Origin of the sequence: Sulfitobacter sp. SH22, assembly GCF_965641905.1 — a bacterium.
Taxonomy (GTDB): Bacteria; Pseudomonadota; Alphaproteobacteria; order Rhodobacterales; family Rhodobacteraceae; genus Sulfitobacter.
The window spans coordinates 1,314,147-1,369,889 of the sequence record NZ_OZ282573.1; the positions used below are offsets into that span (position 1 = coordinate 1,314,147).

The following is a 55,743-nucleotide window of genomic DNA, read 5'->3' on the forward strand; positions in this document are numbered from 1 at the left end:
GTTGTCAGCGCCTTGCGGGATGTATCCCCTGCGGCTTCGGCGGTGCGGATCGCGACCATTTGCGCGGGAAAGTTCCATTCATACACGGCAGAGGACGCATCAAGCCCCTCGTAGCATTGCAGGCGGATCAGTTTGCGGTCCAACCCTGCGGCCAGTGCTTTGGCGATTTCGGTTTTACCGACCCCTGCCTCGCCCTCAAGAAACAGCGGGCGGCCGAGTTTCAGGCTGAGAAACACCACCGTCCCCAAGGCGCGGCCACAAATGTAGCCCTGGCTTTCGAGCATGGTCTGCACGGCGTCAATTGACGATATATCTGTCATGGTGTCCTCTCTTTTGATCACCCAAAGGTGCATCCTGTCGGCTTGCGGTCAAGGGCCAAGCCTGTTTTGGCGGCGCGCATGGCGGATATTGCCCCTACAAATGATGCGTCTTACGGAAAACTGCGCTGCCTTGGGCTTGAAATGCGCAATCATTCTCCGCAATTCTGCCGCATTGGAAGGCTAACTTTCCTTAACGGCGCCTGCGAAATGCGCGAAAAAACCACGATTGAGGACGCAACAATGATCGATGCACCATTCACGATCGAAACGTCGCTGGCCGACCTTCAAAAGGACGACTGGCTGCAAGCCGTGTCGGAAGTGGCTGAGGAAGAAGGGTTTTTTCAAAATCTGGGCGCGAAACATTACGCGATGTTTGTGGAGCGCAAGCCCACCTTGCTGGTCACATTCGAGACGATCAACGGCATGCGTGCCCTGTCGGCGCTCTCGCAACCTCTGGGCTGGGAGATGGTGCGCAACTATGACTGGTCGCATTTGTGCATCGCAAGCGAAGGCGATACCTGGTTTCGCGACCCCGCCGTCTATGCCTGTTTTGACCGCCTGATTGACGACGGGTTTTTTGATGAATTCGAGCGGGTTGTTTTTTACGGCGCAGGCCCGGGTGGCTATGCGGCGGCAGCCTATTCTGTGGCATCGCCCGGGGCGCAGGTGGTTTGCATCCAGCCCCAGGCAACGCTGGACCCGCGGGTCACCGAATGGGACGACCGCTTTACCGAGATGCGCCGCACCGATTTCACGTCACGCTTTGGCTATGCGCCCGATATGCTGGATGCCGCACATGAAGCCTTTATTCTATATGACCCCAAGGTTGTTCTGGACGCCATGCACGCCAGCCTGTTCACCCGTCCCAATGTCACCAAACTGCGCATGCGGCATATGGGGCTGGCCCTGCAAAGCGAACTGCTGCAAATCGACCAGCTGGAATCACTGCTGACCCTTGCCGCCGAAGAGAAACTGAACACCGTCAGTTTTGCGCGGCTTTATCGCGCGCGCCGCGATCACCGCAGCTATTTCAAATCCCTGCTGGTCACGCTGGAGGCGGACGACCGCAAAAAGCTGATTCTGCACCTGTGCCGCTATGTGAACGCGCGCATGCAGGCCCCCCGCTTTGCCCGCAAGCAAAAGCTGATCGAGGCAGAGCTGAGCCTGGTCGAAGGGATGAAAAAGCAAAAGGAACTGGAGGCCGAGACCGGAGAGATCAAACCGGTGGCGGACGTGACCGAACCACAAGCCGAGGTGCAAAACGCCCCGGAGGCACCCCAGACGCTCAACAGATCTTCCGAGGCCTCGTAATCGCCCGATCACGGCGGGGGAAATCGCCGCGCCCTCTGGTGCGGATCATGACCCTGTGCTAGCTGATCGGCCATGACACAAACACTGACGCTTCGACGCCCCGATGATTGGCACCTGCACCTGCGTGACGGCGATATGCTGCGCGCTGTGCTGCCCCATACCGCCGCCCATTTCGCCCGCGCGATCATCATGCCGAACCTTGTACCCCCTGTGGTGCGCGGTGCAGATGCCGCCGCCTATCGCGACCGGATATTGGCCGCCCTGCCCGAAGGCGCGGATTTCACGCCCCTGATGACGCTGTATCTGACCGAAGATACCGATCCGGATGATGTGGCCGCGGCCCATGCCAGCGGACTGGTCACTGCCGTAAAGCTCTACCCCGCCGGTGCGACGACCAATTCTGCCAGCGGTGTGTCGGATTTCGACAAGGTGGCCCCTGTGCTGGAACGCATGGCTGAAATCGGTCTGCCCTTGTGTACACATGGCGAAGTGACCGACCCTGCCGTTGATATCTTTGACCGCGAAGCCGTGTTCATCGAGCGCGTGATGGACCCGATCCGCAAACGCCATCAAGGGTTGAAGGTGGTGATGGAACATATCACCACAGCCGATGCCGCCGACTATGTCATGTCGGCTGATGAAAACCTTGGGGCGACGATCACCACCCATCACCTGGTGATCAACCGCAATCATATCCTCGCCGGGGGGATCAAGCCGCATTACTATTGCCTGCCTGTCGCCAAGCGCGAAACCCACCGGCTGGCGCTGCGCAAGGCCGCGACATCCGGCGATGCGCGGTTCTTTCTAGGGACAGATTCGGCCCCCCATACGGATGCCAACAAATTGCTGCCCTGCGGATGTGCGGGCTGTTTCACCGCGCCCAATACCATGTCGATCCTGGCCGAAGTGTTCGAACAGGACGGCGCGCTGGACCAGCTTGAGCGGTTCACATCGCTGAACGGCCCCGCGTTTTACGGGCTGGCTGCAAATACGCAGACCATGACCCTGACCCGTACGCCAGCCACCTATCCAGACCACATTGACACAGCCGAAGGGCCTGTGACCGTGTTTGACCCGATGATGCCGCTCAATTGGAGCGTCGCGCTAGATTGATCCGCCATTGGCATAGACTTTATGCCTTCGGCGAGGATATTTGAAAGCCAGAGAAGCCTTAGGCCACCCCAGAAGGAAGATACCCAGATGATCCCGACCAGCTTTCCCGATTCGACCGAAATGGCGCGTTTGACGGCGCGGATGCTGCTTGAGATCAAGGCGGTGCATTTCAACGCCGCCGAGCCGTTTACCCTGGCGTCGGGTCTGCCAAGCCCCACCTATATCGATTGTCGCAAGCTGATCAGCTATCCGCGCATTCGTGCCACCTTGATGGATTTTCTGACCGTCACCGTGATGCGCGAGGCGGGGTTCGAGGCGTTTGACAACATCGCGGGCGGTGAAACCGCAGGTATCCCTTTTGCCGCGATGGTCGCGGAACGTATGGCGCTGCCGATGACCTATGTGCGCAAGAAGCCCAAAGGCTACGGGCGCAACGCGCGGATCGAGGGCGAAATGACCGAAGGCCAGCGTGTGTTGCTGGTCGAGGATCTGACCACCGATGGCGGGTCCAAGATCAGCTTTGTCGACGCGATTCGCGAAACCGGGGCCACCTGTGCGCATACGGCAGTGATCTTTTACTACGGGATTTTCCCGCAGACCGAAAAGACCTTGGGTGACCATGGGGTTAGCTTGCACAGCCTGTGCACATGGTGGGATGTCCTGGCCGAAGCGAAAGCGCAAAACGCCTTTGACGCCGAGACCCTGAGCGAGGTTGAGGCGTTTTTGAACGCGCCGAAAGAATGGCAGGACGCGCGGAAAAAACTCTAAAACCACACCCCCTATCTGGTAGTTGGTCTATATTTTTCCACAAAATCCTGTAGTATCCACAAACAGCAGGGTTATCCACAAGTTATACAATTTGCAGGTGCCCCTCTGTCTCGGCTAAGTCCAAGACCGGGGCAGTTGCGCAGTAGGGGTACAAGGCAAATGAATGAGATTTCCAGCATCAACACCAACGATCTGACGGTTCAGGCACCCGAAACCATCCCCCATTCGATCGAGGCAGAACAGCAACTGCTGGGTGCGATCCTGACCAATAACGATATCTACGACCGTGTGGCGTCGATCATCGGCCCCAAGCATTTCTATGATCCCGTACACGCCCGTATCTTCGAAATCGCCAGCGCGCGGATCGCCAAGAACAACCTTGCGTCGCCGGTCACGCTTAAGGCATTTATGGAGGATGACGAAGGTCTGAAAGAATTGGGTGGCCCCGCCTATCTGGTACGCCTTGCCGGTGCCGCGATCAGCGCCTTTGCTGTGCGCGACTATGCGCAGATGATCTATGATCTGGCCGTGCGCCGCGATCTGATCCAGCTGGGGCGCGATATCTCCGCCAAGGCCGCGCAGGTTAACGTGATGTCGGAACCGCGCGAGCAGATCGTCGAAGCCGAACAGCAGCTTTACAAACTGGCAGAGCAAGGCCAGACCGAAAGCGGATTTCAAAGCTTTCTCAAGGCGGTAACGGATGCTGTTAACGTGGCCAACGCGGCCTACCAGCGTGACGGGGGCCTGTCGGGCGTCTCCACCGGTCTGATTGATATGGATAAAAAACTCGGCGGGCTGCACCCGTCAGACCTTTTGATCCTCGCGGGTCGTCCGTCAATGGGGAAAACCTCGCTTGCCACGAACATCGCGTTCAACGTCGCCAAAGCCTATCGTCGTGGCATATTGCATGATGGCACCGAAGGCGCGGTTGAAGGCGGCGTTGTGGGCTTTTACAGCCTCGAGATGAGCGCCGAACAGCTGGCCGCGCGGATCCTGTCGGAAGCGTCGGAAATCCCGTCGCAGCAGATCCGGTCGGGTGACATGACCGAGGCCGAATTCCGGCGTTTTGTGGATGCTGCAAAAGCGCTTGAAGCCTGCCCGCTTTATATCGACGACACGCCTGCCCTGCCGATCAGCCAGCTATCCGCGCGTGCGCGGCGTCTGAAGCGGACGCATGGGTTGGATGTGTTGATCATCGACTATCTCCAGCTGGTGCGCGGCACCGGCAAAAACGAAAACCGCGTGAACGAGATTTCAGAAATCACCATGGGTCTCAAGGCCATCGCCAAAGAGCTTCATATCCCGGTCATCGCCCTGTCGCAGCTGTCGCGTCAGGTGGAAAATCGCGAAGATAAACGCCCGCAGCTGTCGGATTTGCGTGAATCAGGGTCGATCGAACAGGATGCCGACGTGGTCATGTTCGTGTTCCGCGAGGAATATTACAAAGAGCGTGAAAAGCCCGGCGATCACGAGCTGGACAAGATGGCGATCTGGCAAGAAGAGATGGAGCGCCTGCATGGCCGCGCCGAAGTCGTGATCGGCAAGCAGCGGCACGGGCCGATCGGCACCGTGGACCTGAGCTTTGAGGGCAGATTTACCCGCTTTGGCAACCTTGTGAAGCCGTGGCAAAGCAATGATGACGGCGATCAGGAGTTCTGATCGCTACCCTCACCTCAAACGCTGGCAGCACGGGCGATTTCCGCCTCTGACAGATCGTATTTTCCGGCAAACCGGCCCCGCGCTGCCACAAGGCGCGGGTCATCGGGACGCATCCCCAAAGTCCGAATGAATTCAATCCGTTGCTGGTGTTTCAACGCCTCGCGGTCAATTGCCGTGCCCATCGCGCGGTCGATCACCGCGCCGCCGGGGCTGACGTGGAACCATTTGCTGAAATCGCGGAAATGGTGCTGGTTGTGCAGCGTGGTCACATAGCGTTCAACCCGCGTTTTGGGCAGGTTCAAATGCGCGGTCATGTGAAACCATTCATACACCAGAAAGGTCAGCACCCCGCCCACAGGCACTATGGCAATTGCAATCCAAAGGGCATTGGCGCTGCCAAACAGCGTCAGCACCGCCCATACCGCCAGACTGTTCACCAGCAAGATCGGCAAAGCGACCCAGATCGGGACGAAAAACAGCTTGGTATGGGTGGGGAAATCATGATGCCCGTAATGCGCCATATAAAGCAGATCAAACGCCCATTGCCGGCGCGGCGGCGGCAGGTGGAACACATAGCGGTGCAGGTTGTATTCATTCAACATCTGCGCGCCGATCCCCAAGGGGACCAGCGCCCAGATCCAGACCGGGGCAAACATCGCCAATGCGATCACCCCGGCACCGCAGGCCACCGCCATAACGGTCACGGCAGCGTGCGAGAACATGATGCGTAAACGCGTCATCACGGATCCTTTTGCTTTGACTTAATCAGGCGCTTTGACCTCATAGCGCAGTCCTTTGGCGGTGTCCTTGTCGAACCCTTTCCAATAGCTGTGATCGTCCTTGGGGGTACCGTCTTCGTTCATTGACCAGACACCGTCATTGGAATTCTCGAGCAGATCAAGGTAATCGCCGGCCGTCTCGTTCCCCTTGAGGTGCAGATCCATCCAGGCGCTGACGAAATGCTGCGCGATGTTGTTCATGCGCGCCTGATCCCAGACCGGATCAGTGTAATGCCCCGAGACGTTAAAGCCCAACCGTTCGTCATCGCGGTAGGATTCTGCCGGTGCAGGCATGGGGGCCGCCGCATTGTGACCCGCATTTTCAAAGGTCAAAAGACTGCGGTTCGTCGCGCTGGCGTTTTCCCAGATCGCACGCACCCCTTTTTCATAGAGCGATGTCATGTCTTGCGAACCGGCCATGAACAGCATCGGTATCTTGATGCCCTTCAACCCTTCGGCATCCCAAAAGCCGGTGTTCATGCCCCAGGGGCCGATGGCCACGGCGGTTTTGATACGCGGATCGGGCAGCGCGTTATGGGTATCTGACCCTGCCTGATGGATTGCCAGCGTGCCATGCGGCCCGCCCCAGCCATAGCCCACCGATGTTTCGGTCACGCCACCGCCTGCGGTGATCACCGCACCATAGCCGCCCATGGAATAGCCGACGATGCCCGCCGTATCGGCATTGACCAACCCGTTCAGAAACGAGTCCCCCTCGCCCGACAGTCGCGCCATTTCATCCAGCACAAACAGCTGATCCAAGGACCGGTTCACCAACGTCGACCCGAAAGCCGCCTGGGTGCGGTAGGTCGAATCCGTGTGATCGATGGAGGCAACGACATATCCCTTGGACGCGATGTTTTCCGCCAGATGCGACATCAGGAAACGGTTGCCCGGATAGCCATGCGATACGATGACCAGCGGATAGGCCGTGCCTGCCGCAGGCTCTGCATCGCGCATGGCCTGGCCGTTCAAGGTGACTTCGGTGGTCGCATCGCGCAGGAATGCCCTGAACGCGGTGTCACCCGTGGCCCCGTCGGCGGCAGGATACCAGACCTCGACGGTCAGGGGCCGGTCATAGGTCGGAAGGGTCTCGGGCTTGGCCGCTGCCGGATCGATGGACAAAATGTCGACCTGGCCCCCATGAACCAGCTCGATCTGGCGCACGCCAACCTTCATCTCCCCATAGGCCGCCAGCTCTGGCGCATTGGGCAGCTGCGTATCAATCCGGTTTTCCGCCAAGGCCATCGGTGCGGCAAACCCCGCCACCACAGCCAGCACCGGCGCGAATTTATATCTCTGGGTCGACATTGGGTTCTCCTCCCGCTTCTTGCCAGTACCTTGTGCAGCCTGACATTTGTTAGGCATAGGCTACCGAGTTCCGCCCACCTTGCAAGCAAAACGCGAAACTGCCGCAGCGGCACATCCCTTGGCGCAGCTTAACTTGCGCTTTGCCAAACCCCCTAAACCGGAAATTGCAACGCTTTATCCGGGTCACGCACGTTCAGACGCTTGACGCCGCCGCCCATCCGGTCAAAACAAAACCCATGACAACAGCCACACTTACCATCGACCTCACTGCACTGGCGGCCAATTGGCACGCGCTCAACCGCCTGTCCGAAAGCGAAACCGGCGCAGTGGTCAAGGCCAATGCCTACGGTCTGGGCATCGACCGCGTGGCCCCCGTGCTGGCGGCCGAAGGGGCGCGCGAATTCTTTGTCGCCGTCGCCGAGGAAGGCCTCGCCCTGCGCCGTGTGCTGGGCGACGGCCCCCGGATCAATGTGTTCGCAGGTCACATGCCCGGCGATGCAGATATGATCGGTCAGGCCAACCTGACCCCGATGATCAATTCCGTCGACCAGTTGATCGGCCATGTCGAAACCCTGCCCGGCCATCCCTTTGGCATCCAGCTGAACTCTGGCATGAACCGCTTGGGCATGGACCCCGCAGAATGGAGCGCCCTGCGCGACATCGCCCTGTCGCAAAACCCGACAATGATCATTTCGCATCTGGCCTGCGCCGATGAACCCGACCACCCGATGAACCCCGCCCAGCTCGAGGTCTTTCGCGAAATGACCGCCGGCGTCGATGTGCCTTTGTCGCTGGGGGCCACGGGTGGCATCCTGTTGGGCGATGACTACCACTTTGACCTGACGCGCCCGGGCATCGGCCTCTACGGCGGTTTGCCCTTTGTGGATGCGCGTCCCGTCGTGACACTCGACCTGCCGGTCGTCCAAACCCGCGACGTGATCCAAGGCGCATCTGTCGGTTACGCCTGCGGCTGGACAGCAGCGCGGGACTCCAAAATCGCAACCGTATCAGGCGGCTATGCCGACGGGCTGATCCGCGCCTTGGGCAACGGTGCCACACTCACCCACGAGGGGCGCAAGCTGCCGGTGGTCGGTCGCGTCTCAATGGATCTGATCACGGTCGATGTGACCGACCTGGCCGAAATCCCCGGACATCTGCAACTGATCGGACCGCATCAATCCGTTGATACAGTTGCAGGCTTTGCCGGCACGATCGGCTATGAGATCCTGACCTCGCTGGGCGCACGCTATGACCGGGTCTATCTAAAGTAACGTCCTCGCAGCATCGCTGCGCGCCACTCTGATCCGGATCGAAGCCCCCTGTGGGTCTGACTACCCTCTTCTCTGGCCTCATCTCTGGCCTCTTCTCTGGCTCTTAAATATCCTCGCCGAAGGCACCGATCTGCGCCCCGCAGATCGCAAAATCAAATGGCGCAGATGCGCCTCCTGTCTTGGAAACCCCATGCTGCGCGCCCTGAACCTGTCTTTGCTCCTCCTTTATCCCATCGCCTGGGCCGCACCGCTTTTGCGCGCAGGGCTGCTTCCGCTGTTCGGCCTGACCGAGATTTCAGTGCTCAGCGGGCTGCAAGCGCTCTGGGCCTCCGACATCTTCCTCGCGCTGGTCGTCACGGTGTTCGCGCTCTTTGCCCCCTATCTGAAAACCCTTGGTCTGGCGCTGGTGCAATTCGACCTGCTCAGCCCGCGCGCCCTGCCCGCGTTGAACTTCATCGGCAAACTCGCCATGGCCGATGTCTTTTTGATCGCGCTTTACATCACCCTCGCCAAAGGCGTGGGCATCGGCCGGATCGAGGTCGCATGGGGCCTGTATCTGTTCACGGCCTGCATTCTGATGTCCCTTTGGATCGGCTGGAAAACACAGGCATCCATGCGCAGATCAGGCTGATCTCCCCCCCCTGCGACCAAGCCACGCGATACCCCAAACAACGCGTTTTCGAATTGCCTGCGAAAGCCGCATGGTAATCCGTTCTTTTGCTTTGACCTCGCCTGCGCTCTCAGCCAAAAAGGCATATGGCAAAAACTCCCGTCACATTTTCATGCACGTCCTGCGGTGCCAGCTATAACAAGTGGTCCGGCCGCTGTGATGGCTGCGGCGAATGGAACACGATCCAGCAAGACAAAGGCATTTCCGCGGGGCCGCCCAGCAAATCGCTCGGGGCCAAGCGCGGGTCGGCCATGGTACTGACCGATCTGAGCACCAAGGAATCCCCCCCGCCGCGCAGCCAGTCCGGCATTGCCGAACTCGACCGCGTTCTGGGTGGTGGTCTGGTGGCGGCATCGGCCATTCTGGTGGGCGGTGATCCTGGCATCGGCAAATCCACGTTGCTGTTGCAAGCCGCCGCCCATTTTGCCCGCAGCGGGTTGAAAACCATCTATGTCAGCGGCGAAGAAGCCTCTGCACAGGTCCGGATGCGCGCGCAGCGCCTTGGGCTGGCCGATGCGCCGGTCAAACTGGCCGCCGAAACCAACCTGCGCGATATCCTGACCACCCTCGAGGCCGAACGCCCCGATCTGGCAATCATCGATTCGATCCAGACCATGTGGGCCGATAATGTCGAAAGCGCGCCGGGGTCGGTGTCCCAGGTCCGCGCCTCGGCCCATGAACTGACCAGTTTTGCCAAACGCACCGGCGTGTCGGTGATCCTTGTGGGCCATGTCACCAAAGACGGCCAGATCGCCGGCCCCCGTGTTGTCGAACATATGGTCGATACGGTGCTCTATTTCGAAGGTGAACGCGGCCACCAGTTCCGCATCCTGCGGGCTGTGAAAAACCGCTTTGGCCCCGCGGATGAGATCGGCGTCTTCGAGATGACCGGCCAGGGGCTGGCCGAAGTCACCAACCCGTCGGCGCATTTTCTGTCCGAACGTGGCGAACCGGCTGCCGGATCGGTGGTTTTCGCAGGCATCGAAGGCACGCGGCCTGTGTTGTGTGAATTGCAGGCGCTTGTTGCCCCGTCGCCGCATTCGCAGGCGCGGCGCACGGTTGTCGGCTGGGATGGCGGGCGTCTGGCGATGATTCTTGCGGTGCTCGAGGCGCGCTGCGGCATCCCCTTTGCCGGGCTTGATGTCTATCTGAACGTCGCAGGCGGCATGAAGATTTCCGAACCCGCCGCCGATCTGGCCGTGGCCGCCGCCCTGCTGAGCGCGCGCGAAGACGTGGCCCTGCCCGCAGAGACTGTTGTTTTCGGCGAAATAAGCCTGTCAGGTGCCCTCAGACCGGCAACGCAGACCGAAAATAGGTTGAAAGAAGCGCAAAAACTTGGTTTTACCAGCGCCATTGCGCCTGCCGGGGGAAAACCGGTGGGCAAAAACGGCATAACGCTTAATACCATGAGCGATCTAACCGGATTTGTAGGCGAAATTTTCGGGGCTGGCTGACAGCCCCCCCCAAGGAAGGCAAGACGATCATGGAAGGCTTTACCATCATTGACGGGGTTGTGGCGCTTGTCATCGTTCTATCTGCGCTTTTGGCATACGGGCGCGGGTTTGTACGCGAATTGATGGCCATCGTCGGCTGGATTGCCGCCGCTGTTCTGGCGTTTCTATTTGCCCCACAGGTTGAACCGCTTGTGACCGAACTGCCCGTTGTTGGCGAATTTCTGGCCGACAGCTGCGAATTGTCCATTATCGGTGCTTTCGCGATCGTCTTTGCCATCGCCTTGATCGTGGTGTCGCTGTTCACACCGCTGTTTTCATCGCTGGTGCAACGGTCTGTGCTGGGCGGTCTGGATCAGGGCCTCGGTTTCCTGTTCGGCGTGGCGCGCGGCATCTTGTTGGTGGCGATTGCGTTCTTTGTTTATGATACGGTGATCACCGGCCAGACCTTCACAATCGTCGACGAAAGCCGCTCTGCGCAGGTATTTGGGCGCTTTACCGGCCAGATCGAAGACCAGAACCCCGAAGAAGCCCTTGGCTGGATCACCTCGCGCTACGAGGCTCTTGTGGGTGCTTGCGGCGAATAACGCCTAAATAACAAATGATTTCAAAGGGCTGCCCCAACAACGGGCGGCCCTTTTGCCTTTCACGAGCCCTGTTGACGCATTAACCCTTTCTAAATGTGACAGCGGGGTGACAAGCCCCGCGCAACCGCCTACATAGTGCGTGTCTTCTTCCCCGGAATCGGAGCTCCCCGTTGTCCAAGATCATGCCCCCCGCACATCCTTTTGACACCTCGTACCTGCGAGACGCCGATGACGGCGATAAACTGAAAGAAGAATGCGGGGTATTCGGCGTTGTCGGTGTCGCCGACGCATCGAACTTTGTGGCCCTTGGCCTGCACGCGCTGCAACACCGCGGACAAGAAGCCGGCGGCATCGTCAGCTACGACCCCACAGACGGGTTCCAGTCGGCCCGCCGCTTTGGCTATGTGCGCGACAACTTCACCTCGCAAAAGGTCATGGAAACCCTGCCCGGCGAATTGGCCATCGGTCACGTGCGCTATTCCACCTCCGGCAACAAAGGCCAGACCGCGATCCGCGATGTGCAGCCGTTCTTTGGTGAATTCGCCATGGGCGGTGCGGCGATTGCCCATAACGGCAACATCACCAACGCCAATTCCCTGCGCCGCGAACTGATTGAACGCGGCTCGATTTTCCAGTCTTCCTCGGACAGTGAATGCATCATCCACCTGATGGCGCGGTCCTTGCAACGCACCATCCCCGAACGCATGGAAGACGCCCTGCGCCGGGTCGAGGGCGCGTTTTCCGTGGTCGCCATGACCCGCACCAAACTGATCGGCGTGCGCGATCCCTTGGGCGTGCGCCCCTTGGTTCTGGGCAAGGTCGGCGACGGCTGGGCGCTCAGCTCGGAAACCTGTGCGCTTGATATCATCGGTGCCGATTTCGTGCGCGAAATCGAGCCGGGCGAAATGGTCGTCATCACCGCCAAGGGCGTGGAAAGCCACTTCCCCTTCCGCCGCGTTGCATCGCGGTTCTGTATCTTTGAACATGTCTATTTCAGCCGCCCCGACAGCATTCTTGGCGGTCGCTCCGTCTATGAAACCCGCGAGGCGATCGGCCGCGAACTGGCCAAGGAAAGCCCCGTCGATGCCGATCTGGTCTGCCCCGTCCCTGACAGCGGTACCCCTGCGGCCATCGGGTTCAGCCTCCAATCGGGCATTCCCTATGCGATGGGAATCATCCGCAACCAATATATGGGCCGCACGTTCATCGAGCCGACGGAGCAGATCCGCAACATGGGCGTGCGTCTGAAACTCAACGTCAACCGCGCCCTGATCAAAGGCAAACGGGTGATCCTGGTGGACGATTCGGTGGTGCGCGGCACAACCAGCCGCAAGATCAAGGAAATGATCCTTGATGCCGGTGCCAAGGAAGTCCACTTCCGCATCGCGTCGCCCCCGACCGCGTGGCCGTGTTTTTACGGCGTCGACACACCGCAGCGTGAAAAGCTGTTGGCCGCGACCATGTCCGAAGAAGAAATGCGCGAGCACTTGCAGGTAGATAGCCTCAAGTTCATTTCGATTGATGGTCTGTACCGCGCCGTGGGCGAAGCCGAAGGCCGCAACGCCAAATGCCCGCAATATTGCGACGCCTGTTTTACCGGTGACTATCCCGTGAAACCGACAGATCAAATCACCGCAGGCTTCCAGATGAAATCTGCCGCTGAATAAGCGCACCCGAAACACCACTAGACAAATGCAGCGCAGAGGCACAACCCCCTGCGCTGCTTTGCATTTGGCCCCCGTGGCAAAGCTTTGCCGATGTCTCAGCCGGTCTTTGCTTGCCTGTTCCTGCGCATCTTTCGGCCGCGCAAAGCCTTTGTTAACTGACATGTCGTACCCCTCCCCTGACCCACAGGGACAAGAAAGGCTGACATGACCACCAACGAAAACGGCACCCCGACCCCTGCCAAAGTGATTGATCTTGCGACCGAGCAAGTCGCCCTGCCTGCTGTAACCTTGATTGGTATTTTTGGCAGTCTCGAAGATCCGGGTGCCTTGGTGCGCGACCGCAATGGCCGGATCAGACGGGTCAAGCTGGGCGATGCCATTGCAGGGGGCACAGTCGCTGCAATCAGTGACAATGCCATCGTCATCGGGATCGGTTCAAAGGCCAAGGTTTTGCAACTTCCCAAATCCTGATCACGCCACACCGGACAGCAACCGGACAACTGGCACGCCTTGCCCGCCCGCGCGGCCAAGCGCCCCCTTGACGCCGCGCATTCCCCCGCGCATATCCCTCCCATGACACAGAAAACTGCATTGATCATCGGCGCCTCGCGCGGCTTGGGCGCTGCCTTGGCCGAAGCGCTTTGCGACACCCATCACATCATCGCTGTGGCCAAGACCACGGGAGCGCTCGAGGAACTGGATGACCGCATCCAGGCCCGTGGCGGCAGTGCGACGCTGGCCCCGATGGACGTCACCAACGCCGATGCGATGGCGACCTTGTGCCGGGGCATCTATGACCGCTGGGGCAGCCTTGATCTGTGGCTCCACACCGCCATCCACGCGGCACCGCTGGCCCCCACCAATCACGTCGATACCAAAGACATGGCCAAATCGGTGGCCTGCAACATCACCGCGACCTCGACCCTGATCACCTATGTGTCGCCTTTGCTCGGCCACGCGGGCCAGGCAGTGTTTTTCGACGATCCGGTCGTGGGGTCCAAGTTTTACGGGGCCTATGGTGCCACCAAAGCCGCGCAAATCGCGCTGGCCAAGTCTTGGCAGGCCGAGGCCGCCAAAATCGGGCCAAAGGTGCATATCCTGACCCCCGCGCCGATGCCCACGGCGACCCGCGCACGGTTCCATCCCGGTGAATCCCGCGATGGTCTGGCCAGCCCCCAGTCTCAGGCCGCCGCGATCTTGACCGCCCTTGGGTCTTCTCTGGCTTAAAAATATCCTCGCCGAAGGCTCCTGCCTTGCCGCGCCCACGTCCCTCGCATATCAAGGCGCAAAGGGGATATTATGCGCATTCTGATTACCAACGATGACGGCATCCACGCACCGGGCCTCAAGACGCTTCACGCCATCGCAACCACCCTTGCGGGCCCCACGGGCGAGGTCTGGACCGTCGCCCCGGCCTATGAACAATCGGGCGTTGCCCATTGCATCAGCTATACCCGCCCGATGATGGTTGAACGGATCGGAAAACACGCATTTTCCGTCGAAGGCAGCCCCGCAGATTGCATTCTGGCCGCGCTGCACGATTCCATGAAGGACGCGCCCCCCGATCTGGTCCTGTCGGGCGTGAACCGGGGCAATAACGCGGCTGAAAACGCGATGTATTCCGGCACCATCGGCGGTGCGATGGAAGCCGCGCTTCAAGGCATTCCGGCGGTCGCCCTGTCGCAGTATTTCGGTCCCGCCAACCGCGTTCTGGACGATGCCTTCGAGGCCGCCGCCGAACATGGTGTCGACGTGATCCGCCGTATCCTTGGTGCGACGCCCGCGCATACGGATGGCTACCGTTTGTTTTATAACGTGAATTTTCCCCCGACAGCTGCCGCTGATGTGCAGGGAATCCGCCTTGCCCCCCAAGGCATCCGCAGCGATACCAGCTTTTCCACCACGCCCCATGTCTCGCCTGCGGGGCGGCGGTTCTTGTGGATTCAAGGGGCCGACCAGCAAATCCCCACCGCCGCCGACACCGATGCAGCGCTGAACCTGCAAGGCTATATTTCCGTAACGCCCATGCGCGCCGATTTCACCGCGCATGACAGTTTTGCGGCCCTCAAAGCGATCAATACATGACCGACGAGGAAGACATCTCGAGCGCGGAACGCAAGATGCAGTTTCTTTACGCCTTGCGTTCAAAGGGCGTCACCGAAACGCGCATCCTGAACGCGATGGAGCAGATCGACCGTGGCCCGTTCATTCGCGGCCTTTTCGCGTCCCGCGCCTACGAGGACATGCCCCTCCCGATTGCCTGCGGCCAGACCATCAGCCAGCCCTCTGTGGTGGCGCTGATGACCCAGGCGCTCGAGGTGACCCCCCGCGACAAGGTGCTCGAGGTGGGCACAGGATCGGGCTATCAGGCGGCGATCCTCAGCAAGCTGGCGCGGCGGGTCTATACCATCGACCGCCACCGCAGGTTGGTCCAAGAAGCGCGCGAAATCTTTGACGCGCTCGATCTGGCCAATATCACGGCGATCACAGGCGACGGCAGCTTTGGCTTGCCCGAACAGGCCCCGTTCGACCGCATCATTGTGACAGCCGCCGCCGAAGACCCCCCCGGCCCCTTGGTTGCCCAGCTCAAAGTAGGCGGGATCATGGTAGTGCCTGTGGGCCAGTCCGACGCGGTTCAGCACCTGATCCGGGTGCGCAAAACCGAAACCGGTCTTGAATATGACGAACTGCGCAAGGTCCGTTTTGTACCCTTGCTTGAAGGATTGGGCAAAGACAGCTAAATGCTGTATAGGCAAGGTAACTCCGGATCACATGGAGGCCGAGGACCGAATGCCGCGAAAGACATGAGGACAAGCAGATGATCTACCCGATGGCTATCCGACCCCTTAGGTTGGCGGTGTTGGCAGGCAGCAGCGCACTTTTGCTGGCTGCATGTGATCGCCCCCTTGATTTCGATATGCGCGGCGGCTTTGGCGATGGTTTCACCACAGCCGATGCAGCGACAGGCCCGCTGGCCCCCCGGCCCGCACCGGATAATCGGGGGGTTATTTCCTATCCGAATTATCAAGTGGTTGTCGCCCGCCGTGGCGATACATTGACGGATGTGGCCAACCGTATTGGTGCGGATGTTGGCAGCTTGTCACGCTACAACGGCATTGATCCCACTGCCCTTTTGCGCGAAGGCGAGATCATCGCCCTTCAGAACCGTGTCGCCGAACCATCGCCCGCGACAGGGGCCTCGGGCACCGGCCCGATCACCACGCAAGCCATTGATATTCAAACACTTGCGGATGGTGCCATCAACCGCGCGCCAGCGTCGCCCACGGTTCAGACCGCAGCCCTGCCCGCCACGCAGACCCGCGAAAACCCGAAGAAACAGACAGGCAGCGAACCCGTGCGTCACAAGGTCGAGCGGGGCGAAACCGCCTATACGATCGCGCGGCTTTACAGCGTACCCGTCGCCACCTTGGCGGAATGGAACGGCCTGGGGGCGGATTTCTCGATCCGCGAGGGTCAGTTCCTGTTGATTCCTGTTCCACAGCAAGCCGCACCCCAACGCAGTGCCGCGGTCCCTGCAACGGCCACAGCCGCCACGACAATGCCCGGTGTCGGATCTCCGACACCTACCCCGCCCAGTGCCGCCAAACCCCTGCCACCGGTAGAGCCCGCGGTGAAACCCGCCACAGTGGAACCGGCAGCGGCAAAACCTGTGGCAGATGTCGGCAGAACCACAAAACCCGTTTCGGCAGGTCGCATGACACCGCCCGTTCAGGGCAGCATTATCCGCGCATATTCCAAAGGCAAGAACGAGGGGATCAACATCCAAGCTACCCCCGGCGGCGCGGTCAAAGCGGCGGATAGCGGCACAGTCGCAGCCATCACAAAAAGCGCCGAAGGTGTGCCGATTGTCGTGATCCGTCACCCTGACAACCTGTTGACCGTCTATGCCAATGTCGCGAATGTCAGCGTGGCAAAAGGCGATAACGTGGCAAAAGGTGCCACCATCGCCAAGCTGCGCGGCGGCGACGATTCATTTGTGCATTTCGAAGTGCGCAACGGTTTTGACAGCGTCGACCCGACCCCCTACCTGAACTGATCCAGCTTTGAATAAGCGGTTTCGCAGGCGCGCCAATCTTGCGGCGCGCTTGCATAAATCACCTGTGAGTGATGTTTGGGCCCCGACGCAAGCCGCGCTTAAAGCGTAACGCCCCGACGGCCCGCCAGATCAACGAAATACTGCCACGCCACCCGGCCCGACCGTGATCCGCGCGTCGCCTGCCATTCAATCGCCTCGGCATGGAGCGTCGGCTGATCGATCTCGATCCCGTGCGCATCACAATAGCCACGGATCATCTCAAGAAACTGCTGCTGGTCACAGGCGTGAAAGCCAAGCCACAAACCGAAACGGTCCGACAGGGATACCTTTTCCTCGACGGCTTCGGCAGGGTTGATCGCCGATCCACGTTCGTTTTCGATCATGTCGCGCGGCATCAGGTGACGCCGGTTCGACGTTGCATATAAAACGACATTATCCGGCCGCCCTTCAATGCCGCCATCCAGCACAGCCTTTAACGACTTGTATTGCGCATCATCATTGCCAAAGCTCAGATCGTCGCAAAACAGGATAAACCGGTAAGGTGCATGGCGAAGATGGGCCAGCAAACGGCCGACCGACGGCAGGTCTTCGCGTTGCAATTCAACGATGCGCAAGGCGCTATGCGTTGCCTGAACATGGGCATGTACCGCTTTGACAAGGCTGGATTTTCCCATCCCCCGCGCGCCCCAAAGCAGGGCGTTGTTGGCAGGCAGGCCTGCGGCAAACTGGGTGGTGTTCGCCAGCAACGTATCACGCGCCCGGTCAACGCCCACCAGCAACCCCAGATCAATTTTGCTGACCTTGGGCACGGGCACCAGCTGGTCCGGCCCCGTGTGCCAGACAAAGGCCCCGGCAGCGTCGAAATCAGGAGCTTTCAGCGGCGCCGGAGATATCCTCTCGAGCGCCGCCGCGATGCGGTCTAAGGGATCGTCGATCACTTGCCGTCATCCTCGTCGAATTCCGCCATCAGGGGGTCTTCGTCTTCGTCGTCGTAATACCCTTCGGCGCGCAATTTCTCTTCGCGCTGGCGTTCAACACGGCGCACCAGCATGATCGAAATCTCGTAAAGGCCATAGACCACCACGAACAGAATGATTTGCGTAATCACATCCGGTGGCGTCACCAAAGCGGCCAGAACCAGAATGCCGACAACCGCGTATTTGCGCACGTTGCCAAGCCCCTCGGCACTGACCAACCCGGCCTTGCCCATCAAGGTCAACAACACAGGAAGCTGGAAACACAGACCGAACGCCACGATGAATTTGATCGTCAGGCTCAGGTATTCCTGTGCAGACCCCTGAAAGGCGATCGCGGCAATACCCTGCCCGTCTTTGCCCCCGTCGCCCACCAATGTGCCCGCTTGCTGGAACCCAAGGAAGAAATCGAAAGCCAGCGGCGTGACCACATAAAAGGCAAAAGCAGCGCCCAAAAAGAACATCAAAGGGCTGGAAATCAGAAACGGCAGGAACGCGCCCTTTTCGTTTTTATACAGCCCCGGTGCCACAAACCGCCACAGCTGGTAGCTGATATAGGGGAAACCCAACACCAAACCGCCCAAAAGCGAGATCGAAATCGCGACAAAGAAACCTTCTTGCAGCTTGATCAGGATCAACCCGCAATCCTCTTGGCCCCGCTCGGCCATGGCCGAACACAACGGGTGGGTCAGAAAGTTAAAGATCGGATTCCAAACAGTAAAGCAAATCACCATCCCGATGATAAACGCGATCACGGAATGGATCAGCCGCGTGCGCAGCTCTGCCAGATGTTCGATCAGCGGGGCGGCGCTGTCGTCAATATCGTCCGAAGCACTCATGTTTCACTCTTTTTTGCCGCTGGCTTTTTAGCCGCAGGTTTCTTGGCTGCGGGCTTTGCAGCCGGCTTTTTCGCGGCCGCCGCTTTCGGCGCAGCAGGCTTTTTCGCAGGCGTCTTTTTTGCAGCTGCCGGTTTGGCTGCCGGTGTCGCAGGCTTGGCCAGATGCGCCACCTCGGCATCCGCCGTCGCCAACGCCTCTTTCGCTTCGCGCTGCTTGCGCTCGGCAATTGTGCGGTCGCGCACGGCCTGCATCTTTTTGGCATCCTCCGCCCGCTTGGCCGCCAGTTTGCCGGTCTCGCTATCCGGGTTGATGTCGGCCAGGGACTTGGTCGCCGATTTGACCCCGTCCATTGCAGTGCCCAGCGGATTGGTCGCCGCCTTGAGCGACTTGTTCAACCCCGATGATATTTCGCGCATGCCGGTGTCATCCGCCGCGTCATTCATTGCGCTGCTAAACTCGCGCGCCATGCCTTTGGCCTTACCCACGAACTGCCCCACCTTGCGAAACAAGACAGGCAGGTCCTTGGGGCCCACCACGATCAAGGCAACGACGCCAACGACCAATAACTCCGACCACCCCATATCAAACATGGCGGGTTACACCTTGTCCTTGTCGGTCTTGATTTCGGTCACAACGGCAGACTCGTCAGACAATTCAGCTTTGTCATCGCTGGCATTCTTGATGTCTTCTTCGCCTTCGTTGATGCCCTTTTTAAAGCTGGTGATGCCTTTGCCGACTTCACCCATCAGGCTTGAAATCTTGCCACGTCCAAACAGGACCAGCACAACAACAGCGATCAACAGAAGGCCGGGAAGGCCGATATTATTAAACATAGTTTTCTCCACATCCAAAGCAGGCGAACGCAGTTCCCGCGTCCGGTTCCGTTTCTGTCTATGTCTGACCGACCCGGGCTTGAAGGGGGAAACACCCCAAGGCCCGGCCAATTCCACCAGTTTTCCGCAACAGCTTCGATCCGCGATCAACAGCTGACAGTTTTTTGGCAGTTGCCTTGGCAATCCCCGGCTTTTGTGGCACAAAACCCCATGAACCGCTCCGACCGCCTCTTTGCCCTGCTCGATACGCTCGGCGATTACAGCCTGCACCGGGCCGAAGATCTGGCTGCGGCACAGAATGTGTCGCTGCGCACGCTGTACCGCGACATCGGCCGGCTGCAATCCTCAGGCGTGCCCGTGACAGGCACACGCGGCGCAGGCTACCGGCTGGAACCGGCCACCACATTGCCACCGTTGACCCTGACCGATCCCGAAATCGAAGCACTGCAACTCGCCCTCGCCATCGTGCTGGAAACCACGGACCCCGCCCTGAAATCCGCCGCGACCGCATTGGCAGCCAAGATCGACGCAAGCCTGCCGCTCGAGACATCCGCCACCGATACAGACTGGCAACAGATCGAACACCCGTTTGCCAATGCCGCCCGTGGCATGGGGCACCTGCCCATTCTGCGCGCCGCAATCCGCGCCCGCCAGAAACTCAAGCTGGTCTATAACGCCCCCGACGCGACCCTGCGCAGCCTGATCCTGCACCCCGCGTCGCTCCAGCATCAGGCCCGCAGCTGGATTCTGAAAGGTTGGGACGAAACCCGAAACGCACAGGTCTCCTTGCGTCTTGATCTGATCGAAAACGCAGAGCCCCTACCCGAGCTTTTCACCCCAAGGGTCTAATTCCAAATGGAAAAAAATCCTCGCCGAAGGCATTGAATCTCTTTTATGACGCGCCGCGCAAGCGCCAGCCATCCTGCTTGGGCAAAAACGCCTCGACACTGGCCTGCGCGACGACAATCACCTCATCCCCGCTTGGCACATTCAGCCCGCCGAACACCGCGCGTACCTGCGCCCGGCCACGCGGCAGTTTGGCGACCAGCGCGTCAATATTCACCTTGTCAGGGTCCTGCACCGCCACAGTGACCTGCACGCGCATCGCATCATGAGGCAAATCCAGCACGCCAAACAACGGCAAGGATGAATGCCGCAAGGCGTCTTCGATCGCGCGGGCGCAGGCCTTGGTGTAATCCATGCCGTGCAGGTCATTGCCCATGCCCATCTCGATGATGATCCGCTGCTCAACCATCGGCGCGCTCCATATCAAAGGCCACGGACAGCGCCACATTCGCCATGATCGTCGGGTTGCCCTCGCCCTCGGGGCGCGGCACATCCAAGCCGCCGCGTTGCACGTTCACCGTGACATCACCGTAGGGAAACACCGCCCGCAGCACATCGACATCGACCTGATCGGGCTGCTGCACGCCCACATCCAGCGTGATTTTCATCGCGGATTTATCAAAGCCGAACAGCTCTGCCAGATTGATCGAATTATGCCACAGCGCATCGCGCACCGCGCGTTCGGCGGCTTGGGTATAATCGGCGCGGCGCAAGGACGACCCCATGCCGAATTCAACCATCAACGTCTGCATCCCTTGCCCCTTCAGCTTGCCGGAAACACGAAACAGCGGTCGCGCCGGATCGTCAGCCACATCACCGCGCCGGGTTGCGGCAAAAACACATTAGGCACCGTGGCGCGCAGGCTGCTGCCGTCATGGTCCATCACGAATTCAACAAGGCTTTCATTGCCCATAAACCGCGCCCGCGAAACAACGGCACGGGCTGCCGTGCCATCTGTTGCGGTGGGCAATGGCCCCTTGCCCGCACGGTCAAAATCGATCCGCACGTGCTGGGGGCGAAACACGATATCCACCTGCGTGCCATCCGGCACACCGGGGGCCAGAAACCGCCCGAAAGGCGTTTGCGCCAGCGCACCCGACACTTCGGCCCGCAACACATTCGCATCGGAAAAGAACGAGACCGCCGCGCGGTCGATGGGCCGGGTATAGACGTTATAGGGTGCGCCTTGCTGCACGATCTTGCCGTTGCGCATCAGCGCGATCTCGTCGGCCATGCGCATGGCCTCTTCGGGCTCGTGGGTGACCAGCAAAACCGCGGTGCCCTCTTCCTTGAGGATACCCAGCGTTTCATCGCGGATGTCATCACGCAAACGGTTATCAAGCCCCGAAAACGGCTCGTCCATCAGCATGATCTTGGGGCGCGGGGCAAGGGCGCGGGCCAGTGCCACACGCTGCTGTTCGCCGCCCGACAATTGATGCGGATAGCCGTCGATAAACCGCAGCAGGTCAACCCGCTCCAGCAGTTCCTCGACCCGCGCGCGGCGCTCTGCCTTGGTGCCGGTTTTCAGGCCAAACCCGACATTGCCGGCAACGCTCAGGTGGGGAAACAGGGCAAAGTCCTGAAACATCAGGCCAATCTCGCGCCGTTCTGGCGGGATGCGGAAAACCGTGTCGCAGATCAGCTTGCCATCCACATGGATCGTGCCGCTGTCTTGCATCTCGACGCCCGCGATCATCCGCAGGGTGGTGGACTTGCCGCAGCCCGACGGCCCCAGCAAACAGGTCACCTGCCCCGGCATGATCTGGAGACTGACGTCGTCAACAACAGCGCGGCCGCCATAGCTGCGCTTGAGGTGTTTGATTTCAAGCCGAGGCTGGATTTGCGTCATGGGCTACAGTCTTATCCGATCAATTCGCTCGGGTACGACCGCTATCAGCCCCGCCGCGCGCCCGCAAGCACCGCCGCAAAGCCTGCGGTCAAAACAACCACACAGATCACCAAGAGCTGTTCGTATTTATGCCCCTCGGGCAGGATCGCAGCGAAGACCGCCCAAGAGCGCCCGAAATAGGTAACCGCCCCCAGAATCGCCGCGCCAAAGGCAACGAAATAGGACCATTGTGCAATTTGACGCCCCATCACCAGCCCCACAATCAACACAGGTGTAAGGAACATCGACGCCGTGCCGGACACCGCCACCGCGTCAAACAGCGTCGCATTGCCCCACAAGGTCAGCGCCGCCCCTGCGACCATAAAGACCACCATCACAACGCGCCCGCCGTTCAGGCTGCGCGGGGCCAGTTTCAATTCCTCGACCACCAGCCGTGCGGCGGATGCCAAGGCGGAATCCAGCGTGCTGAGCGCCGATACCAGCAATGAGATCATCAGCGCGCCAAAGACCCATGCGGGAAACATCTTGGCCCAAGTCCCGATCAATTCGCCCTCGTATTCCGCCCCTGTCAGGCTGGCCTGAATGCCGAAAAAGCCGAAACCGATGATGCACAATGTCGAAATCCAGAATGCGTGGATGAACGACCGCCGCGTCGTGTCTTTGTCTGCGATAAACCCGCGGTCCATCATCACCGGATCATGGGCGGGGTAGGAAAACACCTGCAACAGCGCCACCACCAACAAGACCCAGCCGTTATAGCTGCCCGCTGTGCCCGGTGCCGTGACAACCGCGCCCAGATCGAAACCGGGGCTGGCGACCAGAAACACCAGCGCCATGCCGAAGACGACCAGAAACACCAGCATTTGCAGGACATCCGTGCGCAGGGCCGCGCTCAATCCGCCCCAAGCGGAATAGACCAGCCCCATAAACGCGACGATCAAGATCGCGGTCGTGCCGCTGCCCGCCAGTACGGCGTTGAAAATCAGCCCGACGACCAGCAGGTTGGCAAAGACTTCGGACAAAAGCCGCAGCGCGATGACCAGATTGTAACAGCCATTGCCCGCCACCCCGAACCGCGCGCCCAGCCAGTCCTGAACCGACATCGACCCGCTTTCGCGCAGGCGGCCCACGATAAAGCCCCCCGTCAGGAACGACCCGTAGTAGGCCGCGTAGGCCAAGGTGCCCGCGATGCCGTAGTAATAGCCCAGGATCGCCGCGTTCATCAGAGAACGGGCGAAAATCCATGTGGTGACCTGGCTTAGCACCAGCGTCCAAAGACCGGGGGCGCGGCCCGAAGATGTCACCCCGCCAAAGAACCCTTCGATGGAGGCGCGACGCGGTGCGACCAGCAGGCTGGCCACGACAATGGCACCGAAAACGGCGATCAGGATTGTGGGGTTCATTCGGGGGCTACCTTTGTTAAATCGTTAAACCAGACCTAGCCGAGACAGCAATCCTGCGCCATCTGGGCAGCGGATGCATATCGCGATTGTGATTTTCTGTAGCAATCCAGGGCATCAAGGCGGCACGAGGCTTTGGATTGGCCCCCGTGCCGACTTGTGGTTGTTTAAAGGGTCAAATTGGCGGCACCGCCATCCAGCAACAGGTTCTGACCGACGATGAACCCCGCATGTTGCGAGCATAGAAAAGCGCAGGCAGCACCGAATTCCTGCCGCGTGCCATAGCGCCCCGCCGGGATGGTGGCCGCGCGCGCTTTGCGCGCCTCGTCCAGTGTGATGCCCTTTTGCTTGACCACGGTGCCGTCCAGCGCATCGGCGCGGTCTGTGGCGTGGATGCCGGGCAGCAGGTTGTTGATGGTCACGCCCTGGCCCGCCACCTGACGCGATGTGCCCGCGACATAGCCGGTCAATCCGGCACGGGCGGAATTGCTCAGACCCAGAACGCCGATCGGCGCGCGCACGGATTGCGAGGTGATATTGACCACGCGACCCCAGCCGCGCTCCATCATCGACGGCACCAGCGCTTTGATCATCGCGATCGGGGCCAGCATGTTCGCGTCCAGCGCCTTGATGAAATCGTCGCGCTCCCAATCCTGCCACATGCCGGGGGGCGGACCACCTGCGTTATTGACCAGAATGTCGATCTGGCCCGCCGCATCCAGCACCTGTTTCTGGCCGTCCTCGGTCGCGATATCGGCAGCGATGGTGATGACACTGACGCCATAATCCTGCCTGATCCGCTCGGCTGCGGCCTCAAGCGCGTCGGCCCCGCGTGCATTCATCACCAGATGAACACCCGCGTCGGCCAATGCTTCGGCGCAGCCCAGCCCCAACCCCTTGGATGACGCACAAACCAATGCGCGTTTGCCCTTGATTCCCAGATCCATAATAATTCCCTCCTGATTTCAAATTGTTCGTATCATTCATGATCGGTCCATTGCCAGCAAAAGACCCAAGGCTTGACCCGCTGTAGCCACAATCATATCTCATTGAAAACATGCGACACATCGCTTGATACAAAGGCACGTCCCCAAAATGACCTCCAACCGGCCAGCCCCCCCCCAAAGCGTGCCTGTCTACCGCGCAGCGCAGCTGGTGGCGACGGATGGGGCAAATATGGGGGATGCGATTTCCTTTGCCTCGGAACTGCTGCTGGATGACGTCTACGAGCTGACCTACGGGTCGGACCCGCACCGCCTGTCGATGCTGGCCTTGGGCACGAACGGGTTCGAAATTGCCCCCGATTCCGAGGTGGGTACCATCGGCGCACAGCTGCATCTGGACAGCGCGCTGACCTTCATGACCCCGGACGGCCAGACCACAGACCTGATTATTCTGGTCGAAGTGGACGAAAAAAACAACGCCGAAGACATCTATGTCGTGCCGCTGAGCGCACTTTCATCGGCACTGGAATACCGGCTGGTCGGCATCGATACAAAGACGGCACAGCAGAAATTTGCGCAGGTCGCCTGCGTGTCATTTACCCGTGGCACCCATATCACCATGGCATCCGGCGAACAGCGCCCGATCGAAGACCTGAAAGTCGGGGACCGCGTGTTGACCCGCGATGACGGGATCAAGGCAGTGCGCTGGATCAGCCAAAGCACCGTGCGCGCCGTGGGTGAATTTGCCCCGATCTGCATTTCTGCCGGCACGCTTAACAACGCCAATGACCTGATTGTCAGCCCCGATCACCGGTTGTTCATCTACCAACGCGAAGACCACCTTGGCGCGGGCCGCTCGGAACTGCTGGTCAAGGCGCGCCATCTGGTGAACGGTGACAGCGTGCGCGTTCAGGATGGCGGCTTCGTCGATTATTTCCAGCTGCTTTTTGACGGCCACCAGATCATCTATGCCGAAGGCATCGCCGCTGAATCCATGCTCATCGACAGCCGCACCAAAGCCGTGCTGCCCCAAGAGCTGTCTGACGCGATGGGCGATGTGATCCCCGGCCATTCCGACCGCCGCCATGCCGGGCTGGATGTCGGCAAACCCCTGCTCGACCGTCCAGATGCGGCGGAACTGTTGCGCAAGGCCAGCATGCGCTGACCTCGGCGCAGTTTTCAGCCAAAGAATTCCTCGCGTACGATTTTGCCGTCTGCAACGTGGTAAATCGCGACCTCTTTCATCACCATTTCCTTGCCGCTCGCCTTTTCGCGCGCCGCCACGTCAAAGATCACCGCAAACCGGTCATCGCCATGCAGCATCGGGTCGCTGACCTCCTGGCGGGTGACCTCCATCGTGTCGGCCCACCAGGCGTGCTTGCCTTTGATGCCATCCAAACCTCTGGTCTCGCGACCTTTTCCGTAATCGGCCCCTTCGACTGAAACCGCATCTGCCGCGTAAAGCCTGTCCAGATTCTCACCCTCGCGGCCTTCGCGGCACCCTTCGACCAGGGCCTGTGCAATGTCTTTCAGTTCCATTTTCCTTCCCCTTCCTTGCTAAGTCATCCACATTCTACACCGCTTGGCCGCAAACCCGCAGACAATTTGCACGGCCACAGCTTTGCCCACACTTGCGCGTGTCAATGGGCATGGATATATGCCAATCTATGTTAGATACCCCCTCAAACCGCCCCGCATTGCCCGCCGAAATCGCCCGGCGCCGCACTTTTGCGATCATCTCGCACCCCGATGCGGGCAAAACCACGCTGACGGAAAAATTCCTGCTGTTCGGCGGGGCGATCCAGATGGCGGGTCAGGTCCGTGCCAAGGGCGAAGCACGCCGGACGCGGTCGGACTTCATGGCGATGGAAAAAGACCGGGGCATTTCGGTCTCTGCGTCGGCCATGTCCTTCGATTTCGCGACCAAAGACACCAATTACCGGTTCAATCTGGTCGACACCCCCGGCCACTCCGACTTCTCGGAAGATACCTACCGCACGCTCACGGCCGTTGATGCCGCCGTGATGGTGATTGACGGCGCGAAAGGCGTGGAAAGCCAGACGCAAAAGCTGTTCGAAGTCTGCCGTATGCGCGACCTGCCGATCCTGACCTTTTGTAACAAGATGGACCGCGAAAGCCGCGATGTCTTTGAAATCATCGACGAAATTCAGCAAAATCTTGCCATCGACGTGACCCCGGCCAGCTGGCCTATCGGCGTGGGCCGCGATTTCATCGGCTGCTATGACATCCTGCGCGACCGTCTGGAACTGATGGACCGTGCCGACCGTAACAAAGTGTCCGAAAGCATCGCCATCGAAGGGTTGGACGACCCTAAACTGGCCGAACATGTGCCCGCGAACCTGCTGGAAAAGCTGCGCGAAGACCTTGAGATGGTGCGCGAATTGATGCCACCGCTGGACGCCGCCCTGATGGCCGAAGGGTCACTGACCCCGATCTGGTTCGGATCGGCAATCAATTCGTTCGGCGTCAAGGAATTGATGAACGGCATTGCCACCTATGGCCCAGAACCACAGATCCAAAGGGCCGAACCCCGCAACATTCTGCCCGAAGAAAAGAACGTGTCGGGCTTTGTGTTCAAGGTGCAGGCGAACATGGACCCCAAGCACCGCGACCGCGTTGCCTTTGTCCGGCTTGCCTCGGGGCATTTCACCCGCGGCATGAAACTGACCCATGTGCGGTCGAAAAAAGTCATGTCCGTCACCAACCCGGTGATGTTTCTGGCCGCCGACCGTGAACTGGCCGAAGAAGCATGGGCTGGCGATATCATCGGTATTCCCAACCACGGCCAATTGCGCATCGGGGATACATTGACCGAAGGCGAAGCGCTCCGCGTGACCGGCATCCCGTCTTTTGCGCCCGAATTGCTGCAAGGCGTGCGCGCGGGCGACCCGATGAAGTCAAAACATCTGGAAAAGGCGCTGATGCAATTCGCCGAAGAAGGGGCCGCCAAGGTTTTCAAACCCGCCATCGGGTCGGGCTTTGTTGTGGGCGTCGTCGGGCAGTTGCAATTCGAGGTTCTGGCCAGCCGGATCGAACTGGAATACGGCCTGCCCGTGCGGTTCGAACAATCGCAGTTCACTTCGGCGCGTTGGGTGAACGGTGACCGCCAAGCCGTTGATAAATTTACCGAAGCCAACAAACAGCACATCGCGCATGACCATGATGGCGACATCGTCTATCTGACGCGTTTGCAGTGGGATATCGACCGCGTCGACCGTGACTATCCCGATGTGCGCCTGACCGCGACCAAGGAAATGATGGTCTAGCTTTGGCTTGCCAGCGGCCTTTGAACACCGCAAACTTGCCCCATGACTGATGTGACATGGGGCATCGCCTCGACCATACTTGCGCCGACGCGCGACATCTTGCAGTTCGCCGCCTATCATCTGGCGGCGGGCGCGCATCGCATCTACATCTATCTGGATGCGCCAAATGCCGAAGCCTACGCCCATCTGGACGCGCATCCGAAAATCCGTGTCACCACCTGTGACGACAAATACTGGAAGCAGCGCAAGCGCGACCGCCCCGATACCCATCAGGTGCGCCAAACCGCCAATGCCACCCACGCCTATAACCGCCGGACCGAGGTGGACTGGCTGATCCACATGGACGCCGACGAGTTTCTGGTCGCCGACCGCCCCATCGCCGATATTCTGGCCGAACGCCCCGCCGATCCGCCCGCCACCCGCATCCGCCCGATGGAGCAGCTTTCCGGCGCGCCATCAGCCTTTAAGGTTTTTGTGCCCAACGGCCCCGACCGCGCCCGCATCATTGCCGATCTTTATCCCACATACGGCGCATATCTTAAGGGCGGGTTTCTAAGCCATCTGGCAGGCAAGGTGTTCGTGCGCACAAATCTGCCGAATATCCATCTGCGTATTCACAACGTGTTTCAGGACGGCAAAATGCTGCCCTGCCACGACCGGCAGGACGAAATTGATCTGGCCCATCTCCACGCAAAATCATGGGACGACTGGATTGCCGCCTACCGGTATCGCGTGGCCAAGGGCAGCTACCGCCCCGAACTTGGCCCCAACAAGCCTTATGAAAAAGGCGGATTGTCGATGAACGACCTGTTCCGGATGATCGAGGGCGAATCTGGCGAGCAAGGATTGCGCGCATTTTTTGACGAAGTCTGCGCCGATACCCCTGCCTTGCGCGCCCGTCTGACCGGTCACGGGCTCCTGCGCGAGGCAGACCTTGATCTAATGTCACATCTTGGCACTCATTTTCCCGATTTCACAGGCGTTTAGCGCATCCATTTGACCTGATGCAGAGTCTTTGTTAATGGGTGCTGAACATGTCGCGGAGACCCTCCGCCGCTTGGGCCATGCGGGCCGACATGAATGCTGCCGCGGGCCAAAATTTATGTCCGCTATCATCGGACACACATGACAAAATTTTCTGATCTAAATCTGAACCCGAAAGTACTGAAAGCCATCGAAGAGGCCGGGTACGAAACTCCCACCCCAATTCAAGCGGGTGCCATTCCCCCTGCCCTTGAAGGCAAAGACGTTTTGGGCATCGCCCAGACCGGTACTGGCAAAACCGCCAGCTTTACCCTGCCCATGATCACCATGCTGGCCCGTGGCCGTGCCCGTGCACGTATGCCGCGCAGTCTGGTTTTGTGCCCCACACGCGAACTGGCCGCTCAGGTCGCCGAGAACTTTGACACCTATACAAAGCACCTGAAACTGACCAAAGCGCTGCTGATCGGTGGCGTGTCTTTTGGTGAGCAGGACAAGCTGATCGACAAGGGCGTCGACGTCTTGATTGCCACCCCCGGCCGGTTGATCGACCATTTCGAGCGTGGCAAACTGATCTTGTCCGACGTAAAAATCATGGTCGTCGACGAAGCCGACCGTATGCTCGACATGGGTTTCATCCCTGACATCGAACGCATCTTCCAGATGACGCCGTTCACCCGTCAGACGCTGTTCTTCTCGGCCACCATGGCCCCAGAGATCGAGCGGATTACCAACACCTTCCTGTCGAACCCCACACGTGTCGAAGTCGCGCGTCAGGCCACCACAGGCGAGAACATCGAACAAGGCGTGCTGATGCTGACCGCGTCCCGCAAGGACCGCGAAGCAACGGAAAAACGCAAGGTCTTGCGTGCGCTGATCGATGCCGAAGGCGACAAATGCACCAACGCCATCATCTTTTGCAACCGCAAGATGGATGTGGACACCGTTGCCAAGTCGTTGAAAAAGCACGGTTATGACGCGGCACCGATCCATGGCGATCTGGACCAAAGCCAGCGCACCAAGACCCTTGACGGGTTCCGCAACGGCGAATTGCGCTTCCTTGTGGCGTCTGACGTTGCCGCACGCGGCCTTGATGTCCCGTCGGTGAGCCACGTTTATAACTTTGACGTGCCCTCCCATGCCGAAGACTATGTGCACCGCATTGGCCGTACCGGCCGCGCCGGGCGCGATGGCAAAGCGATCATGATCTGCGTTCCGCGCGACGAAAAGAACCTCGCCGATGTCGAACGTCTGGTCCAGCGCGAGATCCCCCGGATCGAGAACCCGCTGGGTGACACCCCTGCGGCAAAGCCTGCCAAAGAAGCGGCCCAGGACGCCCCCAAGGCCGACAAGCCCGTTGCCAAGGATGCCGCACAAGACGAGGCACCAAAGTCAGAAAAGCCCAAGCGCACCCGGACCCGCAGCCGTAAAAAGCCCGAAACGGCCAAGGTTGAAACCGATACCGTCGCAGCAGACGCCCCGACACCCGAGCCAAAGCCAGAGCAGCCAACACCAGAGGCAACGCCAGAGGTTCAGGCTGAAAAGCAGCCCGAACCCAAAGCAGCAGCCGCTGACGATAAACCGCAAGACGACAAGCAACAGCAAAACCGTCGCGGTGGCCGCGGAAACAACCGCAACGAAAACCGCAACCAGAACAACCGCAACGATAATAAAATCGTCGGTCTGGGCGAACATACCCCCGAATTTATCGGCCTCAGCTTTGCCGAGCGCCGCGAATAAATACCGGATCGTATTTCAAGGAAACGGGCGCAGGGGAAACCTTGCGCCCGTTTTCGTTTCACCGCCCCCTGAAAATCTCACCGCCCCCTGCAAACTCACCGCCCACCACAAACAAAAACGCCGCGCAGATCCTTTGATCCACGCGGCGTAAATGCAGTATTTTCAGGCGATCAGCTTAGACGGCTGACCACAATCGTGACTTCGGGCTTCTTGCCGATCTCGTCGTTGGCCGACTGACGCACGACACGTTTCAGACCGTCATGCAGCTTGTCATCATCGCGCAACGTCTTTGCATTGGCACGGCCAAGGAACTGAGCCAGGTCAGCCTCGAGGATTTCAACAAGCGACGATTTCGACCGGCCCTGTTCGGGCAGGCCCATGGCATCAACCCAAGGGTCGCCCAAAGCTTCGTCGTTTTCATCCATGATCACGGTCACGGTCACATGCCCGTTCAGCGCCATACGGATACGGTCGCGCACGACCCCGTCCATCGCGCCGATCTGGGTCGATCCGTCCAGATAAGTGCGCCCGCTGTCGACATATTCCGCGACTTTGGGTTCATTGCCAGACAGGTCGATCATCATGCCGTTCACAGCCAGAACGCCCTTCATGCCCTTGGCATTGGCGATCTTCACATGCTCGCGCAGGTGACGGTGTTCGCCGTGCATCGGGATCAGGATCTGCGGCTTGACCACATCATGCAAAATCTCAAGGTCGGGACGGTTGGCGTGGCCCGACACGTGGTACAGGCCCGAACTGTCATCGACGATATCAACGCCCATCTCGGAGAATGCGTTAATCACCTTGATCACGCCGCGCTCGTTGCCGGGAATGGTCTTGGACGAGAACAAGAACATATCCCCTTCCTTCATCTCAAGACCCATGTATTTGCCACGTGCCAGCTGCGCCGACGCCGCACGGCGTTCGCCCTGTGATCCGGTCACCAGCAGCATCAGGTTCTCGCGTGGCACGCCGCGCGCGTCCTCGGGGCTGATCACCGCCGGAAAGTCCTTCATCACGCCGGTCTCAAGCGAGGCCTCGACCATCCGCTTCATCGCACGACCCAGCAGAACGACAGACCGCCCTGCCCGCTCGCCCGCATCCGCAAGGGTCTTCACCCGCGCCACGTTCGACGCAAATGTCGTTGCAACAACCATACCCTGGGCAGAGCCAAGCAGCTTTTCAATCTCTGGCCCGACAGTCGCTTCGGACCGGCCGGCGTTCTGCGAAAACACGTTGGTACTGTCACAGATCAACGCCTTGACGCCACCCTTGGACACATCGGCCCAAACCTCGGGATCATAGGCTTCGCCCACACCCGGAGTCATGTCGATCTTGAAATCGCCCGAGTGGATCAAACGGTCGCCTGCCACGTCGATCACAAGGGATGACGATTCAGGGATCGAGTGGGACATCGGCAAAAAGCCGACCTTGAACGGACCAACGGTGGTCGTTGCAGGCCAGGGTGCCACAGTGGTGATCGCGTTATCAGGATGGTTGTATTCGCTCATCTTGCGCTTGGCGATGTTGGCGGTAAATTTCCGCGTATAGATCGGCGCACGCAAACGGTCATAGGTATGCGCAACCGCGCCCACGTGGTCTTCGTGCGCGTGGGTGATGAAAATGGCCTCAATCTGGTTTCGGCGTTCTTCCAGCCAGGCGATATCGGGGATGATCAAATCCACGCCGGGGCTGGTGTCCATGTCCGGGAACGCAACGCCAAGGTCGACCACAATCAGTCGTTCCTTGCCAGGTTTCCCATAGCCATAAACATAGGCATTCATGCCAATTTCACCTGCCCCACCGAGGGGCAGATAGATCAATCTTTCGCTGCTCATATGATTAAGCGGTGTCCTTGTTATAATTATAAATCACGGTCAAACCGTGCATTGTCAGATCATCTTGGTAGGAATCGAACAGGTCCACTGCCTGCTGAAACAACGGGGCCAGCCCGCCGGTGGCGATCACACGCATTTCGCGCTCACGCTCCGCCTTTATCCGCGCACATATCTCACGAACGAGCCCGACATAACCCCAAAAAATACCTGATTGGATGCAGGCTACGGTATTTGTACCGATCACCGCCTGCGGTTTAGAGATATCCACATGAGGTAAGGCCGCCGCGGCATTATGCAATGCCTCAAGACTAAGATTTACCCCCGGCGCAATCACCCCGCCGATATAGGCCCCGTCACTGGCCACCACATCAAAGGTGGTCGCAGTGCCGAAATCCACCACAATCAGATCGCCGCCGAACAGATCAAACCCCGCAACGGTGTTGACCAACCGGTCCGGCCCCACGGCAGTGCCCGCATCAACGCGCACATCAACGGGCAGCTTGCATTCGGGCTTGCCCACCACGATGGGGCGCGTGTTGAAATATCTGTCGGCCAGAACCCGCAGGTTGAACACCACCCGTGGCACGGTCGAACTGATGATCACATCGGTGATATCCGCCTCGACCTTTTGAAATTTCATCAGCGTGCTCAGCCAGACGTAATACTGATCCGCCGTGCGCTGCCATTCGGTCGAGGTCCGCCAGGTGCCAATAAACTGCGTTCCGTCCCAAATGGAAAAAACCGTATTCGTATTGCCGCAATCAATCGCCAAAAGCATCGAACGGCCCTCCCTCACATCCTAGAAAAATACATCCGCCGCAGTGATCGGCACCCGCCCCTTGGGGGTGCGCAAGATCAGACTACCGTGTTCATCCACATCCTCAAAGATCCCGCGTGTCTCGTCGCGCATGGTCCGCGCCACGATCACTTCGCCCAGACGGGCCGCATGGGCCAGCCAGGCGGTGCGGATCGGCGCAAAGCCAAAGGTCTGAAACTGGGTTTCAAGCACGGCATATTCGCCAGCCAGCGCATCCAGAAACGCAGCGGGGGAAACAGATATGCCCGTTTCACCGATCACCGACACGGGGCGCAGGGCCCCCGCCTCCACCTGATCGGCACCGGGCGCATGGGCTAGGTTCACCCCGATCCCGATCGCCAGATGATCGCCGATCGTCTCAAGCAAGATGCCCGCAACCTTCCCACCATTCAGCAACACATCATTGGGCCACTTCAAGGCAAAAGCCCCCTCGTCCCCGGTCACCCGTACAAAGGCACGGCGCAAGGCCAGCGATGCGACAAAGCTGCGCAGCGCCGCGATCCCGGGGGCCTCGACGCGGCGCATCATCAATGTCCCTGCAAAATTACCCTTCGGTGTGGCCCATGACCGCCCGCGACGCCCGCGCGCCGCCGTTTGTTCCTCGGCCAGAATCCAAAGCGGCCCGGTCAACTCTGGCGCACGCCGTGCCGCCTCGCTCAACGTGGAATCGATGCTCTCAAACACAAGACGCCCGTAACCATCCGGCCACGACGCGCCCTGCTTCTCTGGCTTGAAAATATCCCCGCCGGAGGCTCCCTCACGCACGGGGCCCACCAACCGATCAGTTGACCAGTGTCGCCGCCGCCGTGATGGCAGCACCCTCGACACCGAACATATTGGCAATACCGACCACCATGATCACAGCCGACGCAATGAGGAAGCCTGTCAGCAAACCGCTTTTCCCGCCATCCAGCCGGTCATCACCCTCTTCGCCGAAATACATCAAAAAGACGATGCGCAGGTAGTAATAGGCACCAATCGCCGAGGCGACAGCACTTGCGGCCACCAGCCAGATCAGCCCCGCGTCAACGCCGGCTTGCCACACGCCGAACTTGGCAAAGAAACCCAGCATCGGCGGCACACCGGCCAGCGAGAACAGCAACACCAGCAGCGCCAATGCCTTACCGGGCGCGCGTTTGGAGTACATGTTCAGCGCCGCAATATCCGTGACCGGCTGGCCGTCTTTCTCCATGCTCAGGATAAAGGCAAATGTACCGATATTCATCGTCACATAGATCGCCATATAGACCAGCATCGCCTTGACGCCCAGTTGGGTGCCAGCCGCCAGACCGATCAATGCATATCCCATGTGGGCAATCGACGAATACGCCATCAGACGTTTGATGTTGGTCTGGCCAATGGCAGCAATCGCACCAAGGAACATCGACAGAACCGACAGCAACGCGATGATCTGGCTCCATTCGGCGACAGCATTGCCAAAGGCGTCATGCATCACGCGGGCGAACAGCGCCATTGCAGCAACCTTGGGGGCTGTCGCGAAAAACGCGGTGACAGGGGTCGGCGACCCTTCGTAAACGTCGGGGGTCCACATGTGGAACGGCACAGCCGAGACTTTGAACGCCAGACCGGACATCAGGAATACGATCCCGAACAGCAACCCGAGGGAGGTCTCACCCGTCTGCGCAACGGTCATAATACCTGCGAATTGCGTGGTGCCCGCATAGCCGTACACAAGCGACGCGCCATATAGCAACATCCCCGAGGACAAGGCACCAAGCACGAAATACTTCAGGCCCGCTTCGGTTGATTTCAGGCTGTCACGGCGCAGGGACGCGACCACATACAAGGCCAGCGATTGCAGCTCGAGGCCCATGTAAAGCGACATCAGGTCGCCTGCACTGACCATCATCATCATGCCCACAACGCTCAGGGCGACCAGAACCGGATATTCGAACCGCAGTAGGCCACGGCTTTTCATATAGGCCTCCGACATCGCCAGAACGGCAGCAGCGCTCAGCAGGATCGTCACCTTGGCAAAGCGGGCAAAGCCGTCTTCGATGAACAACCCGTTAAAGGCGATGCGTGTCTCGCCCGTGCCGGTCATCCCGATCCAGATCGCCAGCAGCACCATCAGCCCCGCCGTCAGCCAGACCAGCAAGGACCCCGTCTTGTCTTTAGACGTATAGACCGCCCCCAGCAGTGCCAGGATCGCAAAAAGCGACAGCACGATTTCGGGCAGGATGACATTCAGATCAGCGGAAATCATCGCGCGGTCCTTTATTCTGAGGCCATCTGGACAGCGGCACCTGCCGCCTCCAGGGCCGTATCATAGCTAGCAACAAGGGCGGAAACCGATGGTCCGATGATATCAAGGACCAGTGCCGGATAGACACCCAAAAGAAGAGTCATGACGATCAGCGGCGCGAAAATCCAACGCTCACGGGTCGTCATATCGGTGATTGTGCGCAGGCTTTCCTTGATCAGGTCACCCATCACAACGCGGCGGTACAGCCACAGCGCATAGGCCGCCGAGAAGATAACGCCGGTTGTCGCAACCGCAGCCACCCATGTGTTGACCTGGAAAATCCCCATCAATGTCAGGAATTCACCCACGAAACCGGATGTCCCCGGCAGGCCGACGTTCGCCATGGTAAAGAACATGAACACCAGCGCATAGGCAGGCATCCGGTTGACCAGACCGCCATAGGCGTCGATCTCGCGGGTGTGCATACGGTCATAGATCACGCCAACGCAGAGGAACAAGGCAGCCGAGATAAAGCCGTGGCTGACCATCTGGAAAATCGCCCCGTCCAGACCTTGCTGGTTGAAGGCAAAGATACCCATTGTCACGAAACCCATGTGGGCCACCGATGAATAGGCGATCAGCTTTTTCATGTCTTCCTGCACCAGCGCCACCAGCGAGGTATAGACAATCGCAATGGCGGACATCCACAGCACCAGCGGTGCCAGCACATCGGACCCGACAGGGAACATCGGCAGCGAGAACCGCAAGAAGCCGTAGCCGCCCATTTTCAACAGGATCGCCGCCAGGACGACAGAACCCGCAGTCGGGGCCTGAACGTGCGCATCAGGCAACCAGGTGTGGACGGGCCACATCGGCATTTTGACAGCAAAGCTGGCAAAGAAGGCCAAAAACAGCATGGTTTGCAAACCGCCAACCACTGTAATTCCGGCAATCGAGAATGTCTCGGAGGCAAAGGTATGGGTCAGCAGGCTGACTTCGCAGCCGCCAATACAGGTGGTGCCCGCATCGGCATACATCGCAACCATGGCCACCAGCATCAAAACCGAGCCAAGGAAGGTATAAAGGAAGAACTTGAAGCTGGCGTAAATCCGGTTCGCGCCACCCCAGATACCGATGATCAGGAACATCGGGATCAGGCCTGCTTCGAAGAACAGATAGAACAGCACCATATCCAGCGCCATGAACACGCCCAGCATCAGCGTTTCCAGCAGCAGGAAGGCGATCATGTATTCCTTGACCCGCGTGGTCACGTTCCAGCTGGCGGCGATCACCAGTGGCATCATGAAGGTAGTCAGCATCACAAACAGGATCGAAATCCCGTCGACGCCCATGCGGTATTTCAGACCCATGATCCAGGTCGCTTCGTCCACAAACTGGAAGCCGGTGTTGGACGGGTCAAAGTCGAACAGGATGAACAGTGAAATCAGGAAAGTGACGGTTGTTGTAATCAACGCCAGCCATTTTGCATTGCGTGCCGCTGCTTCGTCGTCGCCGCGCAGGAAGACGGCCAAGATCAGCGCCGCAAAGCTTGGCATGAAAGTAATGATGGAAAGCAAGTGATGATCCATTAGTTTGCCCCCCCGCTCATCGTCATCCATGTTACAAGGATCGCGATCCCGATCACCATGGCGAAGGCGTAGGTAAAGATGTAGCCAGATTGCGCACGACCCGCGAGCCGCGTGAGGAAGGGAATAATGCCCATGGCGATGCCATTCAGCGTCCCGTCGATGACATTCCCGTCGCCGCGCTTCCAAAAGAAACGACCGATGGCAGAAGCCGGTTTGACGAAGATCACGTTATAAATCTCGTCGAAATACCACTTGTTCAGGAAGAACAGGTAAAGCGGACGCTGGTTTGCCGCCAAACGGCCCGGCAGCGTCGGGTTCCAGATGTAGAACCACAGCGCCATGATCAGACCCAGCGACATTGCGATGAACGGGCTGACCTTGACCCAGGCAGGCGCTGCATGCGCATCGTCAAGCACGGTGTTATCGGGACCAAAGAACAAGGCACCTTCGCCGGGTGCACCAGCAAAGCTGGGCCCGTGGTGTGCGTCATCGCCATGGCCTGCATCCGTTGCGGCCGCACCATGGCTGTCTTCGGCACCTTCAACCTTGGCATCGCCACCAGCAGCCATTTCGGCCATCGGGATACCATAGAATTCGCCGATATCTTCGGCATGACCAAAGAAGCTGTTGTAAAACACCATCCCCGAGAAGATCGCACCAAGGCTCAGCACACCCAGCGGGATCAACATGACCATCGGGCTTTCATGCGCATGGTCATGGGTATGTTTGTCACCGCGTGGCTTGCCAAAGAAGGTCAGGAACATCAGGCGCCAGCTGTAGAAACTGGTCATCGCCGCAGCAATCACCAACATCCAGAAAGCATAGGATGTGCCACCGGCCCAAGCGCTTTCAATGATCGCATCCTTGGACAGGAAGCCGGCGAAACCGAAATGGGTCAACGGAATGCCGACACCGGTGATGGCCAGCGTGCCGATCATCATCGCCCAGAACGTATAAGGGATCTTTTTGCGCAGACCGCCATAGTTGTTCATGTCCTGCTCGTGATGCATCGCGTGAATGACGGACCCTGCCCCAAGGAACAGCATCGCCTTAAAGAACGCGTGGGTCAGCAGGTGGAACATCGCGGCGGAATACATGCCAACGCCCGCAGCCACGAACATATAGCCAAGCTGTGAACAGGTCGAATAGGCGATGACGCGTTTGATGTCGGTCTGAACCAGACCCACAGTCGCGGCGAAGAATGCGGTGGTCGCACCGATAAAGGTCACGAACATCATCGCTTCGGGCGCGAATTCCATCAGGGGCGACATGCGGCAGACAAGGAAAACACCCGCAGTAACCATCGTCGCGGCGTGGATCAGGGCGGACACAGGGGTCGGGCCTTCCATCGCGTCCGGCAACCATGTGTGCAAGAACAGCTGCGCCGATTTACCCATGGCACCGACAAACAGAAGGAAGGCAAGCAGGTTCGCCGCGTTCCAGTCAGCCCACAAGAAATGCAAGGTGGTGTTTGCCAGTTCAGGTGCCGCGGCGAAAACATCGTCGAACTTGATGCTGTCGGTCAGATAGAACAGGCCAAAGATCCCAAGCGCAAACCCGAAGTCACCGACACGGTTGACCACGAAAGCCTTGATCGCAGCAGCGTTGGCCGACGGTTTTTTGTAGTAAAAACCGATCAACAGATATGACGCAACGCCCACACCTTCCCAGCCAAAGAACATCTGAACAAGGTTATCGGCTGTAACCAGCATCAACATCGCAAAGGTGAAGAACGACAGATAGGCAAAGAAACGGGCGCGGTATGGCTCGTTGTCTTTGAAATTCTCGTCATGGGCCATGTAGCCAAAGGAATACAGGTGCACGAGGCTGGACACGGTGGTGATCACGATCAGCATGATCGCCGTCAAACGGTCCATGCGGATCGCCCAGTCTGTCGACAGGCTGCCGCTTTCGATCCAGCGCAACAGCTGGATATGCTCTGTCACACCGTCAAAGGTCAGGAAGACGACCCAGCTTAGGAAAGCCGCCAGAAACAACATCGCCGTAGCGAACCACTGTGCCGGCTTTTCGCCGATCAGTTTCCAGCCAAAACCCGTGATCAATGCACCCACAAGTGGTGCGAAAAGAATGATGCTTTCCATGATCTTAGCCCTTCATCACGTTGACATCTTCAACAGCAATCGAACCTCGGTTGCGGTTAAAGCAGACCAGAATGGCCAGACCGATCGCCGCTTCCGCAGCAGCAACAGTCAGAACGAACAAGGTAAAGACCTGCCCCACCATATCGCCCAGGAAATGCGAGAAAGCGACGAAGTTAATATTCACCGCCAAGAGCATAAGCTCGATCGACATCAACATGATGATGATGTTCTTGCGGTTCAGGAATAGCCCGAAAATGCCAATGACAAAAAGCGTCGCCGCCACTGTCAGGTAATGTTCAATTCCGATCATGTCGTCCCTCGGTTCTTTGCCCGTTTCGGGCGTTCTTTAGTTCTTGGCGGTCAAGGTTTCCACCCCGATCCCGTCGTTATCCGATGATGTTATAGCCGCCAAAGACAACGATCAGCACGACAACCAGTACCACAATGGTATTTCGCGACATGGCTCACATCCTTGTTCGGGCAGGTCTTTACAGACCCTGCCCCGGTTTCACATCATTCAATTTCATGGCCTTGGCCGGATCGCGCATCATCTGCGCCACCACGTCCTGGCGTTTCACATCGCCACGATGGCGCAGCGTCAGGACAATCGCCCCGATCATCGCAACCAGCAGGATCAGACCCGCAAGCTGGAACAGCAGGAAATATTCGTCATACAGGATCAGGCCCAAGGCAGCCGTGTTCTGCACCTCGTCCGTGACCACCTGCGTGCGCAGCCCTTCGGCAGCGGCATTTGCATCCCATGCGCCAAAAGCCATCACGAATTGCATCAAAACGATCAATCCGATCAGCAGCCCCAACGGCATATAGCGCGCCATCTCGGCCTTCAGCTCGGTGAAATCGACGTCCAGCATCATCACAACGAACAAGAACAACACCGCAACCGCGCCCACATAGACGATGATCAGCAGCATCGCCACGAATTCGGCGTTCAGCATCACGAACAGACCGGCGGCACTCAGGAATGCCAGGATCAGCCACAACACCGAATGCACCGGGTTACGGCTGATGACGGTAAAAAGCCCGCCTGCAATCACGCTGATCGCAAAAAGATAAAATGCAAAAACGCTCATGCGTCACCTTCCTTGTCATCCAACACGCCCTGCGCAATCTGCATTGCACGGGTCATGGCAGGGATACCGGCAAAAACCGCCATCTGTCCAATCGTCTCAATCACTTGCTGCTTGTGCGCGCCCGCCTCGATCGCGTGGATCACGGACTGTTTCAGCGCGATATCGTTTTGGGCACCTTGCATGGTCAAACCTGCAATCGTCAGCAGCATCCGCGTTTTGGCATCCAACCCGTCGGGATTCAGCGTGTTGCCAAAAAACGTTTCCATCATGTCCTTGGGCATCTTGCCCATCATCGCCTCGAACCCCTTTGGCGAAAACGCATCCATCGCCGGAAAGGCCTTGGCCATATCCTGCATCTGACGCATCATTTCTTCAAAAGGGTTGGAGGGATTGGTCATCTGTAAGGTGCATCCATCTCGAGGTTGCGGGCAATTTCGGCTTCCCAACGGTCGCCGTTTTCCAGCAACTTGGCCTTGTCGTAATACAGCTCTTCGCGGGTCTCGGTCGAGAATTCGAAATTCGGCCCCTCGACAATCGCATCCACCGGGCAGGCTTCCTGACAGAAACCGCAGTAGATGCATTTCGTCATGTCGATGTCATAGCGCGTGGTGCGGCGGCTGCCGTCATCACGGGGTTCGGCGTCGATCGTGATCGCTTGCGCAGGGCACACGGCCTCGCACAGTTTACACGCGATGCAGCGTTCTTCGCCGTTTGCATAGCGGCGCAAGGCATGTTCACCGCGGAAACGCGGGGACAAAGGCCCCTTTTCATGCGGGTAGTTGATCGTCGCCTTGGGCTTGAACATATACTTAATGCCCAGCTTCAGACCGTGATAGAAATCCTGCAACAGGAAATATTTGGCGTGACGGGTATAGTCTGTCATCGGATCAGCCCCCTACTGTCCAGCGTGCGTAAACACCCCAGAACCATTCGAATTTTGCGGCAAAGGCAACGAAAACCACCCAGAACAACGAGAACGGAAGGAAGACTTTCCAGCCCAAGCGCATCAACTGGTCATAGCGGTAGCGTGGTGTGATCGCCTTGACCAAGGAGAAGAAGAAGAACACCAGACCCATTTTGGCGACCATCCAGAAGATGCCATCAGGCAGGCCCGGGATCGGGGACAACCAACCGCCAAAGAACATCAGCGAGATCAGCGCGCACATCAACACGACGGCAACCAGTTCGCCGATCATGAACAGCAGGAACGGGGTGGATGAATATTCAACCTGATAGCCAGCCACCAATTCCGATTCCGCTTCGGGCAGATCGAATGGAGGGCGGTTTGTTTCAGCCAAGGCACTGATAAAGAACAGGATCAACATCGGGAAGTGCGGCAACCAGTACCAGCTTAGCAAGCCATAGTCGCTGTCTTGTGCTGCAACGATGCCGCTAAAGTTCATCGATCCGGTGGAAATGATCACACCGATGATGATCAAGCCGATCGACACCTCGTAAGAGATCATCTGCGCGGCAGAGCGCAAGCTGCCCAAGAAGGGGTATTTGGAGTTCGAGGCCCACCCGCCCATGATCACGCCATACACCTCGAGAGAGGAAACCGCGAAGACGAACAGGATCGCGACGTTGATGTCGGACAACACCCAACCGTCATTGAACGGGATCACCGCCCAGGCAACCAGCGCCATGACCAGACTGACCATCGGGGCCAGGAAGAACACGGGCCGGTCCGCACCCGCAGGCACGACGATCTCTTTGACGATGTATTTGCCGAAATCCGCAAAGGATTGCAGCAAACCATATATACCAACCACGTTCGGACCCCGACGAAGCTGAACGCTCGCCCAGATCTTGCGGTCTGCATACATAAGGAAGGCAAGCGCCAGAAGCAAAGGCACGACGATCAAAAGGATCTGCCCGATAATCAGCAGGATCATGCCCAGCGTGGTGTTAAAAAAGAAGTCAGCCATAGGTCCTCACACCGTCGGTATGCCGCGTTCCATGCAATTTTGCACGGTTACTTCGGCATCAATTGTCTTCAAGCCCCGTGGCAGGCTTGGCGAGATGGTGTAAACAGCATCTGCGTGCCAGACGCCACCCACGATCTCAACATTTGTGCGCACGTGACGGGCAAATCCAAAGCCCCGGATCAAAGTATACCGCGCCGCCGCACATTCCGCGTATTCTGCCACGTTATCAGCTGACCGCGCCTTGGTCATTGCCACGTTGAACTGAACCAGATCGCCGTCAAGCAACTTGGTCTCCACGCCTTGATAATCAGGGATAAAATCCTCTGCCATGGGCACCTGCGCTTCGCAGGCGGCCATAAATGCAGGGAGTATCATCATCCCCAAAACCCTCACTCTGCCGCCAAAGGCGCTTCGCGGCGGGCTTTGGCATTTGCCGAAAGCTCTGCCATCAACTGGCTGGCCCGCGCGATGGGGTTGGACAGGTAGAAATCAGCGATCACAGGCTGGAACGCCGCATCCGCCATTTTGCCCTGTACCACAGCTTGCCAGTCGTTTTCAGCAACCTGATCGACGTTCCCCAGATGCGGAACCTCGGCAACCAATGCCTTGCGCAAGGCGGCCAGCGAATCGAACGGAAGCGTGGCCCCCAATTCGGCGCTTAGCGCACGCAGGATGGCCCAGTTTTCCTTGGCCTGACCGGGTGCAAAGCTGGCACGAGCCGCCAGTTGGGGCCGTCCTTCCGTGTTCACAAACAGGCCTGCTTCTTCGGTATAGGCGGCACCGGGCAGGATGATATCGGCACGATGTGCGCCGCGATCCCCGTGCGAGCCTTGGTAAATCACGAATGGTCCGGCAGGGATGTCACCCTCGTCCGCGCCAAGATTATAGACAACATCGGCAGCCACGACATCACCAACGCCACCGTCGGTGACAGCGCCGATATCCATTGCGCCCACACGGGACGCCGCAGTGTGCAGCACCATAAAGCCCGATTTCGTTGCTTCGGCCAAGGCCATCGCTGCGGCCAGAACCGCGGCACCGTCTTCGCGGGCCAATGCGCCCATGCCGACAATGACCAAGGACGGCTTGTCCGCCACCTCGGTGTGGTCGCGCTTGAGCAGATCGGCCAGAACCGATGGGCCATCGCCCAAATGCGCATGTTCATAGGTCAGATCGGCAGCAGGGCCGACGTGACCGATATTGGCACCGCGTGACCACGCCTTGCGAATGCGCGCGTTCAGAACAGGTGCTTCGATCGCGGGGTTCGTACCGATCAGCATGATCGCTTGGGCCGTGTCGATATCCTCGACCGCCGCCGTCCCGACATAGCCGGACCGGTTGCCCGCTGGCAGCTTTGCACCATCGGTGCGGCATTCAACGACGCCGCCCTGCCCTTCGATCATCTGCTTCAAGGCGAATGCAGCCTCGACCGGAACCAGATCACCGATCAGACCGGCAACTTTCTTGCCCTTCATCGCGGTGGCGACAGCGGCCAGCGCTTCGGGCCATTCGGCTTTGCGCAGCTTGCCGTTTTCACGGATGTAAGGTGTATCCAGACGCTGGCGGCGCAGGCCGTCCCAGACGAAGCGGGTTTTGTCGGAAATCCATTCTTCGTTCACGCCGTCATGGTTGCGTGGCAACATGCGCATGACTTCGCGGCCTTTGGTATCAACACGGATGTTGGACCCAAGCGCATCCATCACGTCAATGGATTCGGTTTTGGACAATTCCCAAGGGCGCGCGGTAAAGGCATATGGTTTCGACACCAAGGCACCAACGGGGCACAGATCAATGATGTTGCCCTGAAGGTTCGAATCAAGCGTCTGCCCCAGATAGGCTGTGATCTCGGCGTCTTCCCCACGGCCCGTCTGGCCCATCTGGTGAATGCCGGCAACTTCTGTGGTGAAACGAACGCAACGGGTGCAGGAAATGCAGCGCGTCATGTGGGTTTCAACCAGTGGCCCCAGATCAAGATCTTCGGTCGCGCGCTTGGGCTCACGGTAACGGCTGAAATCAACGCCATATGCCATCGCCTGATCCTGCAAGTCACACTCGCCGCCCTGATCGCAAATCGGGCAATCCAGCGGGTGGTTGATCAGCAGGAATTCCATCACGCCCTCGCGGGCCTTTTTAACCATGGGCGAATTGGTTTTGACAACCGGTGCCTGGCCTTCGGGGCCGGGGCGCAAATCGCGCACCTGCATCGCGCAAGACGCGGCTGGCTTGGGCGGACCGCCGACAACTTCGACAAGACACATCCGGCAATTGCCCGCAATCGACAGACGTTCGTGGTAGCAGAAACGTGGAATTTCCACGCCCGCTTCCTCGCACGCCTGAATAAGCGTCATTGCCCCTTCGACTTCAACTTCTTTACCGTCAATGATGATCTTGCGGATATCGCTCATATGCTTACTTCGCTCTCAGTAACGAACCTATACGGCTCGATTTTTGGATTTCTGCGCGGCCTAACGTACAATAGCTTTGTGGATCGGAAGTATCGACCCCATTTGCCTCTAAATATGCAGCACCACGGGCTTTCATGCGCGCTTTTTCTTCGGGGCTTTTGCGGTAGGCGTCAATTTCGGCATCTGTATACCCCAAAGACCGCGCGGTTTGCTGGATATTGTTCAAATAACTGATGGCGCGGATCATGCGGGCGGAAATATCGGGGCATTCCTTGCGAATCTTGTCGGCCAGTCCCAAGTCCAGCAACGCGCCATCTACAGCCGCCACATCACGCAGCGGTGACTTCGCAGCGACAGGGCTGGCCAGCAGCGCCACAGACACCACAGCAATCAATACGTTACGCATCTTACTCTCCTCATGCAGGGGGCGGAATGCCCCGTCTGCATATGGGAACCGACATGGTTGTTATGCAATAACATCCCGAAATCAGCCATTTGCATGCCGTGTGTCGCGCAAACCATCACGAAGGGCAAGACCCAGAAAAGGTCAAACTATCCCCAACGAGCTGCAAATTTTCCGAAGGGGTATCCGGCCCCACAACCCACATGATATCGGAACTGCCATAGGTGTTCACGCAATATACCGTCGCCTCGTAACGCGCGGCCTCGCGGGCACCGTCAATCGACTGCGACGCGTTCTTGACCACCAGCGTGAACACGTCACGTTGGCCATCAACCTTGCTGATCTTGGTCTTGAAAAACTTGCCATCAAAGGCGATCCGGTCCTCTTGGGACGTGCAGCCCGCCAAGGCCACCGTGGCCATAAATGCACAAACAATAAACTTCATAGTTTTACTCCGCCGCTGTGGCTTGGCACCCGTCGCTGCGCCAGCGCGTTGCCTGTTTCAGATGCGCCCAGCCAAACGCATGGTCACTGTCGCCGTTTTCGCGCAAATGGTCCAGTCGCGCCAGTGCTTCTTCCAAAGTGGGGCGATGGCCTTTTGGGACCCACCACATCACAAAATGCATTTTATCCAAGACTTCAAACCATTCACGACGCCGCGCATAGAACTGTTTGTGAATGGTCCCCCAGACGAATTGCTCAAGGGTTTCAACGTCTTCCCAGACCGTCAGGTTTGAAACATGCTGCGGGTCGCCGTCGATCTTGGCATCGGTGTTGCCCGTCCCCGGTTCGCCCGACCCTTCCATCATCCAGACAAAGCCGGGCATCCGCTTGCCCATGCCATTGATCCGGTCAAGGTTGTCCATAAATTCGGCGACACGCGGGTCACCTGTTGGGGCCAAAAGCCGCCCGACGTTCAGCTCGGCCAGATGCATGTCGTCCATCACCGTCTCCGATCACGCAAGGGGGCCACGCCATCCAGCGCTTTGCGCAGAAAGGCGATGGCCAGATTGCCGCCGATATAGATCAACCCCACCAGCGCCGCATAGGTCCACACCGGCACGACTTTGGCCGATATCGCCAGATGCGTCGCCCAAACGGGTGTCGCAAAAACCGCGAGGGTTACCAAAGCCGCAGCAAGGCTTAGCAGACCGTCCCAGATATTGCGGAAAAATCCCATGCGCGTTCCTTGTTGCGGCCAAGCGCTGGCAGCAGCCCCTTTAAAAGGCCGCGACCACTGTCATGATCACCAGTGCCAGAATGCAGAACAATCCGATGCCAAAGCACAGCGACCGCGCCGCCTGATTGGTTGTGCGGATGTGAACAAACGCCATTACAGCACGTGCCACAATAAACACCGACGCAAACAGGTTGACCCAGAACGGCGAAGCACCGATCAGAATTGCCGCAACTGTGGTCGCGATAAACGGGCCGGAGGTTTCAACGGCATTCATGAACGCACGTTCACTGCGGTACCACGGATCGTCGTAATTCCGCTTGGGCTTGCCACAGTCGCACCGGTTTTCGGGGGTACGCCCACGGGTCGATGCGGCACCCAAAACGCTGATCAACAGCGCCCAAAGGGCAAGGGATGCGATGGCATGGCTATAGGCGGCAAATGCTTCCATGATCATTCCGCCGCCACGGCACTGACGCGGCCGGTGCGCTTGTGCTTGATACGGTCTTCGATTTCGTCACGGAAGTGACGGATCAGACCCTGGATCGGCCAGGCCGCCGCATCGCCGAGGGCACAGATTGTGTGGCCTTCAACTTGCTTGGTCACGTCCAGCAGCATGTCGATTTCTTCGGGTTCGGCATCGCCGGTCACGAGACGGTCCATCACGCGCATCATCCAGCCGGTGCCTTCACGGCACGGCGTGCACTGGCCACAGCTTTCGTGCTTGTAGAATTTGGCCAAACGCCAGATCGCCTTGATCACGTCGGTAGAGTTATCCATGACGATAACCGCAGCCGTACCCAGACCCGACCGCTGCTCGCGCAGGTAATCGAAATCCATGATCGCGTCGCGCATCTGTGCGCCGGGGATCATCGGAACAGACGACCCGCCCGGAATAACGGCCTTGAGGTTGTCCCAGCCACCGCGAATACCGCCGCAATGCTTTTCGATCAGTTCTTCAAAGCCGATGCTCATCGCTTCTTCGACGACGCAAGGGTTGTTGACGTGACCGGAAATCGCAAACAGCTTGGTGCCCGCATTGTTGGGGCGGCCAAAGCTCGAGAACCACTCGGGCCCGCGGCGCAGGATCGTTGGCACAACGGCGATCGATTCCACATTGTTCACCGTGGTCGGGCAGCCATACAGACCGGCACCCGCAGGGAATGGCGGCTTCATGCGCGGCATGCCTTTTTTGCCCTCAAGGCTTTCCAGCAATGCGGTTTCTTCGCCGCAGATATAGGCCCCTGCTCCGTGGTGCAGATAGATGTCGAAATCATAGCCGGATTTGCAGGCGTTCTTGCCCACCAGACCCGCATCATAGGCCTCGTCAATCGCGGCCTGAAGCGCCTCTTTTTCGCGGATATATTCGCCGCGGATGTAGATATAGCAGGCGTTGGCCTGCATGGCGAAGCTGGCGATCAGACAGCCTTCGACCAGCGTATGCGGATCGTGGCGCATGATTTCGCGGTCTTTACAGGTGCCGGGCTCGGATTCATCGGCGTTCACCACCAGATAGCTGGGGCGGCCGTCGCTTTCCTTGGGCATGAAAGACCATTTCAGACCGGTCGGGAAACCCGCACCACCCCGACCGCGCAGGCCTGACGCCTTCATCTGGTCGATAATCCATTCGCGGCCGTTCTTCAGGATATTCGCCGTGCCATCCCAATGGCCACGCGCCTGCGCGCCCTTCAGCGTCCGGTCGTGCATACCGTAGATATTGGTAAAGATGCGGTCTTGATCCTGGAGCATGTCGCTTCCCTTTATGTCTCGCAGCAGTGCTGCGCTTACTGTTCTATTCCTGTGCGGCGTACCGCGTTTTCTTTTAGTCGTTGCGGCTTGCCGCGCGGGCCTTGCGCATCTGATAGATATTAACCATCGCCCAGATCAAGGCACCCAAGGCAGCAAAGTCAAACAACAAGGCATAGCGCCCCGGCAACCCGAACTGCGGCGCAAGCCACTGCAGGGCAATCCAAAGCAACATGGTGCCTGCGATGACCAACGCCACCATCCGGCCCTTGCGGGCGAGTGCGATGTTTTCTTCTTCGGTCATTTGTCAGGCACCACGTCAGGCTTCAGGTTTTCTTGGTGCGGGCAGAGAATTCGGTCTCGCCGCCAGCAGCCAGAATTTTTGCCTGCTCCATCCAGTTGTCACGCGCGATGCGGCCCTTAAAGCGAACCCGCGCGTCAACCCATGCAATTTCCTGCGCGCCCCAATTGGCGATCTGGTCAAAGTGATAGAACCCCAACTCGTTCAGGGTCTGTTCCAGCTTGGGGCCCACACCGCTGATACGCTTGAGGTCATCCGCCCCACCTGCCCGCGCCTGGGTCAGGGTTTTGGGCTGGCTTTGAACCGTGTCGGCAGGGACATCCACAAACGCCGCAGGCGCAACTGGCGCGGCGGCTGTTTTCTTCGGCGCGGTTTTTTGCTTGGGTGCTGCGGCTTTCTTGGGGGCTGCGGTTTTCTTGGGGGCTGCGGTTTTCTTGACCGGAGCCGCCTTTTCGGGCGCAGCAGCTACGGCTTTCCCAGAGGCCACGGCCTTCTTGGGGGCTGCGGTCTTTTTCGCCGGGGCTTTTTCGGCCTTGGGCGCTTCGTATTTATAGGTACCCTTGCGCGCGGCCAGTTCTTGCTGGCCCTTCAAAGGCGTGCTGGGCTTCATCCCGGAAAATGCCGCCTTTTCAGGTGCGGCGGCAGCAGCATCGGGGGCGCTTGCAGCGGCCTCGGATGGGGCGGGCGCAACATCGGCAGAAGCCTGCGCGGCAGGTGCGGCAGACGCAACAGGCGCTTCGGGGGCCGCTGTCGCCGAAGCGGTCGCAGCAGCGCCAGAAGATGCGGCGGAAGATGGCGCTGCGGCAGACGCAACAGGCGCATCGGAAATCTTGTCACACCAGATGTTTGACAGAACGAAAAAAGCCACCACACCGAAAACGATACCAAGGATAACGGACAGGAAAAAACCCCAGCCAAAGATCGCCCAAAACAAAAGAGCGGCACCAAGGCCGATACCGGCCCCCCACCAGGTGCACCCACGTTTACACTGTTCTTTTTCTGTCAAATTTGTCATGTCCGTCCCTTTGTTGCCATTCAAGATGATCTATTATGCCTTATAGATATCATCTTTTTTGGCGCGGGACGAGAATTCTGTTTCCTCGCCTGCGGCCAGCTTTTTGGCCTGATCAACCCAAGCGTCGCGGGTCGCGCGGCCCTTGAAGCCGGCAAGGTTCTGATCGACCCAAGCCAGTTCATCTGCTGTCCAGTTGGCGACCTGGTCAAAATGGAAGAAACCCAATGAGTTAACCATCTTTTCAAGCTTTGGTCCGATGCCCTTGATCAGCTTCAGATCATCCGCAGCCCCACCCCGTGGCGCATCAAGCATCGCAGGTTTCGTACCCCCTGCTTGGGCGTTATTTTCGGCCACGGCAGGCTTGGCTTTGGGTGTTTTCGGCGCCGGGGCAACGCTGCCCTGTGCCGGTTTGCCGACGGCTTTGACACCTTTGGCTTCGCCGGGGGCTTCGGATTTTTTGTCGGAACTGTCACCGACATTGCGCGGCGCGGCTTGCTCTGCTGCGGTGCGCCCGCCTTGGGCACCATCGGGGCCAGCCGGCGGCATCAGATCGTCGCGTTTCGCGGGTTTGCCGGATGTCTTGCCGGCATCTTTGCCCTGCCAAGGGGCGGAAAACGGCACTTCTGTCCCGTCGATCCGTTTCAACGTATCGCCAATATCAACCGCCAACTGGACGCTGGCGTTATATTGCGTCTTGCCGCTGTCGTGATCCGTGAGGCTGGTCAAACCGGACAAAGGCTCGGACGCGTAGCGGCCGTTCTGGGGACCGGGAACCGGCACTTTGCCCGCTGCCATATCGTCGATCATCGCCGAGAAACCCTCGGTGGTCAGATCCTCGTAATAATCCTTGCCGATCTGGGCCATGGGTGCGTTGGAACAGGCTCCGAGACATTCGACCTCTTCCCACGAAAACTTGCCATCAGCGCTGATTTCATGGGGCTTGGCAGCGATCTTTTCCTTGCAGACCGCGATCAGGTCTTCGGCACCGCAGATCATGCAGGATGTGGTGCCACAAATCTGGAAATGCGCGACTTCGCCCACGGGCTGAAGCTGGAACATGAAGTAGAATGTCGCAACTTCGAGACCACGGATATAGGCCAGCCCCAGCATGTCGGACACATGTTCGATTGCAGGGCGGCTGAGCCAGCCCTCCTGTTCCTGCGCACGCCACAACAGCGGGATGATCGCGCTGGCCTGACGGCCTTCGGGGTATTTGGTGATCTGCGCTTCGGCCCATACCTGGTTGTCGGGGGTAAAGGCAAAGCTTGTCGGTTGGTCAGGGTGTAGACGGCGCAGCATCAGATCAGGCTTTCGTTCTGGCAGAGACGGCAGGTGCCTCCGGCGGGAGTTTATTTTGCAAAATGAAAACGGCGGGCAGGCTCAACGGTCGACCTCGCCAAAGACGATGTCCATCGTACCGATGATGGCCGCGACATCCGCCAGCTGGTGGCCTTTGGCCAGATAATCCATGGCTTGCAGATGCAGATAGCCCGGCGCGCGCAATTTGGCGCGGTAGGGTTTATTGGTACCGTCAGCGACAAGATACACGCCGAATTCGCCCTTGGGCGCTTCGACCGCGCAATAGACTTCGCCGGCGGGAACGTGGAACCCTTCGGTGTACAGCTTGAAGTGGTGGATCAGGCTTTCCATGTCGGTCTTCATCGCGGAGCGGCTGGGCGGTGTGATCTTGCCACGTGCCAGCACATCGCCCTGCCCTTCGGGTGCGCGCAGTTTCGCGATGGCCTGCTGGATGATGTAGGTCGACTGGCGCATTTCTTCCATGCGGACAAGGTAGCGGTCATAGCAGTCGCCATTCACGCCCGTCGGGATCTGGAAGTCGAATTCGTCATAGCATTCATAGGGCTGCGCGCGGCGCAAATCCCAGGCCATGCCAGACCCGCGCACCATCACGCCCGAAAAACCCCAATCCTGGATGTCTTGGGTGCTGACAACACCGATATCGACATTGCGCTGTTTGAAAATGCGGTTTTCGGTCAGCAATTCGTCGATGTCGACCATGAAGCCGGACAGGAATTTATGCGACCAGGTTTCGATATCGTCCAGCAAGGCCGGTGGCAGATCCTGATGCACACCGCCGGGGCGGAAATAGGCCGCGTGCAGACGGGCACCGCAAGCGCGTTCATAAAAGATCATCAGATCTTCGCGTTCCTCAAAGCCCCAAAGCGGCGGGGTCAAGGCACCAACGTCCATCGCCTGCGTCGTGACGTTCAGCAGGTGCGACAGGATGCGGCCGATTTCGGAATAAAGCACGCGGATCAGCGAAGCGCGGCGCGGCACGACAACGCCGGTCAGCTTTTCAATCGCCAGACACCAGGCATGTTCCTGGTTCATCGGGGCCACGTAATCGAGCCGGTCGAAATACGGGAGGTTTTGCAGATAGGTGCGGCTTTCCATCAGCTTTTCGGTGCCACGGTGCAGCAGGCCGATATGCGGGTCGCACCGTTCGACGATCTCGCCGTCCAGTTCAAGCACCAGACGCAAAACGCCGTGGGCCGCAGGGTGCTGCGGGCCAAAGTTGATGTTGAAATTGCGGATTTTCTGTTCGCCTGTCAGGGCGTCTTCGAAACCTTTGGTACCGTCCATCATTTACGCTCCAACTCGGCCAGTTTGACGCCCATCCACCACAGCAAGGCGATCACGCCAAAGGGGACGACGCAGGCCGCAGCCCAGTATTTGTTGATCCCGAAGAACGGCAAAAGCCGCACCATCGGGATGATTGTGAGGGCTGAAAGAACAAACCACCAGATGCCTCCCATCACTTCGCCTCCGGCTTTTCGTCGCCGGGAAGAATGTATTCGGCACCTTCCCAGGGCGACATGAAATCGAACTGGCGGTATTCCTGAACCAGCGACACGGGTTCATAAACAACGCGCTTTTCGACCTCGTCATAGCGGACTTCGGTATAGCCGGTGGTCGGGAAATCCTTGCGCAGCGGGTGGCCGCGGAAACCATAGTCGGTCAGCAAGCGGCGCAAATCCGGGTGGCCTGCGAACAGGATGCCGAACATGTCGAACACTTCACGCTCGAACCAGTTGGCGGAGGGGTGGATGTCGACGATCGACGGCACCATGTCTTCCTCGCGGGCGGCGACCCGCAGGCGGATGCGCTGGTTCTGGAACATCGACAAGAAGTGGTAGATCACGTCGAACCGCTTGGCCCGCCCGGGGTAATCCACAGCCGTGATATCAACCAGCGAGGTAAAGCGGCAGGTTGCGTCACCTTTGATGAATTCCACGAGACCCGGCAAATTCGCCTGGGTCACGTCCATGTTCAGCTCGCCAAAGGAGATGTCCCAACCCAGGATGCAGTCAGGGCGTTTCGCTTCGATGTAAGCGCCAAGTTCGTTCAGTTGTTCTGACATATCAGCCCCTTAGCGAACAATTGTGCCGGTGCGGCGCATTTTGCGCTGCAATTGCATGATACCGTACAACAGCGCCTCTGCCGTGGGCGGGCAGCCGGGTACATAAACGTCAACGGGCACGATCCGGTCACAGCCGCGCACCACGGAATAGCTGTAGTGGTAATACCCGCCGCCATTGGCACAAGACCCCATCGAGATCACATAGCGTGGCTCGGGCATCTGGTCATAGACCTTGCGCAGGGCGGGTGCCATCTTGTTGGTCAGCGTACCGGCCACGATCATCAGATCGGACTGGCGCGGGGATGCGCGCGGGGCTGTGCCGAACCGTTCAAGGTCATAGCGCGGCATCGAGGTGTGCATCATTTCGACCGCGCAACAGGCCAGACCAAAGGTCATCCAGTGCAGCGAACCGGTGCGCGCCCAGTTGATCAGGTCTTCGGTCGAGGTCAGCAAGAACCCTTTGTCCTGCAGTTCCTTGTTCAGGTTTTGGGTGGCCACATCGCGGTCCATCCCGGCCGAATAGGCCCCGGCGGCTGCTACTGCCATTCCAAAGCTCCCTTTTTCCATTCATACGCAAAACCGGCGGTCAGCACGGCCAAGAAAACCATCATCGACCAGAAACCGGCCATGCTCACATCCTGAAAGGCGACGGCCCAGGGAAAGAGAAATGCAATTTCGAGGTCAAAAATAATGAAAAGAATCGACACAAGATAGAACCGTACGTCGAATTTCATCCGTGCATCGTCAAATGCGTTAAAGCCACATTCGTAGGCCGACACTTTTTCAGGGTCCGGATTACGCACCGCAATGACCACGGCGGCCAATATCAAAACAAGGCCAAGGCCAATGGCAACAGCCAAGAAAATAAGGATCGGCAGGTATTCCCGCATCATCTCGTCCAAGGGGAAGCTCCTTTGCGTATCTGGCGCGGCTATGCGCCTTACCTGTCAGGCTGCGAACCTGACTGAATGGGGTTTACTCCGCCGCCTCGTCAGGGTCAACCGAACCCGCCATTTTTGAGGGTTTCCGTTTCACCATGGATGAGCGGGCAGATCAGTGGCTCTGGGGTTGCCTATTTCCTGCGCGCATCGACATAATCCCGCCAGCTGTGTTCGGGCGCAAAGCCAAGCAGCGCGCGGGCCTTTGCGTTGGTAAAAAATGTCTCGTTTTCGCCCATCTCGCGGGTTTGCGGGACGTCTTTATAATATTGTGCGATCAATTCCGACGTTGTGCGGTCCACCGAATGGTCGTCATTGGCGACATTGAACACCTCATAGCCCAGCCCGTCCGTCTTTAGGCAGCGGGCCACCATCTGCCCCAGATCGCGCGCATCAATATAGGCAAAGATATTGCGGCGGCGCTGGTCGGGGTCGTCGATGAAATTCGGAAAAATCCGTGCATATTCATCAGGCTCGATCACGTTGTTGATTCGAAGCCCGTAAATATCGACCCCCGTGCGCGCCTGAAAACTGCGCGCCGTCGCCTCGTTACAGACCTTGGACATGGCATAGCTGTCTTGCGGGACGGTCGGGTGGTCCTCGTCCATCGGGATATACTGCGGTTTGACCTCTCCATCGGCAAAGCAGATGCCATATGCCGTCTCGGAGGACGCAAAGATCACCTTGCGCACCCCGGCCTTGAGCGCGGCATCGATGACATTATAGGTGCCAAGGGTGTTCACCCGAAACACCTCGTTGTCAGAGCGGATCAGAATGCGCGGGATCGCTGCAAAATGCACCACCGCATCAAAGCGCGGCATACCGTGGCCCGGTTCCAGCTCTCCCAGATTGGCATAGCTTTGCATGACGTCGAACATCTGCCCGGCATCGGTCATATCGGCAATGCGGTTGTCGACACCGGGATAGTCCAGCGGCACAAGGTCGACATTCAACACCTGATGCCCCTGATCCATCAGATAGGGCACCACATGCCGCCCCGCCTTGCCGCTGCCGCCTGTAAACAAAATCCGCATCATGCCCTCCCAGTGTGTCTTCTACGTCCGAGGTAACGCAACACGGGTCGCGGTCAAGCCTTGATCCATGCCGGTTTGCGCTTGTCGAAAAACGCACCGATTCCCTCGGCGGCTTCGTCGGTCTCCCATCTTGCGGCCAGCGCCGCGATGGTGTGCCCCACAACCTCGGCGTCAATCCGCGGCCCCAGATCGCGGGCCAATTGCTTTGCCGCGGCGACCGCACCGGGTGCGCAAGACAGATAGGGCAGGACTTCGGCCTCGATTGCGGCATCAAGGTCCTGAGCCGGAACGATCCGCGCCAGCAGGCCCAGATCAACGGCTTCATCCGCCCCGAACAACCGCGCCGACATGAACACACGCCGCGCGCGCCCCTCGCCCATGCGGGCCAGCACATAGGGGCCGATGGTCGCCGGGATGATGCCCAGCCGCGTCTCGGTGAACCCCATCTTGAGGGTATCTACACCGACCGCCACATCGCAGACCGACGCCATCCCGACCCCGCCGCCAAAGGCGTTGCCCTGCACCCGCCCGATCAACGGCTTGGGCAGCGCATTCAACGCGCCCAGCATCGCGGCCAGCTTGCCAGCCTCGGCCGACCGTGTGGCCGCATCCATATCGCGCTGCGCCTGCATCCAGCCCAGATCGCCGCCCGCGCAAAACGACTTGCCCGCACCGGTCAGAATGACAACCCGCACGCTGTCATCCGCACCCAGCTGCGCCGCCGCCTGGCTCAGCTCCGCGATCATCTGCGCCGACATGGCGTTGTGCTTGTCTTCACGCGCCAGCGTCAGCGTAGCGACCCCGCGCGGGTCTGTCTCGACCCTTATCGTCTCGTACATCAGCCGGTCCTCATCTGCCGCGCCATGGCGGCGGCTTCCTCGATCAAGGCTTGATCCAGCCCCGTTTTATACCCGAGCGCGGTCAGATGCGCATTCACCGCCTCGGTCGCTACATTGCCCGCCGCACCGGGCGCATAGGGGCACCCGCCAAGACCGCCAACAGCCGCATCAAACACCCGCACCCCCATGGACAGCGACGCATCAATATTATCAATCGCCCGCCCGTTGGTATCGTGAAAATGCCCCGCAAGCCGCCCCACAGGGACAACATCACG

At 59.0% G+C, this 55,743-nt stretch carries 62 protein-coding genes (2 of these 62 running past the window's edge); 19 read left to right on the forward strand and 43 right to left on the reverse strand.

The window, feature by feature from the left end:
- Window positions 1–320, reverse strand: partial view of an AAA family ATPase gene (locus ACSQ13_RS08420; RefSeq protein WP_176249327.1) — the beginning only. 592 nt of this gene lie to the left of the window's left edge; only the first 320 of its 912 coding nucleotides appear in the window; the start codon lies at window positions 318–320; the stop codon falls past the left edge of the window.
- Between the two features lie 240 nt (window positions 321–560).
- Between ACSQ13_RS08420 and ACSQ13_RS08425 the strand changes: the two genes are divergently transcribed.
- From ACSQ13_RS08425 to ACSQ13_RS08440, 4 genes are all read left to right on the forward strand, one after another.
- Window positions 561–1,631 carry a phosphoadenosine phosphosulfate reductase gene (locus ACSQ13_RS08425; RefSeq protein ID WP_295512172.1) on the forward strand — a complete coding sequence of 357 codons (1,071 nt, stop codon included), beginning with the start codon at window positions 561–563 and terminating at the stop codon, window positions 1,629–1,631.
- Between the two features lie 72 nt (window positions 1,632–1,703).
- Complete coding sequence (pyrC, locus tag ACSQ13_RS08430) at window positions 1,704–2,744, forward strand: dihydroorotase (RefSeq protein WP_176249328.1); 1,041 nt, start codon at window positions 1,704–1,706, stop codon at window positions 2,742–2,744.
- 87 nt (window positions 2,745–2,831) lie between these two features.
- Window positions 2,832–3,512 carry an orotate phosphoribosyltransferase gene (locus ACSQ13_RS08435; RefSeq protein WP_176249329.1) on the forward strand — a complete coding sequence of 227 codons (681 nt, stop codon included), beginning with the start codon at window positions 2,832–2,834 and terminating at the stop codon, window positions 3,510–3,512.
- A 159-nt stretch (window positions 3,513–3,671) separates the two neighbouring features.
- Window positions 3,672–5,171, forward strand: coding sequence for a replicative DNA helicase (locus ACSQ13_RS08440; RefSeq protein ID WP_176249330.1), 1,500 nt, complete (start codon window positions 3,672–3,674; stop codon window positions 5,169–5,171).
- Between the two features lie 14 nt (window positions 5,172–5,185).
- Here the strand turns inward: ACSQ13_RS08440 and ACSQ13_RS08445 are convergent, their stop codons facing one another.
- Window positions 5,186–5,911 carry a sterol desaturase family protein gene (locus ACSQ13_RS08445; protein WP_176249331.1) on the reverse strand — a complete coding sequence of 242 codons (726 nt, stop codon included), beginning with the start codon at window positions 5,909–5,911 and terminating at the stop codon, window positions 5,186–5,188.
- A 21-nt stretch (window positions 5,912–5,932) separates the two neighbouring features.
- Complete coding sequence (locus tag ACSQ13_RS08450) at window positions 5,933–7,261, reverse strand: alpha/beta hydrolase family protein (protein ID WP_295512170.1); 1,329 nt, start codon at window positions 7,259–7,261, stop codon at window positions 5,933–5,935.
- A 236-nt stretch (window positions 7,262–7,497) separates the two neighbouring features.
- Between ACSQ13_RS08450 and alr the strand changes: the two genes are divergently transcribed.
- The 10 genes from alr to ACSQ13_RS08500 all read left to right on the forward strand — a co-directional run bounded on the left by alr (window position 7,498) and on the right by ACSQ13_RS08500 (window position 16,964).
- Window positions 7,498–8,532 (forward strand): alanine racemase, encoded by a 1,035-nt coding sequence (alr, locus tag ACSQ13_RS08455; RefSeq protein ID WP_176249333.1) that lies wholly within the window; start codon window positions 7,498–7,500, stop codon window positions 8,530–8,532.
- Window positions 8,533–8,722: 190 nt separating this feature from the next.
- A complete protein-coding gene (locus tag ACSQ13_RS08460; RefSeq protein WP_295512168.1) occupies window positions 8,723–9,163 on the forward strand; it encodes a paraquat-inducible protein A in 441 nt (146 codons plus the stop codon).
- 125 nt (window positions 9,164–9,288) lie between these two features.
- Window positions 9,289–10,656, forward strand: coding sequence for a DNA repair protein RadA (gene radA, locus ACSQ13_RS08465; protein ID WP_176249335.1), 1,368 nt, complete (start codon window positions 9,289–9,291; stop codon window positions 10,654–10,656).
- Window positions 10,657–10,685: 29 nt separating this feature from the next.
- Window positions 10,686–11,240 (forward strand): CvpA family protein, encoded by a 555-nt coding sequence (locus tag ACSQ13_RS08470; RefSeq protein ID WP_176249336.1) that lies wholly within the window; start codon window positions 10,686–10,688, stop codon window positions 11,238–11,240.
- Window positions 11,241–11,422: 182 nt separating this feature from the next.
- A complete protein-coding gene (purF, locus tag ACSQ13_RS08475) occupies window positions 11,423–12,907 on the forward strand; it encodes an amidophosphoribosyltransferase (protein WP_176249729.1) in 1,485 nt (494 codons plus the stop codon).
- Window positions 12,908–13,111: 204 nt separating this feature from the next.
- Entirely contained in the window at window positions 13,112–13,378 is a 267-nt protein-coding gene (locus ACSQ13_RS08480) for a pilus assembly protein PilZ (protein ID WP_176249337.1), read from the forward strand.
- 102 nt (window positions 13,379–13,480) lie between these two features.
- Window positions 13,481–14,134, forward strand: coding sequence for an SDR family NAD(P)-dependent oxidoreductase (locus ACSQ13_RS08485; protein ID WP_295512166.1), 654 nt, complete (start codon window positions 13,481–13,483; stop codon window positions 14,132–14,134).
- A 72-nt stretch (window positions 14,135–14,206) separates the two neighbouring features.
- Window positions 14,207–14,992, forward strand: a complete 786-nt coding sequence (gene surE, locus ACSQ13_RS08490) for a 5'/3'-nucleotidase SurE (protein WP_295512164.1) — start codon at window positions 14,207–14,209, stop codon at window positions 14,990–14,992.
- Window positions 14,989–15,648, forward strand: coding sequence for a protein-L-isoaspartate(D-aspartate) O-methyltransferase (locus tag ACSQ13_RS08495; protein WP_176249340.1), 660 nt, complete (start codon window positions 14,989–14,991; stop codon window positions 15,646–15,648). The genes surE and ACSQ13_RS08495 overlap by 4 nt, the downstream gene beginning before the upstream one ends.
- 89 nt (window positions 15,649–15,737) lie before the next feature.
- Entirely contained in the window at window positions 15,738–16,964 is a 1,227-nt protein-coding gene (locus ACSQ13_RS08500; RefSeq protein ID WP_295512160.1) for a LysM peptidoglycan-binding domain-containing protein, read from the forward strand.
- A gap of 98 nt (window positions 16,965–17,062) precedes the next feature.
- Here ACSQ13_RS08500 and ACSQ13_RS08505 read toward each other — a convergent pair whose 3' ends face one another.
- Genes ACSQ13_RS08505 through tatA form a run of 4 tightly spaced genes read right to left on the reverse strand, consistent with a single transcriptional unit; the run spans window position 17,063 to window position 19,610 of the window.
- A complete protein-coding gene (locus tag ACSQ13_RS08505; protein ID WP_176249342.1) occupies window positions 17,063–17,902 on the reverse strand; it encodes an ATP-binding protein in 840 nt (279 codons plus the stop codon).
- A complete protein-coding gene (gene tatC, locus ACSQ13_RS08510) occupies window positions 17,899–18,777 on the reverse strand; it encodes a twin-arginine translocase subunit TatC (protein ID WP_176249343.1) in 879 nt (292 codons plus the stop codon). Before tatC ends, ACSQ13_RS08505 begins: the two co-directional genes overlap by 4 nt.
- Complete coding sequence (gene tatB, locus ACSQ13_RS08515; RefSeq protein ID WP_295512158.1) at window positions 18,774–19,367, reverse strand: Sec-independent protein translocase protein TatB; 594 nt, start codon at window positions 19,365–19,367, stop codon at window positions 18,774–18,776. The genes tatC and tatB overlap by 4 nt, the downstream gene beginning before the upstream one ends.
- A gap of 6 nt (window positions 19,368–19,373) precedes the next feature.
- Window positions 19,374–19,610, reverse strand: a complete 237-nt coding sequence (tatA, locus tag ACSQ13_RS08520) for a twin-arginine translocase TatA/TatE family subunit (RefSeq protein WP_176249345.1) — start codon at window positions 19,608–19,610, stop codon at window positions 19,374–19,376.
- A gap of 210 nt (window positions 19,611–19,820) precedes the next feature.
- Here tatA and ACSQ13_RS08525 point away from each other — a divergent pair, with 210 nt between their 5' ends.
- Window positions 19,821–20,459 carry a helix-turn-helix transcriptional regulator gene (locus tag ACSQ13_RS08525; protein WP_295512157.1) on the forward strand — a complete coding sequence of 213 codons (639 nt, stop codon included), beginning with the start codon at window positions 19,821–19,823 and terminating at the stop codon, window positions 20,457–20,459.
- A 43-nt stretch (window positions 20,460–20,502) separates the two neighbouring features.
- Here the strand turns inward: ACSQ13_RS08525 and ACSQ13_RS08530 are convergent, their stop codons facing one another.
- From ACSQ13_RS08530 to ACSQ13_RS08550, 5 genes are all read right to left on the reverse strand, one after another.
- On the reverse strand, window positions 20,503–20,865 hold the full coding sequence (locus ACSQ13_RS08530) for a Lin0512 family protein (RefSeq protein ID WP_176249347.1): 363 nt from the start codon (window positions 20,863–20,865) through the stop codon (window positions 20,503–20,505).
- Window positions 20,858–21,208 (reverse strand): Lin0512 family protein, encoded by a 351-nt coding sequence (locus tag ACSQ13_RS08535; RefSeq protein ID WP_176249348.1) that lies wholly within the window; start codon window positions 21,206–21,208, stop codon window positions 20,858–20,860. The genes ACSQ13_RS08530 and ACSQ13_RS08535 overlap by 8 nt, the downstream gene beginning before the upstream one ends.
- Window positions 21,209–21,219: 11 nt before the next feature.
- Entirely contained in the window at window positions 21,220–22,305 is a 1,086-nt protein-coding gene (locus ACSQ13_RS08540; RefSeq protein WP_295512155.1) for an ABC transporter ATP-binding protein, read from the reverse strand.
- Between the two features lie 44 nt (window positions 22,306–22,349).
- Window positions 22,350–23,708 (reverse strand): sodium:proline symporter, encoded by a 1,359-nt coding sequence (locus tag ACSQ13_RS08545; protein WP_295512153.1) that lies wholly within the window; start codon window positions 23,706–23,708, stop codon window positions 22,350–22,352.
- A gap of 164 nt (window positions 23,709–23,872) precedes the next feature.
- A complete protein-coding gene (locus ACSQ13_RS08550) occupies window positions 23,873–24,652 on the reverse strand; it encodes an SDR family oxidoreductase (protein ID WP_295512151.1) in 780 nt (259 codons plus the stop codon).
- Window positions 24,653–24,800: 148 nt separating this feature from the next.
- Here ACSQ13_RS08550 and ACSQ13_RS08555 point away from each other — a divergent pair, with 148 nt between their 5' ends.
- Window positions 24,801–25,814, forward strand: coding sequence for a Hint domain-containing protein (locus ACSQ13_RS08555; protein ID WP_176249352.1), 1,014 nt, complete (start codon window positions 24,801–24,803; stop codon window positions 25,812–25,814).
- Window positions 25,815–25,828: 14 nt separating this feature from the next.
- Here the strand turns inward: ACSQ13_RS08555 and ACSQ13_RS08560 are convergent, their stop codons facing one another.
- On the reverse strand, window positions 25,829–26,188 hold the full coding sequence (locus ACSQ13_RS08560) for a nuclear transport factor 2 family protein (RefSeq protein ID WP_176249353.1): 360 nt from the start codon (window positions 26,186–26,188) through the stop codon (window positions 25,829–25,831).
- 128 nt (window positions 26,189–26,316) lie between these two features.
- Here ACSQ13_RS08560 and ACSQ13_RS08565 point away from each other — a divergent pair, with 128 nt between their 5' ends.
- The 3 genes from ACSQ13_RS08565 to ACSQ13_RS08575 all read left to right on the forward strand — a co-directional run bounded on the left by ACSQ13_RS08565 (window position 26,317) and on the right by ACSQ13_RS08575 (window position 30,657).
- On the forward strand, window positions 26,317–27,936 hold the full coding sequence (locus tag ACSQ13_RS08565) for a peptide chain release factor 3 (RefSeq protein ID WP_176249354.1): 1,620 nt from the start codon (window positions 26,317–26,319) through the stop codon (window positions 27,934–27,936).
- Between the two features lie 42 nt (window positions 27,937–27,978).
- The gene (locus ACSQ13_RS08570; protein ID WP_295512149.1) at window positions 27,979–28,923 is read left to right on the forward strand and encodes a glycosyltransferase family 2 protein; all 945 of its coding nucleotides are present in this window, start codon (window positions 27,979–27,981) and stop codon (window positions 28,921–28,923) included.
- A 138-nt stretch (window positions 28,924–29,061) separates the two neighbouring features.
- Window positions 29,062–30,657 (forward strand): DEAD/DEAH box helicase, encoded by a 1,596-nt coding sequence (locus ACSQ13_RS08575; protein ID WP_435988237.1) that lies wholly within the window; start codon window positions 29,062–29,064, stop codon window positions 30,655–30,657.
- A gap of 170 nt (window positions 30,658–30,827) precedes the next feature.
- Here the strand turns inward: ACSQ13_RS08575 and ACSQ13_RS08580 are convergent, their stop codons facing one another.
- From ACSQ13_RS08580 to ACSQ13_RS08725, 30 genes are all read right to left on the reverse strand, one after another.
- Complete coding sequence (locus ACSQ13_RS08580; protein WP_176249357.1) at window positions 30,828–32,495, reverse strand: ribonuclease J; 1,668 nt, start codon at window positions 32,493–32,495, stop codon at window positions 30,828–30,830.
- 4 nt (window positions 32,496–32,499) lie between these two features.
- Window positions 32,500–33,273: a type III pantothenate kinase gene (locus tag ACSQ13_RS08585; protein ID WP_176249358.1), complete on the reverse strand. Its 774-nt coding sequence runs from the start codon at window positions 33,271–33,273 to the stop codon at window positions 32,500–32,502.
- A gap of 21 nt (window positions 33,274–33,294) precedes the next feature.
- Window positions 33,295–34,077: a biotin--[acetyl-CoA-carboxylase] ligase gene (locus tag ACSQ13_RS08590; protein WP_295512019.1), complete on the reverse strand. Its 783-nt coding sequence runs from the start codon at window positions 34,075–34,077 to the stop codon at window positions 33,295–33,297.
- A gap of 16 nt (window positions 34,078–34,093) precedes the next feature.
- Window positions 34,094–35,539, reverse strand: a complete 1,446-nt coding sequence (nuoN, locus tag ACSQ13_RS08595; protein ID WP_176249359.1) for an NADH-quinone oxidoreductase subunit NuoN — start codon at window positions 35,537–35,539, stop codon at window positions 34,094–34,096.
- Window positions 35,540–35,550: 11 nt separating this feature from the next.
- Window positions 35,551–37,107: an NADH-quinone oxidoreductase subunit M gene (locus ACSQ13_RS08600; protein ID WP_176249360.1), complete on the reverse strand. Its 1,557-nt coding sequence runs from the start codon at window positions 37,105–37,107 to the stop codon at window positions 35,551–35,553.
- Entirely contained in the window at window positions 37,107–39,209 is a 2,103-nt protein-coding gene (gene nuoL / locus ACSQ13_RS08605; RefSeq protein ID WP_176249361.1) for an NADH-quinone oxidoreductase subunit L, read from the reverse strand. The genes ACSQ13_RS08600 and nuoL overlap by 1 nt, the downstream gene beginning before the upstream one ends.
- Window positions 39,210–39,213: 4 nt before the next feature.
- Window positions 39,214–39,519, reverse strand: coding sequence for an NADH-quinone oxidoreductase subunit NuoK (gene nuoK / locus ACSQ13_RS08610; RefSeq protein ID WP_176249362.1), 306 nt, complete (start codon window positions 39,517–39,519; stop codon window positions 39,214–39,216).
- A gap of 178 nt (window positions 39,520–39,697) precedes the next feature.
- Window positions 39,698–40,300: an NADH-quinone oxidoreductase subunit J gene (locus ACSQ13_RS08615; protein ID WP_176249363.1), complete on the reverse strand. Its 603-nt coding sequence runs from the start codon at window positions 40,298–40,300 to the stop codon at window positions 39,698–39,700.
- On the reverse strand, window positions 40,297–40,698 hold the full coding sequence (locus ACSQ13_RS08620) for a carboxymuconolactone decarboxylase family protein (protein ID WP_176249364.1): 402 nt from the start codon (window positions 40,696–40,698) through the stop codon (window positions 40,297–40,299). The genes ACSQ13_RS08615 and ACSQ13_RS08620 overlap by 4 nt, the downstream gene beginning before the upstream one ends.
- Window positions 40,695–41,183: an NADH-quinone oxidoreductase subunit NuoI gene (gene nuoI / locus ACSQ13_RS08625; RefSeq protein ID WP_176249365.1), complete on the reverse strand. Its 489-nt coding sequence runs from the start codon at window positions 41,181–41,183 to the stop codon at window positions 40,695–40,697. The genes ACSQ13_RS08620 and nuoI overlap by 4 nt, the downstream gene beginning before the upstream one ends.
- Window positions 41,184–41,187: 4 nt before the next feature.
- Entirely contained in the window at window positions 41,188–42,228 is a 1,041-nt protein-coding gene (nuoH, locus tag ACSQ13_RS08630; RefSeq protein ID WP_176249366.1) for an NADH-quinone oxidoreductase subunit NuoH, read from the reverse strand.
- A gap of 6 nt (window positions 42,229–42,234) precedes the next feature.
- A complete protein-coding gene (locus tag ACSQ13_RS08635) occupies window positions 42,235–42,603 on the reverse strand; it encodes a hypothetical protein (RefSeq protein ID WP_176249731.1) in 369 nt (122 codons plus the stop codon).
- 14 nt (window positions 42,604–42,617) lie between these two features.
- A complete protein-coding gene (gene nuoG / locus ACSQ13_RS08640; protein WP_295512013.1) occupies window positions 42,618–44,633 on the reverse strand; it encodes an NADH-quinone oxidoreductase subunit NuoG in 2,016 nt (671 codons plus the stop codon).
- Window positions 44,634–44,637: 4 nt separating this feature from the next.
- Window positions 44,638–45,039: a DUF5333 domain-containing protein gene (locus ACSQ13_RS08645; RefSeq protein ID WP_176249368.1), complete on the reverse strand. Its 402-nt coding sequence runs from the start codon at window positions 45,037–45,039 to the stop codon at window positions 44,638–44,640.
- 115 nt (window positions 45,040–45,154) lie between these two features.
- Entirely contained in the window at window positions 45,155–45,481 is a 327-nt protein-coding gene (locus tag ACSQ13_RS08650; protein WP_255200135.1) for a hypothetical protein, read from the reverse strand.
- Window positions 45,482–45,485: 4 nt separating this feature from the next.
- Complete coding sequence (locus ACSQ13_RS08655; RefSeq protein ID WP_176249369.1) at window positions 45,486–45,980, reverse strand: DUF3291 domain-containing protein; 495 nt, start codon at window positions 45,978–45,980, stop codon at window positions 45,486–45,488.
- Window positions 45,980–46,216: a hypothetical protein gene (locus ACSQ13_RS08660; protein WP_176249370.1), complete on the reverse strand. Its 237-nt coding sequence runs from the start codon at window positions 46,214–46,216 to the stop codon at window positions 45,980–45,982. The genes ACSQ13_RS08655 and ACSQ13_RS08660 overlap by 1 nt, the downstream gene beginning before the upstream one ends.
- 40 nt (window positions 46,217–46,256) lie before the next feature.
- Window positions 46,257–46,664, reverse strand: a complete 408-nt coding sequence (locus ACSQ13_RS08665) for an MAPEG family protein (RefSeq protein ID WP_176249371.1) — start codon at window positions 46,662–46,664, stop codon at window positions 46,257–46,259.
- A gap of 2 nt (window positions 46,665–46,666) precedes the next feature.
- Window positions 46,667–47,962, reverse strand: coding sequence for an NADH-quinone oxidoreductase subunit NuoF (gene nuoF / locus ACSQ13_RS08670; protein ID WP_176249372.1), 1,296 nt, complete (start codon window positions 47,960–47,962; stop codon window positions 46,667–46,669).
- A gap of 73 nt (window positions 47,963–48,035) precedes the next feature.
- Window positions 48,036–48,263 carry a DUF5337 domain-containing protein gene (locus ACSQ13_RS08675; RefSeq protein ID WP_176249373.1) on the reverse strand — a complete coding sequence of 76 codons (228 nt, stop codon included), beginning with the start codon at window positions 48,261–48,263 and terminating at the stop codon, window positions 48,036–48,038.
- 22 nt (window positions 48,264–48,285) lie between these two features.
- Complete coding sequence (locus ACSQ13_RS08680) at window positions 48,286–49,275, reverse strand: endonuclease (RefSeq protein ID WP_295512012.1); 990 nt, start codon at window positions 49,273–49,275, stop codon at window positions 48,286–48,288.
- 33 nt (window positions 49,276–49,308) lie between these two features.
- Window positions 49,309–50,574: an NADH-quinone oxidoreductase subunit E gene (locus tag ACSQ13_RS08685; protein WP_295512010.1), complete on the reverse strand. Its 1,266-nt coding sequence runs from the start codon at window positions 50,572–50,574 to the stop codon at window positions 49,309–49,311.
- Window positions 50,575–50,655: 81 nt separating this feature from the next.
- Window positions 50,656–51,879, reverse strand: a complete 1,224-nt coding sequence (locus tag ACSQ13_RS08690) for an NADH-quinone oxidoreductase subunit D (RefSeq protein WP_176249733.1) — start codon at window positions 51,877–51,879, stop codon at window positions 50,656–50,658.
- Entirely contained in the window at window positions 51,879–52,052 is a 174-nt protein-coding gene (locus ACSQ13_RS08695) for a hypothetical protein (protein WP_295512008.1), read from the reverse strand. Before ACSQ13_RS08695 ends, ACSQ13_RS08690 begins: the two co-directional genes overlap by 1 nt.
- Window positions 52,052–52,657, reverse strand: coding sequence for an NADH-quinone oxidoreductase subunit C (locus ACSQ13_RS08700; protein ID WP_176249376.1), 606 nt, complete (start codon window positions 52,655–52,657; stop codon window positions 52,052–52,054). Before ACSQ13_RS08700 ends, ACSQ13_RS08695 begins: the two co-directional genes overlap by 1 nt.
- A gap of 9 nt (window positions 52,658–52,666) precedes the next feature.
- Entirely contained in the window at window positions 52,667–53,203 is a 537-nt protein-coding gene (locus ACSQ13_RS08705; protein ID WP_176249377.1) for a NuoB/complex I 20 kDa subunit family protein, read from the reverse strand.
- On the reverse strand, window positions 53,194–53,559 hold the full coding sequence (locus tag ACSQ13_RS08710; protein ID WP_176249378.1) for an NADH-quinone oxidoreductase subunit A: 366 nt from the start codon (window positions 53,557–53,559) through the stop codon (window positions 53,194–53,196). The genes ACSQ13_RS08705 and ACSQ13_RS08710 overlap by 10 nt, the downstream gene beginning before the upstream one ends.
- A gap of 170 nt (window positions 53,560–53,729) precedes the next feature.
- Window positions 53,730–54,629 carry an NAD-dependent epimerase/dehydratase family protein gene (locus ACSQ13_RS08715; RefSeq protein WP_295512004.1) on the reverse strand — a complete coding sequence of 300 codons (900 nt, stop codon included), beginning with the start codon at window positions 54,627–54,629 and terminating at the stop codon, window positions 53,730–53,732.
- Window positions 54,630–54,682: 53 nt separating this feature from the next.
- Complete coding sequence (locus ACSQ13_RS08720; protein WP_176249380.1) at window positions 54,683–55,468, reverse strand: crotonase/enoyl-CoA hydratase family protein; 786 nt, start codon at window positions 55,466–55,468, stop codon at window positions 54,683–54,685.
- A protein-coding gene (locus ACSQ13_RS08725) for a hydroxymethylglutaryl-CoA lyase (protein ID WP_295512002.1) crosses the window boundary here: on the reverse strand, window positions 55,468–55,743 show its 3' portion. 582 nt of this gene lie beyond the right edge of the window; only the last 276 of its 858 coding nucleotides appear in the window; its start codon lies off the right edge, out of view; its stop codon occupies window positions 55,468–55,470. The genes ACSQ13_RS08720 and ACSQ13_RS08725 overlap by 1 nt, the downstream gene beginning before the upstream one ends.

Coding starts and splice junctions, on each gene's coding strand:
- ACSQ13_RS08425 (WP_295512172.1), top strand. CDS start 561: ATGATCGATGCACCATTCACGATCGAAACGTCGCTGGCCGACCTTCAA.
- pyrC (WP_176249328.1), top strand. CDS start 1,704: ATGACACAAACACTGACGCTTCGACGCCCCGATGATTGGCACCTGCAC.
- ACSQ13_RS08435 (WP_176249329.1), top strand. CDS start 2,832: ATGATCCCGACCAGCTTTCCCGATTCGACCGAAATGGCGCGTTTGACG.
- ACSQ13_RS08440 (WP_176249330.1), top strand. CDS start 3,672: ATGAATGAGATTTCCAGCATCAACACCAACGATCTGACGGTTCAGGCA.
- ACSQ13_RS08445 (WP_176249331.1), bottom strand. CDS start 5,911: ATGACGCGTTTACGCATCATGTTCTCGCACGCTGCCGTGACCGTTATG.
- ACSQ13_RS08450 (WP_295512170.1), bottom strand. CDS start 7,261: ATGTCGACCCAGAGATATAAATTCGCGCCGGTGCTGGCTGTGGTGGCG.
- alr (WP_176249333.1), top strand. CDS start 7,498: ATGACAACAGCCACACTTACCATCGACCTCACTGCACTGGCGGCCAAT.
- ACSQ13_RS08460 (WP_295512168.1), top strand. CDS start 8,723: ATGCTGCGCGCCCTGAACCTGTCTTTGCTCCTCCTTTATCCCATCGCC.
- radA (WP_176249335.1), top strand. CDS start 9,289: ATGGCAAAAACTCCCGTCACATTTTCATGCACGTCCTGCGGTGCCAGC.
- ACSQ13_RS08470 (WP_176249336.1), top strand. CDS start 10,686: ATGGAAGGCTTTACCATCATTGACGGGGTTGTGGCGCTTGTCATCGTT.
- purF (WP_176249729.1), top strand. CDS start 11,423: ATGCCCCCCGCACATCCTTTTGACACCTCGTACCTGCGAGACGCCGAT.
- ACSQ13_RS08480 (WP_176249337.1), top strand. CDS start 13,112: ATGACCACCAACGAAAACGGCACCCCGACCCCTGCCAAAGTGATTGAT.
- ACSQ13_RS08485 (WP_295512166.1), top strand. CDS start 13,481: ATGACACAGAAAACTGCATTGATCATCGGCGCCTCGCGCGGCTTGGGC.
- surE (WP_295512164.1), top strand. CDS start 14,207: ATGCGCATTCTGATTACCAACGATGACGGCATCCACGCACCGGGCCTC.
- ACSQ13_RS08495 (WP_176249340.1), top strand. CDS start 14,989: ATGACCGACGAGGAAGACATCTCGAGCGCGGAACGCAAGATGCAGTTT.
- ACSQ13_RS08500 (WP_295512160.1), top strand. CDS start 15,738: ATGGCTATCCGACCCCTTAGGTTGGCGGTGTTGGCAGGCAGCAGCGCA.
- tatC (WP_176249343.1), bottom strand. CDS start 18,777: ATGAGTGCTTCGGACGATATTGACGACAGCGCCGCCCCGCTGATCGAA.
- tatB (WP_295512158.1), bottom strand. CDS start 19,367: ATGTTTGATATGGGGTGGTCGGAGTTATTGGTCGTTGGCGTCGTTGCC.
- tatA (WP_176249345.1), bottom strand. CDS start 19,610: ATGTTTAATAATATCGGCCTTCCCGGCCTTCTGTTGATCGCTGTTGTT.
- ACSQ13_RS08525 (WP_295512157.1), top strand. CDS start 19,821: ATGAACCGCTCCGACCGCCTCTTTGCCCTGCTCGATACGCTCGGCGAT.
- ACSQ13_RS08530 (WP_176249347.1), bottom strand. CDS start 20,865: ATGGTTGAGCAGCGGATCATCATCGAGATGGGCATGGGCAATGACCTG.
- ACSQ13_RS08535 (WP_176249348.1), bottom strand. CDS start 21,208: ATGCAGACGTTGATGGTTGAATTCGGCATGGGGTCGTCCTTGCGCCGC.
- ACSQ13_RS08540 (WP_295512155.1), bottom strand. CDS start 22,305: ATGACGCAAATCCAGCCTCGGCTTGAAATCAAACACCTCAAGCGCAGC.
- ACSQ13_RS08545 (WP_295512153.1), bottom strand. CDS start 23,708: ATGAACCCCACAATCCTGATCGCCGTTTTCGGTGCCATTGTCGTGGCC.
- ACSQ13_RS08550 (WP_295512151.1), bottom strand. CDS start 24,652: ATGGATCTGGGAATCAAGGGCAAACGCGCATTGGTTTGTGCGTCATCC.
- ACSQ13_RS08555 (WP_176249352.1), top strand. CDS start 24,801: ATGACCTCCAACCGGCCAGCCCCCCCCCAAAGCGTGCCTGTCTACCGC.
- ACSQ13_RS08560 (WP_176249353.1), bottom strand. CDS start 26,188: ATGGAACTGAAAGACATTGCACAGGCCCTGGTCGAAGGGTGCCGCGAA.
- ACSQ13_RS08565 (WP_176249354.1), top strand. CDS start 26,317: ATGTTAGATACCCCCTCAAACCGCCCCGCATTGCCCGCCGAAATCGCC.
- ACSQ13_RS08570 (WP_295512149.1), top strand. CDS start 27,979: ATGACTGATGTGACATGGGGCATCGCCTCGACCATACTTGCGCCGACG.
- ACSQ13_RS08575 (WP_435988237.1), top strand. CDS start 29,062: ATGACAAAATTTTCTGATCTAAATCTGAACCCGAAAGTACTGAAAGCC.
- ACSQ13_RS08580 (WP_176249357.1), bottom strand. CDS start 32,495: ATGAGCAGCGAAAGATTGATCTATCTGCCCCTCGGTGGGGCAGGTGAA.
- ACSQ13_RS08585 (WP_176249358.1), bottom strand. CDS start 33,273: ATGCTTTTGGCGATTGATTGCGGCAATACGAATACGGTTTTTTCCATT.
- nuoN (WP_176249359.1), bottom strand. CDS start 35,539: ATGATTTCCGCTGATCTGAATGTCATCCTGCCCGAAATCGTGCTGTCG.
- ACSQ13_RS08600 (WP_176249360.1), bottom strand. CDS start 37,107: ATGGATCATCACTTGCTTTCCATCATTACTTTCATGCCAAGCTTTGCG.
- nuoL (WP_176249361.1), bottom strand. CDS start 39,209: ATGGAAAGCATCATTCTTTTCGCACCACTTGTGGGTGCATTGATCACG.
- nuoK (WP_176249362.1), bottom strand. CDS start 39,519: ATGATCGGAATTGAACATTACCTGACAGTGGCGGCGACGCTTTTTGTC.
- ACSQ13_RS08615 (WP_176249363.1), bottom strand. CDS start 40,300: ATGAGCGTTTTTGCATTTTATCTTTTTGCGATCAGCGTGATTGCAGGC.
- ACSQ13_RS08620 (WP_176249364.1), bottom strand. CDS start 40,698: ATGACCAATCCCTCCAACCCTTTTGAAGAAATGATGCGTCAGATGCAG.
- nuoI (WP_176249365.1), bottom strand. CDS start 41,183: ATGACAGACTATACCCGTCACGCCAAATATTTCCTGTTGCAGGATTTC.
- nuoH (WP_176249366.1), bottom strand. CDS start 42,228: ATGGCTGACTTCTTTTTTAACACCACGCTGGGCATGATCCTGCTGATT.
- ACSQ13_RS08635 (WP_176249731.1), bottom strand. CDS start 42,603: ATGATACTCCCTGCATTTATGGCCGCCTGCGAAGCGCAGGTGCCCATG.
- nuoG (WP_295512013.1), bottom strand. CDS start 44,633: ATGAGCGATATCCGCAAGATCATCATTGACGGTAAAGAAGTTGAAGTC.
- ACSQ13_RS08645 (WP_176249368.1), bottom strand. CDS start 45,039: ATGCGTAACGTATTGATTGCTGTGGTGTCTGTGGCGCTGCTGGCCAGC.
- ACSQ13_RS08650 (WP_255200135.1), bottom strand. CDS start 45,481: ATGAAGTTTATTGTTTGTGCATTTATGGCCACGGTGGCCTTGGCGGGC.
- ACSQ13_RS08655 (WP_176249369.1), bottom strand. CDS start 45,980: ATGGACGACATGCATCTGGCCGAGCTGAACGTCGGGCGGCTTTTGGCC.
- ACSQ13_RS08660 (WP_176249370.1), bottom strand. CDS start 46,216: ATGGGATTTTTCCGCAATATCTGGGACGGTCTGCTAAGCCTTGCTGCG.
- ACSQ13_RS08665 (WP_176249371.1), bottom strand. CDS start 46,664: ATGGAAGCATTTGCCGCCTATAGCCATGCCATCGCATCCCTTGCCCTT.
- nuoF (WP_176249372.1), bottom strand. CDS start 47,962: ATGCTCCAGGATCAAGACCGCATCTTTACCAATATCTACGGTATGCAC.
- ACSQ13_RS08675 (WP_176249373.1), bottom strand. CDS start 48,263: ATGACCGAAGAAGAAAACATCGCACTCGCCCGCAAGGGCCGGATGGTG.
- ACSQ13_RS08680 (WP_295512012.1), bottom strand. CDS start 49,275: ATGACAAATTTGACAGAAAAAGAACAGTGTAAACGTGGGTGCACCTGG.
- ACSQ13_RS08685 (WP_295512010.1), bottom strand. CDS start 50,574: ATGCTGCGCCGTCTACACCCTGACCAACCGACAAGCTTTGCCTTTACC.
- ACSQ13_RS08690 (WP_176249733.1), bottom strand. CDS start 51,879: ATGGACGGTACCAAAGGTTTCGAAGACGCCCTGACAGGCGAACAGAAA.
- ACSQ13_RS08695 (WP_295512008.1), bottom strand. CDS start 52,052: ATGGGAGGCATCTGGTGGTTTGTTCTTTCAGCCCTCACAATCATCCCG.
- ACSQ13_RS08700 (WP_176249376.1), bottom strand. CDS start 52,657: ATGTCAGAACAACTGAACGAACTTGGCGCTTACATCGAAGCGAAACGC.
- ACSQ13_RS08705 (WP_176249377.1), bottom strand. CDS start 53,203: ATGGCAGTAGCAGCCGCCGGGGCCTATTCGGCCGGGATGGACCGCGAT.
- ACSQ13_RS08715 (WP_295512004.1), bottom strand. CDS start 54,629: ATGCGGATTTTGTTTACAGGCGGCAGCGGCAAGGCGGGGCGGCATGTG.
- ACSQ13_RS08720 (WP_176249380.1), bottom strand. CDS start 55,468: ATGTACGAGACGATAAGGGTCGAGACAGACCCGCGCGGGGTCGCTACG.